The following is a 57,671-nucleotide window of genomic DNA, read 5'->3' as shown; positions in this document are numbered from 1 at the left end:
CGGAATGGCGACCGTGGCCGAGGGCATCGAGGAGTTCGGCCAGCTGGCGGCGCTGCGGCAGATGGGCTGCGGGTTCGCGCAGGGGTACTACTTCTCCCGGCCGGTGCCGGCGACCGAGGCCGGCCGGCTCTTCCTGGAGGGTGCGGACATCACGCAGACCGCCTGACCCTTCCGGTCCGGTACCGATCACGAACCGTCCCGCCCCGCGACCGCCGGGGCAGGGCGGTTCGTGTGCTTTCCGCGTACCCGGAAAAGGGGTCGGTTTTGGCGTCCGGGAAACCCGACTCAACTGTTAACAAACTCGAATCGTCCAGTTAAAAATTGCCTGCCGACCATTCCGACACAATTTTGAAAGAATGTTGTTACGTCGCGGTAGCCTGCGATGCCTAGAGCGACTTACCGGACAGATGCTTACATAAGCTACACCTAGATGGGCGTTTTGCCGGAATTTCATGCCCTTTGCGCAAGATTTTTCCGGGAGAGCTATGACCCGAACGGTATGCCCGCAGGCAGTCTCCGTTATTAATTCGATGCGTCAAGTCATTTCCCGCGACTCGGTTCGCGACTACCTTTCCGAATCGCGAGATCGAAAAGCCTCACAGCCACGGCGCGTGCGAGGTATGTCGTGACGGAGGTACTTGGCGCGTGGACACTTCAACTGAGGGGCTGGCCCCACCGGCCCCACCGGCATCGAACGCCGTGGCCGTCGCGCCGGGCGCCCCGAAACCGGCCGGGCAGCGGGGCAAGTCGCCGACCGCGATCGCCTTCGCCCGGCTGCGCCGCGACCGGGTGGCGATGGTCAGCCTCGGGATCTTCCTGTTCTTCGTGCTGATCGCGATCTTCGCGCCACTGCTCGCCAAGCTGGAGGGCCAGTCCCCCACCGAGCTGCACATCGACCTGATCGACCGGAACGGGTACCCGATCATCGGCGTCACCGGTGACCACTGGTTCGGCATCGAGCCACGGCTCGGCCGTGACCTGTTCGCCCGCTGGGTCTACGGCGCCCGGCCCTCGCTGATCGTGGCCGGCCTGGTCACCCTGCTCACCACGATCATCGGCGTCACCATCGGCCTGATCGCCGGGTTCGTCGGCGGCTGGACCGACCGGATCCTGTCCTGGGTCATCGACTTCGTGCTCAGCCTGCCCTACCTGCTGTTCGCCATCGCGGTGCCGGCCGTGCTGCTGACCGTCTTCGTCGGCAACGCCGAGGGCGCCGACGCCACCCAGGTCGCCGAGATCCGGTTCGTCTCGCTGATCCTGGTGCTCTCCTTCTTCGGCTGGGCCGGCCTGGCCCGCCTGATCCGCGGCGAGGTGCTCTCGCTGCGGGAACGCGAGTTCATCCAGGCCGCCCGGGTGCTCGGCGTGCCGACCCGTCAGGTGCTCTTCAAGGAGCTGCTGCCCAACCTGGTCGGCCCGATCATCGTCTCGGCGTCGATCGCCCTGCCCAGCTACATCGTCACCGAGGCCGGTCTGACCTTCCTCGGCGTCGGCCTGGTCGAACCCACACCGTCGTGGGGTTACACCATCTCCACCGCCGTGACGTTCTACCGGGCCCACCCCATCTTCCTGTGGGTCCCGGTCATCGGCATCACCGTCCTGGTCCTGGCCCTCAGCCTGCTCGGCGATGCCATCCGGGACGCGTTCGACCCCCGAACCAGGCGCTGAACCGCTTTTCAGAAAGCACAGAAAGAGGAGAAATGGCGAGCCGTTTGACAATGGCCGCGGCGGTGGCCGCTGCCCTGACGCTGGGGGTCGCGGGCTGCGGCAGCCCGTCGTCCAACAACAGCGCCGACAAGAACGAGGACACCGGCACGATCAGCACGCAGACCGCGGCGATCGACGCCACCGCCAAGGGCCCGGCGCCCGAGGTGGCCGGTGCCAAGAAGGGCGGTGTGCTGACGGTCTACTCCCAGTCGACGCCGAACACGATCGACCCGACCGACATCTACTACACCGACTCGAACGAGATCAGCAAGCTGCTGTTCCGCACCGCGACCCAGTTCGCGATCCGCGACGGCAAGCCGGTGCTGGTCCCGGACCTGACCGACGTCGGCACGGTCTCCGCCGACAAGCTGACCTGGACCTTCAAGTTCGTCACCGGGCAGAAGTACGAGGACGGCTCCGAGATCAAGATCGAGGATCTCTCGTACGCGATCAAGCGCTCGTTCGCGAAGGACCTCTACGCCAACGGCCCGGCGTACCAGCTCGCCTACTTCAAGGACGGCGACACCTACAAGGGACCGTACGCCGGTGGTGACACCTACGCCGGCGTCGAGACCCAGGGCGCCGACACCCTGGTCATCCACCTGGCCAAGGCGTTCCCCGACCTGCCGTTCTACATGTCGTTCCCGATGTTCACGCCGATCCCCAAGGCGAAGGACACCAAGGCCGACTACAAGAACAAGCCCATCTCCACCGGTCCGTACAAGATCGAGTCGTACACCCCGGGCACCCAGCTCAAGCTGGTCAAGAACGAGAACTGGGACGCCGCCACCGACCCGGTGCGCCACCAGTACGTCGACGGCTGGGACTTCAAGTGGGCCGGCGACGACGTCAAGACCCAGCAGCAGGTCCTCAACAGCAACGGGCCGGACGCCAACGCGATCAACTACGCCGACGTGGACGCGTCGCTGATCCCGCAGCTCACCGGCGAGAAGAGCAGCCAGTTCGTCCAGGGTGAGTCGCCCTGCACGTACACCTGGCAGCTGGACTCCACCCAGATCCCGCTCGAGGTCCGCAAGGCCATCGCCAAGGCCTGGCCGTACGACCAGACCTGGAAGGCGGCCGGCGTCAACGACTACATCGGTGAGGCGGCCAGCACCTTCATGCCGCCGAGCGTCCCCGGCTACCAGAAGTACACCCCGGTCGAGGACCTGACCGGTCTCGGCAACGGCGACCCGGCCGCGGCCAAGAAGCTGCTCGAGGCGGCCGGCAAGCTCGGTTTCGAGGTCAGCTGGTACTACGACAACACCAAGCCGATCCCGCAGCAGGTCTCCCAGGTCCGCGCGGACGCGCTGACCGCGGCCGGCTTCACCGTCAAGGCGATCGGCGTCCCCACCGCCGAGCTGCGCACCAAGATCTCCGACTACGACGCCCCGGTCAACATCGCCCAGGGCCCGCGCGGCTGGTGCTCCGACTGGCCGTCCGGCGGCAGCTGGATCCCCGTGCTCTTCAAGTCCAGCGCCGTCGCCGACGGCACCAGCATGGGCGAGCTGAAGGACCCGGCGCTGGACGCGAAGATCGACGCGGTCGCCAACCTGGCCGTCGAGGAGTCCACGTCGAAGTGGGCCGCCCTCGACGAGGAGATCATGAAGCAGTACGTCGCGATCCCGTTCTACTACACCAAGTTCGGCATCGTGATCGGCACCAACGTCGGCGGCACCCAGGCCGACCCCACCATGGGCATGCCGCTCTTCACCGACATGTTCCTCAAGGGCTGACGCTCTGATCCACGGCGGCCCGGCCCTGCCCCGGGCCGGGCCGCCGCTCTTGATTTCATCCTCGGAGGATCTGCGGTGCTGCTCTACATCCTGCGCCGGCTGGCCAGTGCGATCTCGGTCGTGATCGTGACCCTCGTCGCCAGCTTCGCGCTCTTCTTCCTCGCGCCGACCGACCCGGCCGGTGTGATCTGCGGCAACCGCTGCACCGCGGAACGCCTGGAAGCGATCAACGAAAGCCTCGATCTGGACCAGCCCGCGCTCACCCAGATCGGCCTCTACATGAAGGGCATCGTCGTCGGACGGGACTACGTCACCGCCGGCGGCGTGGTCACCGAATGTTCGGCGCCGTGCCTCGGCTACTCGTACACGCTCGGCCAGCCGGTCACCAAGATGCTGGCCCAGGCCCTGCCGGTGACCATGTCGATCGTCTTCGGCGGTGCGATCGTCTACTTCTTCGTCGGCGTGATCACCGGGACGCTGGCCGCCAAACACCGCGGCAGCCCTCTCGACAAGATCACCGTCGGCGGCAGCCTGCTGATCAACTCGGTGCCGTACTTCGTGGTGGCGCTGCTCGTCGCCCTCTACGCGACCGTGCTGCCGACCTCGGCCTACCACCCGTTCCTGGACAACCCGGTGCTCTGGGCGAGCGGACTCCTCGCCGCCTGGCTCACCCTCGGGCTCACCAACGCCGCCAGCTACACCCGGTACTCGCGAGCCTCGATGATCGAGACCCTCGGGCAGGACTACATCCGGACCGCCCGCTCCAAAGGCATCAGCGAGCGCCGGATCGTCTACCGGCACGGCGTCCGCGCCGCCCTCACCCCGGTGATCACCATCCTCGGCCTGGACATCGCGTTCCAGCTGACCAACGCCCTGTTCACCGAGAGCATCTTCGGGCTGCCCGGCATCGGGCTGCTCACCCTGCGGGCCTTCGCCCAGTACGACCTGCCGGTCCTGATGGGCGGCGTGCTGCTCGGCTCGGTCGTGCTGGTCCTGATGAACCTCGTGGTGGACGTCGTCTACACGTTCCTCGACCCGCGGGTCCGGCTCGGATGACCTTCCCTTCGCTCAGGAAAGCGGCACGATCATGACGCCCTATCTCGAGATCACCGACCTGCAGGTGGAGTTCCCCACCCAGGACGGCACGGTCCGCGCCGTCCAGGGACTCAGCTACGCCCTGCCGCTGGGCCGCACCCTGGCGATCGTCGGCGAATCCGGCTCCGGCAAGAGCGTCTCCAGCATGGCCGTGATGGGCCTGCACGACCCGCGGTCGACCCGGATCACCGGCTCGATCAAGGTCGGCGGCAAGGAGATCGTCGGCATGTCCGAGCGGAACCTGATGGCGTTCCGCGGCGCCGACGCCTCGATGATCTTCCAGGACCCGCAGTCGTCGCTGCACCCGTACTTCACCATCGGCGACCAGATCATGGAGTCGTACCGGGCGCACCACCGCGTCTCCCGCAAGACCGCCAAGGCGCGGGCGATCGAGATGCTCGACCGGGTCGGCATTCCCAACCCGGGGCGCCGCGTCGATCAGTACCCGCACGAGTTCTCCGGCGGCATGCGGCAACGCGCGATGATCGCGATGGCCCTGGTGAACGACCCGAAACTGCTGATCGCGGACGAGCCGACCACCGCCCTGGACGTGACCGTGCAGGCGCAGATCCTGGACCTGATCGCCGACCTGCAACGCGACTTCGGATCGGCGGTCGTCTTCATCACCCACGACCTCGGGGTGGTCGCCGAGATCGCCGACGACGTGCTGGTCATGTACGCGGGCAACGCGGTCGAACACGGACCGGTCAAACAGATCCTGGGGACGCCGCTGCACCCGTACACCTGGGGGCTGCTCGAAAGCATCCCGGCGGTGTCCGGCACACCGGGGCCGCTGCACCCGATCCCCGGATCGCCGCCGAGCCTGCTCGCGGTGCCGAACGGATGCGCCTTCCACCCGAGATGCGAATTCCGGGACCGGGTGGCCGACGGCCTGTGCGGGGAGAAGCTGCCCGACCTGGTCGCGCGGACCGCGGACCCGGACCGGCTGTCCCGCTGCCACCTCACCGGACCCGACCGGATCTTCGAAACCGACATCCTGCCCCGGCTCCCTTAGGACCAGTGCCATGAGTACACCGCTGCTTGAACTCGACGACGTCACGATGCACTTCCGGATCAAGGGCGACGGGCTGTTCTCCCGGGGCACCAACAAGGTGCGGGCCGTCGACGGGGTCAGCCTGACCCTCCAGCCGGGCGAGACGCTGGGCCTGGTCGGCGAGTCCGGCTGCGGCAAATCCACCACCGCCCGCCTGATCACCCGGCTCCTCGAACCCACCTCCGGGAAGATCAATTTCGACGGTACGGACATCGCTCACCTGTCCGAACGGCAGCTCCGCCCGTTCCGCCGCCAGATCCAGCTGATCTTCCAGGATCCGTACTCGTCGCTGAACCCGCGGCACACGGTGGGCACGATCGTGGGCACCGCCCTGCGCACCCACGACATGGTCCCGAAGAGCGGCGAACTCAAACGGGTCCAGGAACTCCTCGAGATGGTGGGGTTGAACCCGGAGCACTACAACAGGTATCCGCACGAGTTCTCCGGCGGCCAGCGCCAGCGCATCGGCATCGCCCGCGCCCTGGCGGCCCGGCCGAAGGTGATCGTGGCGGACGAGCCGGTGTCCGCCCTGGACGTGTCGATCCAGGCCCAGGTGATGAACCTGCTGGAGAACCTGCGCTCGGAACTGGGCATCGCCTTCGTGTTCATCGCCCACGACCTGGGTGTGGTCCGGCACTTCTGCGACCGGGTGGCAGTGATGTACCTCGGTCGCGTCGTGGAGGAAGGCCCCCGCGACGCGCTGTACGAGCAGCCGCACCACCCGTACACGCAGGCACTCCTCTCGGCGGTCCCGGACATCGGCGTGGTCCGGGGCGTACCGCCGCGTGAACGGATCCGCCTGGTGGGCGACGTGCCGAGCCCGGTGAACCCGCCGTCGGGGTGCCGCTTCCGGACCCGCTGCTGGAAGGTGCAGGACATCTGCGCCACCGCAGAGCCCGAACTCGCCATCCCCGCACTGGTACGGCCCCCTGCCGTTCCGGAGTCCCCGGCGACCGCGGTCACGCCTGATGCGGTCTCCGCTTCCGTTCCGGAGCCCGCGGCAGCGATGTCGGGACAGCTCACGGCCTGTCATTTCGCCGCGCCGCCGGTCGCGCCGGTGGTCGCCCAGCCGGCCTGATTACCCTTGGCGGGTGGACCCTCGTACTCCGACCGTCTACCGCACCCAGTCGTGGCGGACCCGGCGCCGGGCACTCATCGTGCTCGGCGTCGCCGTTGTCCTGCTGCTCGGATACCTGATCGGCCGCTGGCAGGACAGCGCGGCCGAGCCGGCGGCGGCGGTCCTTCCCCCAGCTCCCACCGCATCGTCTCCGGCCCCCGACCCCTCACCCACCGTCTCCCCCTCAGCGTCCCCGTCACCCGTCGCGGTCGAATATCCGCTGCTCCAGGCAGAGTCGGCCACCGAACTCAACGGCATCGAGACCGAGGACACCCAGGACGAGGGCGGTGGCCGGAACGTCGGCTGGATCACCCGCAACGACTTCATGCGGTTCGACGACTTCGCCTTCGGCGAGGTCCCCGCCACGAAGGCCCGCATCCGGGTCGCCTCCGACACCGGCATCAGCGGCCGCATCGAGATCCGCCTCGACAGCCGCGACAACGCCCCGGTCGGCGAGATCTCGGTCAGCAACACCGGCGGCTGGCAGAACTGGCGAACCGACACCGCCGCCCTCACCGACGTGACCGGCACCCACACCGTCTTCATCACCTTCACCGCCCCCGACGACAGCGAATTCCTCAACGTCAACTGGATCCGGTTCGACCACTGACCTTCCCCTCGGCGGCACTGCCGCGAACGCGAGGGACTCCGGGGAGAGACAGCGAGGTGGGGCGGCTGCCTGCCGGGTCCGGAGCAAGAGGCAGTGGGGGTTGACAGGCTGGGTCGGGGCAGGGGGAAGACGTGAGGCAGACTGCTAGGCGTGCGGAAGATCTATGTAGTCGGCATCGGCGCGGGCGACCCGGACCATCTGACCCTGCAGGCGGCGAAGGCGATCGGGCGGACCGATGTGTTCTTCCTGCTCGACAAGGGAGAGGCCAAGGCGAGCCTGGTGGAGCTGCGCGAGCGCCTGATCAAGGGGTATTCGCAGCCGCGGAAGCGGATCGTCGAGGGACGCGATCCGGATCGGGATCGGACGCCCGCCGACTACACCGGCACGGTTGCCGACTGGCGGCATCGGCGGTCGCTGGTGCTCGAGGATCTCATCGCCGCGCACCTGAAGGACGGCGAGACCGGGTCGATCCTGGTGTGGGGCGATCCTTCGCTGTTCGACTCCACGATCGCGATCCTCGAGGAGATTCTGGAGCGCGGCGAGACCGTGTTCGAGTTCGAGGTGATTCCCGGCATCAGCAGTGTGTCCGCGCTCGCCGCCAAGCACCGGATCGGGCTGAACCGGGTGGGGCAGCCGTTCCAGGTGACCACCGGGCGGCGTCTCGCCGAGGGCTGGCCCGAAGGGGTGGACGACGTCGTCGTGATGCTGGACGCGCAGCATGCGTTCACCGGGCATCCGGAGGCCGACATCTACTGGGGCGCCTACGTGGGCACCTCCGACGAACTGCTGGCGTCGGGCCGGGTCGGCGACGTCGCGGACGAGATCGTCGAACGGCGTACGGCGGCCCGCGAGGAGCACGGTTGGATCATGGATACCTACCTGCTCCGTCGGCGTCCGACCCGGTAGACGATGTCTGCCGGGCCGGAAACCGCCAACGGAGAACAGCGGCGCGTGCCAGGACAGGACCTGTGGGCGCCCTGGGTGTGCTGGGACTGGCGGGACGGGAGACAGGCGGCCTGCGCGGGCTCCCACGGTGGACGGGGGTGCGGTCCGAGTGCTCCGGGCGTACACCCGGCAGGAGCGCGGGAAGCGCGCCTGCCCTGACCCCCAGCGCTCAGCTCGGACCCTGACCCCCAGCGGTCAAGCTCGGAGAAGACCCCTCGGAACGAGGCGTCAGCTCTGCAGGGCCTTGCGCAGGGCCGTGACCGCCTGGGTGATCGCGGCCTCGGCGGCGTTGGTGCCCCGCAGGGCGTTGAGCATCACGAAGTCGTGGATGATGCCCTGGTAACGGGTGGCGGTCACCGGGACACCGGCCTCGCGCAGGTTCGCGGCGTAGGCCTCGCCCTCGTCGCGGAGCACGTCGGCCTCGCCCGTGATGATCAGGGCGGGCGGCAGGTTCTCCAGCTGGGCGGTGGTGGCACGCAGCGGGGATGCGGTGATCTGGGCGCGTTCGGCCGGGTCGGTCGTGTACTGGTCCCAGAACCACTGCATGCCGTCGCGGCGCAGGAAGTATCCCTCCGCGAACTCGTGGTAGCTCGGGGTGTCGAACGCGGCGTCGGTGACCGGGTAGAACAGCAGCTGGAACGTGACCGGGACGTCGCCTCGTTCCTTCGCCATCAGGGTGAGGGCCGCGGCCATGTTGCCGCCGACCGAGTCGCCGGCCACGGCCAGGCGGGTGGCGTCGAGGCCTTTCGACGCGCCGTCGGTGACCACCCAGCGGGCGACCGCGTAGTTCTGTTCGATCGCGACCGGGTAGCGGTGCTCGGGTGACAGGTCGTACTCGGGGAAGACCACCGCGGCGTTCGCGCCGACGGCCAGTTCGCGGACCAGGCGGTCGTGGGTGTGGGCGTTGCCGAACACCCAGCCGGCGCCATGGATGTAGACGATCACGGGCAGCGTGCCGGTCGCACCGGCGGGCTTGACGATGCGCGCCTTCACCGAGCCGGTCGGTCCGCCCTCCACGGTGATCCACTCTTCGTCGACAGCCGGCTTGTCGATCTCGCCGGACTGCACCTCGTCGACCGTCTTGCGGCCCTCGGCCGGGCCCAGGTCGAACAGGTAGGGCGGGTTGGCGGTGGCGGCGGCGAACTCGGCGGCCGCGGTTTCCAGTACCACTCGCGGGGTAGTGCTCATGACGAACCTCCTGGTCAGACGACTTACCCGGATAAAACTAGCTCACGATTAGATCGTGCACAAGTTAATCGACCAAGTGGTATGGTGCGGTCATGGAGGACCTGATCTGCTTCGCGCTGTACGCGGCCTCACGTTCGGTGACCGCGGTGTACCGGCCCCTGCTGGAACGGCTCCACCTGACGTACCCGCAATACCTGGTGATGACGGTGCTGTGGCAGCGCGGCGCCAGCCCGATCAAAGAGATCAGCGGGGCGCTGCAACTCGACTACGGCACGCTGACGCCGCTGCTCAAACGGCTGGAGACGCTCGGTTACGTGCGGCGCGAACGACGGCCGGACGACGAGCGCAGCGTCATCGTCACCCTGACCGCCGAGGGCGAGGCGCTGCGGGAGCAGGCCCGGGACGTGCCGATCGAGATCACGCAGGCGATGGGGCTGACCCCGGAGGCGACCGCCGTGCTGCGGGACACCCTGCGGCAGATCACCGAGAACACGGCCGCTTACACCGCGTCGCAGACCCGGTCGAACGGCTCCGCGTAGGCGAAACCGGCCGGTGAGTTCCGGCGAGACGTGTCACCACCCGGGCGATCTCCGCACCGCACACCACCCCACACAGCTGACGAGCAGTCCGCTCACATCGGCGAACTGCTCGTCAGCAGACGAAAGGCGATAGGTCGCCGGGAGAACCGGAACCCGCTCAGGAAGCGGGGTAGAAGTTCTCGCAGTTGGCGCCGTCCAGGTCGAGGCTGACCGCCTTGGTGTAGAAGCTGTAGTCGGCCAGATCGTATACGGCGTCACGGGTGGGATCGGCACGGATCGAACCGTTACACGCGGCTGAACGGCTCCGCGTACGCGAAAGGTCCCCGCATCGAGGGTGACCAGGCCGCCAAGGTCCGGATCTGGAAATACGGCGCCCACTCGGCGACCGGCGGCGTCACCGCGACATCGGCGGCCGGGCGGAACCCGAACCGGCCGTAGTAGGCCGGATCGCCGAGCAGGATCACGGCGGGCTCGCCCAACGCGTCCGCCGCGCCGAGCACCGCGTGCACCAGCGCCTTGCCGACGCCGCGGCGCTGATGGTCCGGGTGGACGCTGAGCGGGCCGAGCCCGAGCGCCGGACGGCCGCCCAGCGATGCCCGGGTGCAGACCACGTGACCCGCCACCGCCGCGTCGATCTCGGCGACCAGGGAGAGCGCGGGAATCCAGCCGTCGGACGCCCGCAGCTCGGTGACCAGGGTCGCCTCGACCGGCACACCCGCCGCGTCCGCCTTGCGGAAGGCCGCGGCCGTCACGTCGTGAACGGCCGGGATGTCAGCGGGGATCTCGCGCCGGATGAGCATCGGGCCAGCCTCGCGCCCGACGCCCCTCCGGGCAAACGATTTACGCGGTGCCGTCCTCCAGGTCGCCCTCGGTCTCCAGGTAGATCTCCTGCAGCGCGGCCAGCGTCGCAGGCTCCGGCGAGTCCCACAGCTTGCGTTCGGCCGCCTCCAGCAGCCGCTCGCTGATGCCGTGCAGCGCCCACGGGTTCGACTGCTTCATGAACGCCTGGTTCTCGGCGTCCAGGACGTAGTTCGCGGCGAGCTGCTCGTACATCCAGTCGGTGACCACGCCGGCCGTCGCGTCGTACCCGAAGAGGTAGTCGACGGTCGCGGCCAGCTCGAAGGCGCCCTTGTAACCGTGCCGGCGCATGGCGGCGATCCAGCGCGGGTTCACCACCCGGGCCCGGAAGATCCGCGCGGTCTCCTCGGTCAGGCTGCGGGTCCGCGCCTGGTCCGGGTTGGTGGAGTCGCCGATGTACGCCGCCGGCGCCTTCCCGGTCAGCGCACGAACCGTGGCGATCATGCCGCCGTGGTACTGGAAGTAGTCGTCCGAGTCGGCGATGTCGTGTTCGCGGGTGTCGATGTTCTTCGCCGCGATGTCGATGCGCCGGTACGCGTTCTCCATGTCGTCGCGCGCCGGAACCCCGTCCAGTCCGCGCCCGTACGCGAAGCCGCCCCACACCGCGTACACCTCGGCCAGGTCGGCGTCGTCGCGCCAGTTCCGGCTGTCGATCAGGGGGAGGATGCCCGCACCGTACGCGCCCGGACGCGACCCGAAGATGCGGGTCGTGGCGCGCCGCCAGTCGCCGTGGGTGTCCTGGTCGCGCAGGGCGTGGTCGCGGACGAAGTTGTCCGGCTCGTCCAGGGTGGCGACCATCTGGAAGCCGTCGTCGAGCATCGCCACGACGTGCGGGAACGCGTCCCGGAAGAAGCCCGAGATGCGGACCGTGACGTCGATCCGGGGGCGGCCGAGCTCCTCGCGGGGGATCGGTTCGAGTCCGGTGACGCGGCGCGATGCCGGGTCCCAGACCGGCCGGACACCGATCAGGGCCAGGATCTCGGCGATGTCGTCGCCGGCGGTCCGCATGGCGCTGGTGCCCCAGGCGGAGAGGCCGACCGAGCGGGGCCAGTCGCCGTAGTCGTCGCGGTACCGCTTGAGCAGGGATTCGGCCATCGCCTGGCCGGTCTCCCAGGCGAGGCTGCTCGGGATGGCCTTCGGGTCGACGGAGTAGAAGTTGCGGCCGGTCGGCAGCACGTTGATCAGGCCGCGGAGCGGGGAGCCGCTGGGGCCGGCCGGGACGTAACCGCCGTCGAGGGCGTGCAGGACGTGGGTCAGTTCGTCGGTGGTCCGGGCCAGCCGCGGCACCACCTCGGACGCGGCAAACTCCAAAACTCGGATTACATCCGCATTATCCGACAAATCCGCAATGCCGGAAGTGGGCCAACCGCGGTCCTCCATCGCGGTCACCAGCGCCCGGGCCTGCTCCTCGACCGCGTCGGTCTCGGCCGTCGAGGCGTCCTCGGCCAGACCGAGAGCCTCCCGCAGACCGGGCAGCGCCGCGACCTTCCCCGCCCACATCTGCCGGGCCCGCAGCATCGCCAGGACCAGGTTGATCCGCGCCTCACCGGACGGCGCCGCACCGAGGATGTGCAGGCCGTCGCGGATCTGGACGTCCTTCACCTCGCACAGCCAACCGTCGATGTGCATGATGAAGTCGTCGAACTCCTCATCGTCGGGACGGTTGGACAGCCCCAGATCGTGGTCCATCTTGGCGGCCTGGATCAGCGTCCAGATCTGTGCCCGGATGGCCGGCAGCTTGGCCGGGTCCAGCGCGGCGATGTTCGCGTGCTCGTCGAGCAGCTGCTCCAGACGGGCGATGTCGCCGTACGACTCGGCGCGGGCCATCGGCGGGATCAGGTGGTCGACGAGCGTCGCGTGCGCCCGGCGCTTGGCCTGGGTACCCTCGCCCGGGTCGTTCACCAGGAACGGGTAGATCAGCGGCAGGTCGCCGAGCGCCGCGTCGGTGCCGTCGGAGGCGGACATGCCGACGTTCTTGCCCGGCAGCCACTCCAGGTTGCCGTGCTTGCCCACGTGCACCACCGCGTGCGCGCCGAACGAGTCGGCCACCCAGCGGTACGCCGCCAGGTAGTGGTGCGACGGCGGCAGGTCCGGGTCGTGGTAGATCGCGACCGGGTTGGCGCCGAATCCGCGGGGCGGCTGCACCATGACGACGATGTTCTCGTCCTGGAGAGCGGCGAGCACGATGTCGCCGTTGTCGGTGTAGAGCTCACCGGGCGGCGGCCCCCAGTGCTGGATCATGCTCTCCCGGAGATCGTCCGGGAGGGAGGAGAAGAACGAGGCATAGGAATCGCCGGAGATGCGAACCTTGTTCTCGGCAAGATGATCTTCAGTCAGCCAGTCCGGATCCTGCCCACCGGCCGCGATCAGCGCGTGGATGAGCCCGTCGCCGTCGTAGGACGTGAAGTCCCCGACCCGGTAGCCACGGTCACGCATGGCCGCCAGCAGCGCGACGGTCGACGCCGGGGTGTCGAGGCCGACGGCGTTGCCGATCCGCGAGTGCTTGGTCGGGTAGGCCGAGAGCATCAGGACGATCTTGCGAGAAGCCGGCGGGATGTGCCGCAGCCGGGCGTGTGCCACGGCGATGCCCGCCACCCGCGCGGACCGCTCCGGGTCGGCGACGTAGACCGACAGGCCGTCCGGGTCGATCTCCTTGAACGAGAACGGCACCGTGATGATCCGGCCGTCGAACTCCGGGATCGCCACCTGGGTGGCCGCGTCCAGCGGCGACAGGCCGTCGTCGCTGGCCTCCCACGCCGCCCGCGAGCTGGTCAGGCACAGCCCCTGCAGGATCGGCACGTCCAGGTCGGCGAGCACACCGACGTCCCACGCCTCGTCGTCACCGCCGGCGCTCACCGTCGCCGGCTTGGTGCCGCCGGCCGCCAGCACCGTCACCACCAGGGCGTCCGCCTTGCGCAGCTCGACCAGCAGGTCCTCGGACGCGGTCCGCAGCGACGCCGTGTAGATCGGCAGCGCCCGCGCGCCCTTCGCCTCGATCGCCTGGCAGAGCGCCTCGACGAACGCGGTGTTCCCGGCCATGTGGTGGGCGCGGTAGTACAGAACAGCGACGGTGGCCTCTGCCGGAGCGGAGGACGACGGCCGCTCGAGGATCCCCCACTGCGGCGCGGAGACCGGCGAGGCGAACCCGTTGCCGGTCAGCAGCACCGTGTCGGAGAGGAAGTCGTGCAGCGCCGCCAGGTTGTCCCGGCCGCCCTCGGCGAGGTAGAGGTGCGCGTCGGCGGCGACACCGGCCGGGACCGAGGAGAGTTTCATCAGGTCGGCGTCCGGCGCCATCTCGCCACCGAGGACGACGACCGGCAGCGAACCGCCGAGCAGCTCGTCCAGGCCCTCCTCCCAGGCGCGACGGCCGCCGAGGATGCGGACCACGACCAGGTCGACACCGTCGAGCAGGGCGGGCAGGTCGTCGACCGAGGTCCGGGCCGGGTTGGCCAGCCGCCAGGCCGAGCCGCTGGCCCGGGCACTGAGCAGGTCGGTGTCGGATGTCGACAGCAGCAGAAACACGCGCGCTCCCCCTCGGGGTCCGCGCCCCGTGGTAGTCGGATCACGGCGACCGGAGTTCCTGGCTCCCGGGCGTGGACACCCGGTGACAGTGGCGGGACCGCGCCGGACTCGCACCGGCTTCCTCCGCGGCATCGCCGCTCGTGACCCTCCACCTTTCCGAACCGCGACACCCGGCGTCAAGGCGGGGTGCGCTTCGCGACCCTGCCGACCCGAGGATGCCTCATGATCGGCGCTCGCACGTAGGATCCGGGCCGTGGCCCGCCTGCTGAGAACGTCCGACACCGACGCCTGCCCCGGAGCGCTGCGGCTGCATCCCGCGGCCGACGGCCTGGTGGCGCGCGTCCGGCTGGTCGGCGGCATGCTCACCGGCGGCCGGCTGCGCGCACTGCGCGTGCTGGCGCAGGAGCTCGGCGACGGCTGCCTGGAGCTGACCTCACGGGCGAACCTGCAGATCAGAGGCCTGCAAGCGGAGGGCGCGGAGATCCTGGCGGCCCGCTTGCGCGATGCCGGGCTCCTCCCCTCCCTCACCCACGATCCGGTACGCAACATCGCGGCGCCGCCGCTGGCCGGACCGGGGCTCCGCGCTCTGGTGGCACGGCTGGACGACGCGATCCTGGCGGATCCGGGCCTGCCCCGCCTTCCCGGGAAGTTCCTTTTCGCGATCGGCGTCGTCCCGATCGCCTCGGACGTGGCAGCGGTTCCGGCGGGTGACCGGTTCGCGATCCGGTTCGCCGGCCACGACACCGGGCTGCGGGTCGCCGCGGACCGGGTGGTGTCCACGATGGTCGCCGCCGCGCACGCCTTCCTGGCCGAACGGGAGGCCCAGCGGGGTGACGGCCCGGCCGTGTGGCGCCTGCGGGAACTCGACGACGGGCCGGCCCGGGTCACCGGGCGACTCGGCCTGGTCACCGAGCCGGTGGCGGTGGCGACGCCGGTCCCGGCCGTCGAGCCCGGCGGGCTTCTCGGCGTGCTGGAGCAGCCGGACGGCGGATACGCGGCCGGGGCGCTGGTGCCACTGGGCCGGCTCACGCCCGTACCCATGGAGGTCCTGGAAGCGGCCGATCAGCTGGTGGTGACCCCCTGGCGTGGGGTGATCGTGGCCGATCTGAGCCGGAGCGCGGCGGCCGCCTGGACCGAACGCCTGATCGCGGCCGGCCTGGCCACCGCGGCAGACTCACGCTGGGTCGGGGTGACCGCCTGTGCCGGGCTGCCGGGCTGTGCGAGGTCGCGGGCCGACGTGCGCGCCGACGCCGCGACCGCGAGCCGGTTCGTGGACGGCCTGCCGGTGCACTGGGTGGGTTGCGAACGGGGTTGCGGCAGCCCGATGGGACGGCATGTCCGCGTCGAGGCGACGACTGACGGTTACCGGGTGGATGACGCACCCGTGCGAGAAGAGCAGGAGCTGGGAGACTTGGTGGCGGCGGCGAGGACAGCGTGATGGAGTACGAACACGACGGCGCGGAGATCTACCGGCGGTCGTTCGCGACCATCCGGGCCGAGGCCGACCTCGCCCGGTTCCCGCAGGACGTGGCCCGCGTGGTGGTCCGGATGATCCACGCCTGCGGCATGGTCGACCTGGTCGACGACGTGGACTACAGCCCGGGGCTGGCGGTGGCCGCCCGCAAGGCGCTGCTCGACGGTGCCCCGATCCTGTGCGACGCGGAGATGGTGGCGTCCGGGGTGACCCGCAAGCGCCTGCCGGCCGGCAACGCGGTGGTGTGCACGCTGCGCGACCCGTCGGTGCCCGGCATCGCCGAGCGGATCGGCAACACCCGCAGCGCGGCCGCGATGGATCTGTGGGGCGACCGGCTGGGCGGTGCGGTGGTGGCGATCGGCAACGCGCCGACCGCCCTGTTCCGGCTGCTGGAGATGATCGACGCGGGTGCGCCCCGGCCGGCCGCGGTGCTCGGCATCCCGGTCGGTTTCATCGGCGCGGCCGAGTCCAAAGAGGCTCTGGCGGCGTCGGGTCTGGAATATCTGATCGTGCGGGGACGGCGGGGTGGCAGCGCGATGACCGCGGCCGCGGTGAACGCTCTCGCCTCGGAAGCGGAATAGGTTGATGGTGGACACCCCTACCCCTGGAAAGCTGTACGGCGTCGGGCTCGGCCCCGGCGACCCCGACCTGGTCACCGTCAAGGCGGCCCGGCTGATCGGCGAGGCCGACGTGGTGGTCTACCACGCGGCCCGGCACGGGCGCAGCAACGCCCGCGCGATCGCCGCCGGTTACCTGCGCGAGGGCCAGATCGAGGAGCCCCTGATCTATCCGGTGACCACCGAGACCACCGATCACCCGGGTGGTTATCAGGGCGCGATCGACGAGTTCTACGCCGCGTCGGCGGCCCGGCTCGCCGCGCACCTGGACGCCGGCCGGACCGTGGTGGTGCTGGCCGAGGGCGACCCGTTCTTCTACGGGTCCTACATGCACATGCACAAGCGTCTGGCCGACCGCTACGACACCACGGTCGTCCCCGGCATCACGTCGGTCAGCGCCGCGTCGGCCGTCCTCGGGCGTCCGCTGATGGAACGCGACGAGGTGCTGACCGTGCTGCCCGGCACGCTCTCCCCCGACGAGTTGGCCGCCCGGCTGGCCGGCACCGACTCGGCCGCCGTGATGAAGCTGGGCCGTACCTTCCCCGGTGTCCGGGACGCCCTGGAACGGGCCGGCCGGCTCGACGACGCCTGGTACGTCGAACGCGCCACCACCGCCCAGGAGCGGACCGCTCCGCTGCGCGACGTGGACCCGGCCACCGTGCCGTACTTCTCGCTGGCGTTGCTGCCCAGCCCGGCGGCCTCGGGCAGCATGGTCAGCCTGGAGGACGCGGTCGTCGAGCGCGCACCCGGCGAGGGCGGCGTGACCGTGGTCGGTCTCGGTCCCGGCGACCGGAGCTGGCTGACCCCGGAGGCGCAGCAGGCGCTGGCCGCCGCCGACGACCTGGTCGGCTACACCACCTACATCGACCGGGTGCCGCCGAACCCGCGGCAGCGCCGGCACGCCTCGGACAACCGGGTGGAGGCCGAGCGCGCCGCGTTCGCCCTGGATCTGGCGAAGCGGGGCCGCCGGGTGGCGGTCGTCTCGTCCGGTGACCCGGGGGTCTTCGCGATGGCCGCCGCGGTGCTCGAGGTGGCCGAGGACGAGCAGTGGAAGGACGTGCCGATCCGGGTGGTTCCGGGGCTGACCGCGGCACAGGCCGTGGCGAGCCGGGCCGGCGCCCCGCTCGGGCACGACTTCTGCATCCTGTCGCTCTCCGACCGGCTCAAGCCGTGGTCGGCGATCGAGGCGCGCCTGGACGCGGCGGCCTCCGCCGACCTGGTCATCGCGATCTACAACCCGGCGTCGAAGACCCGCCGGGAGCAGCTGGTCCAGGCCCGGCAGTTGCTGCTGGCGCACCGGGCGCCGCAGACGCCGGTGGTGGTCGGCCGGGACGTCGGCGGACCGGACGAATCAGTGCGGATCACCACGTTGGGCGCACTCGACCCGGAGACCGTCGACATGCGGTGCCTGCTGATCGTCGGATCGTCGCAGACCAAGGCGATGACCAGGGGCGACGGCACGACCGCGGTGTACACCCCGAGGCACTACCCAGGCTGAATTCCGGGAGCACTTTGCGCAACCGTGCGCAACCGATCCGCATCGAAGGGATCCTTTCGTCAGGGGCGCGGCGACCGATCGTTCAGGTAACGACCGCGAACGGCCCCGGACGAAAGGACCTCCTCACACCGTGAAGAACGCTCGCCACTTCGCCGCGGTCCTGGCTTCCGCCCTCGCCGCCGGTATCGGCCTGATGCCGTCCGCGGCGTACGCCGCCCCCACCCCGAAGCCGACACCGTCGAAAACCACGAAGCCGGCGACGAAACCGGCCGTAACCAAGCCGGCCGTAACCAAGCCGGCCGCAACAAAACCGGTGGTGACCAAAACCGTCGGACCGACGCTGACCGGGCGGCTGAACGCCTCACTGGTCGCCAAGACGATCAACTACTACCCGTCGGACGCCGGCTGGTCCGCGATGTGGACCCGGTTCGACGCGGTCCGGATCGAGGCGGACCTGACCAAGGCCGCCACGCTGGGCGCCGACAACGTCCGGGTGATCATCTTCCCGCAGGCGTTCGGATATCCGGCCCCGAAGGCCGAGTACACGGAACGCCTGCGCAAGTTCGTCAGCATCGCCGGCGCGGCCGGGCTGACCGTCAAGTTCACCCTGTTCGACTGGTGGTCCGGTTATGCGGACGCGACCGGCAGCGCCGCCTGGGCGAAGGCCGTCATCGCGCCGTACGCGACCGACCCGCGGGTCCTCTCGGTCGAGCTGAAGAACGAGTTCGCCCCGAACGACACCGCCGGGGTGTCCTGGGTGAAGAAGCTGATCCCGTCGGTCCGGGCCGCCGCCCCCACCATGCCGCTGTCGATGTCGACCGACGGGCAGACCGGCGCGGCCGGACTGGGGAAGATCAAGTCCCTGCTGGCCGCCGCCCCGCTCGACTTCTACGACTTCCACTTCTACGGCAGCTCCGAGCGTTCCCTGGCGGAGATCCGGCGGGCGCAGGCCGCGGTCAGCCCGTCCCCGATCGTGATCGGCGAGACCGGCCTGAGCACCGAGACGTCGAGCGAGGGCGACCAGGCCGTCTACCTGGCCCGGGTGTTCCGGGCCGCCCAGGTGGCCGGGGTCCGCTCGGTCGCACCGTGGACCCTGTACGACTTCAACGACGGCGCGATCCCGGGCAACTCGGCGGTGTCGAAGATGCCCGCACAGTACAGGTTCGGCCTGTACCGACCGGACGACACCGCGAAGCCGGCCGCCGCCGTGGTGCAGAACGCGTGGGCCGGCCGGACGATCGACAACAGCATCCTGGACCTGGGCTTCGAGGCCGCCCCGGGCAACTCGCCGTGGCGGCCGTACCTGGCCGACGAGGGCGCCGCGATCCGGGTCAAGGGGGCGGCGCGGACCGGCACGTCGTCGGTGCGCTTCACGCGTACCGAACGGACCGCCACCACCATCCCGTCGGTACGCGTCTCGCCGATCACCCCGGTGCAGGCCGGCCAGTCCTGGCACGCCGAGGCGTGGGCCCGCGGCCAGAACGTCACCGGCTCCAACGAGATGGCGCTGAGCTGGTTCGACATCAACGACAAGTGGCTCGGCCAGAACTCGTCGAAGCAGGTCGCCAAGGGCACCAGCGGCTGGACGCGGCTGACCGTGGACGCGGTGGCCCCGGCCGGCGCCACCAGCGTGCAGCTTCACCTCAAGTCGGGCGACAACGACGGTTCGGTCTGGTACGACGACGTCGCCATCTCCTGACCGACGCCGATACGTGCCAGGAGCCGGGTGTAGGCGTCGACGGTCTGCCCCCACGACGACGGATCCACGTGCCGCCGGCCGATCAGTCCGGCGGCCCGGCCGATCCCGTCGGCGATCTCCGCGGGCTGCCCGGGCGGCACGAACACCGTCCCGCTGTACCGTCCGGCCGCCTCGGTCAGCCCGCCGACCGGGGTCACCACCACCGGCAGCCCGTGGCTCATCGCGATGTGCAGCGGCCCGCTCGCCGAACTCCGCCGGTACGGCAGCACCACGATGTCCGCCGCGGCGAAGTGCTCCTGCACCTCGGCGTCCGGCACGTAGCGGTTGACCAGGCGGATCCGGTCCCGGGCCGGCGAGGCCGCGATCATCTCGACGGGCAGGGTCCAGCCCTCCCAGGTCTCGCCGACGACGGTCAGGTGATGGTCCGGTCCGAGCCGCCCGAACGCCTCGATCAGGTCCTCGAGGCCCTTGTACGGCCGGATCGTCCCGAAGAACAGCAGACGGCGCGTCCCGTCCGGCGTCCGGCCGGCGGCGGGTGTGACGTGGTGGTCGAACGGTCCGTGCAGCGCCACCTCGGCCGGGGTCGCGCCCAGGTCGTACGCGACGCTCAGCTGCTCCCGGTCGAACTCGGAGTGCACGATCACCCCGTCGGTACGCTCCAGCAGCGGCCGGATCGCGGACCGGACGTAACGGGCCGCCCATCCGAGCCGGGCCTCGCCGGTGTCCTGCACCTCGTGGAACTCCACGATCACCGGGATGCCCAGCCGTCGCGCCGCCAGGACCAGCACCAGGTACGAGTGCAGCACCGCCCCCGTCCACCACTGCAGCACCAGCACGTCCGGCCGGAACTCGCGGAGGAACCGCACGGCGCGGGCCAGGCTGGGCGCCGCCCACCAGTCGATGCCGTCGAAGACGCGGACGCCGGACGCGTACCGCAGGTCGGCGAGGGCGTGGCCGACCCGGCCGCGCCCCGGGTAGAGCCGCGCCGGGAGCAGCCGGCGCATCAGGATCGCGCCCACCTCGTGCCGTTCGGCGAGGGCGTTGCTCAGCCGGCAGGTGTAGTAGCTGATCCCGGAGAGGAACCGCCAGCCCGACCCGACCACCAGGATGCGGGTCCGCTCAGCGGGTTGCGATGCAGGCACGGTAGACCTCCTCGATCTGGGGGACGACGCGGGCCGCGGTGAACTCCAGCCCGCGCCGGTGACCGGCGGCGCGCAGCCGTCCGGCGAGGTCGTGATCGGTGAGCACCCGCAGCAGTGCGTCGTGCAGGGCGCCGGCGTCACCGGGCGGTGCCAGCAGGCCGTCGACCTCGTCGCGGACCACGTCGAGCAGGCCACCGGAGGCGGACGCGACCAGCGGCGTGCCGGCCAGCATCGCCTCCACCGCGACCTGGCCCATCCCCTCCAGCAGGGAGGGCACCACACCCGCTGCCGCGCCGCGCCAGGCCGCCATCACCTCCGCGTGCGGCACGTCGCTGCGGATCAGCACGCCGGGCGGTTCCGGCGGGGTGTCCGGGCGCCGGGCGCCCAGGCAGACCAGCCGCGGCGGGTCGGCCATCGTGGCGCCGAGCCGGCGGTAGGCCTCGAACAGCACGTCGATGCCCTTGTGCGGGCCGAGCTGCCCGACGAACAGCAGGTAGCGGCCGTCCGGCAGCCAGAGCGGCCGGGGTGTGTCCCGGGCCAGGGCGTCCAGGCCGTCCGGCACCAGACTGGAGATCACCCGGACCGGCATCCCCGCCGGCAGCCGGGCCTGCCGGACACCGTCGGCGACCGCGGAGGAGATCGCGGTCAGCGCGGTGATGCCCCGGTGTCGCTGGGCGTGCAGGGCGGTGGTGAGCAGCAGCGACCGGGGGCGGCCGTACTGCTGGGCGGCGCACGTCAGGCAGCGGGACAACCCCGGTCCGGCGCACCGGGCGCCGTCGTAGGAGAACGTCTTGCGGACGCAGGTCAGGCTGAAGTCGTGCGCGGTGTGCACGTGCGGCAGACCGAACCGGCGATGCAGCGGCAGATAGCTGTACATCAACCAGTCGTGGCTGTGCACCAGGTCGAACCGTTCGGCGCGCAGCACCCGGGCGATGGCGGCGGTGGTCAGCGGATCCGGTGCGGTCGGGTGGAACGGTTTGGCACGGTCGGCGTTCAGGCCGGGCAGCAGACGTCCGGCGACGCTGGGGACGCGCAGCACGCGTACCCCGTTGATCTCCTCGTCGTCCTCGGCCGCGGGGGTGGCCAGGGTGAGCACGGTGATCTCGTGTCCGCGCCGGACCATGGCCTCGCCGCTGGTGGCGATGCTGCGTTCCAGCCCTCCGATCACGGGGGTGTACAGGTTCGCGAGATGCAAGATCTTCATCGCTTGTCGCTCTTCCCTGTCGGGTACGCGTGAGCGCGCACTTCGTGTCCGCCGTGCAGGACGACGGCGGCCACCAGGACCGCCGCCGCGGACTGCCCCGCGAGCCAGGCGTAACCGGCGCCGGTCACGCCGTGAACCGGGAGCAGCAGCCACGCCAGGGCGAGGCACGAGACGGCCCGGACGGCGTTGAGCCGACGGCAGCGGCGGAAGTCGGACTCCGAGCGCCAGTGCGCGACGGCCAGGTTGACCACCGCGTCCGGGATCGCCGCCAGCACCAGCACGGTCAGCAGCGGTCCGCCGGTCGCCGCGTAGGAGGGGCTGAACAGGGCGAGCAGCCGGTCACCGGCGGCCAGCAGGACGGTGGCCGGGACCCCGACCACGGCCAGGACCACCAGCGCGGCCCGGGAGAGCGGCACCCGGGAGGCGTTGGCCCGCTCGGCGTAGAGGGCGGAAGCCACCGCCGGCGAGACCATGAACAGCATCGACGCGGTCATCCAGGCCAGGTAGAAGTGGCCGGTTGCGCCCGCGCCGAGACGGGCGGTGACCAGGACCGGGAGCAGGACCGCCGGGCCGGCCTGGGCCAGGTTGACGAGGTGGTGGCCGAGCAGCGCGGTTCGCAGGTGCGGCAGCTCCGACCGGGTTCCGGCGATCCGGATCCGGGCGCCGGGACACAGCCGGCCGGGGCCCACCGCGATGGTCACCGCGCTCACCAGCAGGGTCGGCAGGACCCAGGAGAACAGCACCGCCCCGGACGAGGCGGCCCCGGTGGCCAGCACGGCGGCCAGCGCGGTGAGTTTGCCGGCCGCCAGGGCCAGATTGCGGGTCAGCATGCCGAGGCCGGAGCGGTGTGCCACGTACACGTTGTCGAGCAGGGTGGTGAGGGTGACCGCCACCGCGGCCGCGACCAGCGACGTGCCCTCCCCCGCGCCGCGCAGGAACCCGAAGGACGCCGTCAGGCCGGGGAGCACCAGCACGGTCGCGGTGGCCAGCGCCGCCGTGGCGGACGCGGCCACCAGCAGGCCGCTGCCGACGATCCGGGACCAGGCGTCCGGGCCGGCGCCCGGCAGCCGCTGGATGAACATGTGACCGGCGCCCAGGTTCGCCAGCATGCCGACCGCGGTGGCGGCCGAGATCAGCGCGGTGGCGGTGCCGATGTGGGCGGGGGTGACGCCGCGGGCGGCGAGCATCCAGTACCCGTAGCCCAGCGCGCCGTTGACCACCGTGGTCGCCATGATCAGCAGGCTGTTGCGGGCCAGCGAGTCGTCGCGGAGACGGCCGGCCGCCGCGGTCAGCATGCGATCCGCCGCTGGACCCGGACGCCGGGCCGGGTCGCGGCGTAGAAGCCGGCGCTCGAGGTGCCCACGCTGACGCTGACCGGGCGCAGGCAGCCGTCCGCGGGCAGTTCCGGCACCCGGATGTCGAGGGTGCGGACCGTGTCGGCGCCGAAGGTCACCGGCTGGGCGGCCACCACCACTCCGCCCACCCGCAGGCGCACCATCGCGGTGGTCACCGGCAGGCCGGCGCTGGTCACCAGGACCGGTACGCGCAGGCCACCGGCCGGGACGATGAGCGGGTGCCCGACCCGCGACGCCCAGCCCTTCAGCGCCACGCTCAGGTAGCCCGGTTCGGCGGGCCGGGGTCCGGTCCGCAGGGCCCGCAGGGCCACGACCGCGACACCCAGGGCGAGGACCACCGGCAGGGTGACGGCCAGGCCGGTCCGGACCGGCCCGGGCAGGATCCGCCGGTCCGGAGCCGTCGACGCCGGGCGGTCGACGGGATGCGGGCGCCGCTGTGCCGGGAGCCCGACCGGCGCGCCCGGCAGCGGCAGGACCGTCACCCGCTCGCGGACCAGGACGAAGACGCCGAGCAGGACGGTCAGCACGGCCGCACCGAGCACCAGCGCAACCGCGCGGACCGGGAGACCGGACGCGTGCAGCAGCAGGGCGATCAGCGGCACGGTGACCAGGCCGGTCAGGGCGGCGAGCCCGGCGCGGACGGCCGGGAACGGGCTCGGGCCGGGCGCCCCGGGCAGGGCGCGCAGCCACAGTTCGCCGAGGGCGCCGAGAGCGACGGCGGTCAGCGGGAGCGCCGCCCAGGGCCGCCCGGTGGCCGGGATCAGGGCGGCGAGCGCGGTGCCGCCGAGCAGCAGCAGACGGAGAGTGGTCATCGGATGCCCCCGTGTGCCCGCTTGCCGAGGCGGGCGAAGTCGAACCGGTAGATGGCGACGTGCGGGCCGTCGTAGACCTTGATCAGCCAGGGCAGGGTGTCGAACTTGGCGAGCTGGGCCCGGGTGAATCCGGGCTTCCCGTCGTGCGGGATCGGCTCGTTCGTCTCGAAGTAGATCTTGATGTCCGGCACCTGCTCGGCCATCCGCCGGTCCACGACCAGGTACTCGAACCTCCAGCTGCGCAACTGCTCCAGCACGGCGGCCGGCACCGGGCGCCCGGGCGGGGTGCGGTACAGGTCGTAGGCCGGGAAGGTGACCGAGCCGGTGGCCGGTTCCTGCTCGCCGTACGAGCCGAAGATCAGCCCGGTGTAGCGGTCCGCGACCAGCCGGGCACCGCGGCCCTGCGTGGTGCGCAGCCAGTTCGCGGCGGCGAGCACCTCCGGGGTGCTGGCCCGGGTGTCCGAGCCGAAGACCGGCGGTCCGGGGAACCGGTAGGACGGGTTCATCCCGGCCGCGGTGTTGCCGACCAGGACCACGGCGCAGGACGCCAGCAGCGCGGGGCCGGCCGTCCGGTGGAAGCGGTCCACCAGCGCCACGATCAGCGGGGCCGCCGCGACCGCCAGCCCCAGGTAGCTGAACGCCCAGGACCGGCGGGCGCCCTCCGCCCCGGACGGGGTGAGGATCAGCAGCGTCGCCGGGAAGTACAGCAGGCCGAGCAGCAGCATCGCCGCCACCGCGGCCCGGGTCAGCGGCTCGGCGCCGTGCCGGGACCGCCACCAGAGCACCGCCGCGCCGGCCAGCGCGAGCAGGGCGAAACCGGGGGCGGCGAACGCGGCGTCCTGCTCCCACCAGGGCGCGACCGACTGGCTGAACAGGGTCCGGCCGCTCTGCCCGCCGCCGGCCACCCCGCCGAACTGGGTCAGCGCCCGTCCCAGGTAGGGATCGAGGTAGTCGTCGGTACGCGGCGACACGGCACTCATCCAGACCGCCACCACCGACGCCGTCACGGAGGTCAGCGCCCAGCCGGTCCGGGTCGCGGCGATCAGGGAGCGGTCGGCGAGACAGTGCAGACTCAGTGAGAGCGCCAGCAGGCCGAGGACACCGGTGAGCCAGATCGCGGTGAGGTGGTGGGTGGCGGTGACCGTGACGGCCAGCAGCAGGGTCAGCCCGGACCAGCCGAGACGCGACGGGATGTCACCGGCGCGGACCGCCCGGACCGCGGCGGTCAGCGCCCAGACCAGGATCGTGATCGCCAGCGACTCGTACCCCAGCTGGGTGTCGAAGAAGAGGAAAGAGCTGTTCAGGCTGTACGCGCATGCGGCCGCCGCGGCGACTCTCGGGTCCGGCCAGAGCTGAGCGGTGAGCGCGGCGACGCCGAGCACCAGCAGCACGTGGGCGACCAGCAGCACCAGCAGGGCGGCGTGCCAGACCCCGAGCCCGGTGAGCGAGGCGAGCGAGGCGACGGTCGCGTGCAGGCCGGGATAGTCGCCGATCACCCGGACGATCGGGTTCTGCTCGAAGAGCCGGCCGTCGAGCAGGATGTCGTGGCTCTGTCCCCAGTGGGCGTACTCGTCGTGGAAGAGCGGGCCGGCCGGGTTGCGCAGCAGTTTGGGCAGGTAGGTGAAGCAGGCGTAGCCGATCAGGACGGCCAGTCGCAGCCGGGCGCCGGACGAGCGGCGCACCGCCCAGAAGACCGCCGGCAGCGTGAACACCAGCATGCCCGTCCAGAACCAGGCGAATTCGCCGCCGCTGCCCCACTCCGCCAGCCGGTACGCGACGACGAGCGCGGCCGCCCCCGCCGATCCCGCCACAGTGAGCGTGACCGCGCAGGCCACCGCCTCGGCGCGGGCCCGCCGCGGGGAGGCGGCGGGCCCGTCGTTCTGCCGGCCGGTGAGGATCCCGGCCGTCGTGGCGCTCATCGGCCGACGGCCCCCGCTTCCGCCGTCCGGGCCGGCGGCGCCGGGCGGCCGGTCACCGCGGCGTACACGTCCCGGGTCGCGGCGACCACGTCGTCCCAGGTGGGCAGTTCGGCCGTGCCGGTGCGCGGTGTCCCGGCCGCGGCGGCGAGCGCGTCCGCCAGGAGCACCGCGTCGTCCGGGTCGGCGAACCGCAGCGACACCGCGGTCCCGGCCAGCCGGGCCACCTCGCGGTGGGCCGGGATCGGCGAGGCCACCGTGGGGATGCCCGCCGCCAGCGCCTCGGCCACGGTCATCCCGAACGCCTCGTGCGCCGAGGCGGAGACCACCGCGGACGCACCGTCCACGCGGGACGCGTACGCGTCGTCGTCCAGGCGCCCGTGGAACACCACCCGGCCGGACAGCCCGAGCCGGGCGGTCAGGGTGTTCCACGCGTCGCCGGCCGGCCCGGCGCCCACCACGTCGAGGCAGTACTCCGGCCCGAGGTGCAGCATCGCCCGGATCACCCGGTCGACCCGCTTGTAGTGCTCGAGGCGGCCGGCGCAGAGGATCCGCCGGGTCCGCCCGGTCACCGGCGGGGCGGGCGGCCGCGCGTCGGTGCCGTTCGGGATGACCACGGTCCGGCCGGCGGCGCCCGGGAAGTCCCGCAGCACCAGGTCACGTTCGGCCGCGGTGACGCAGACGACCGCCGCGGACCGGTCCATCACGGCCCGTCCGAACGGGCGGTAGAGCGGGTGCAGCGCGGCCCGGAACCGGGTGTGACCGGTGCCGTGGTAGTGCGGCGTGAAGACCAGTGGCACCCGGCCACCGCCCGCGGCGCAGAGCGACACGAGCGAGTGGTAGCTGTGCGCGTGCAGGACGTCGTACTCCTCGGCGTGGGCGCGCAGCCAGCGCCAGAGCGGGACCGAGAAGCGGTAGGCGCCGGCCGGGACGGTCAGCGGGAAGCGCCGGACGCGTACCCCGTCGATCGTCTCGACCGACCGCCCGGCGGCCTGGGTGATCACCTCGACCTCGTCGCCGGCCGCGGTCAGGCCGGTGACCAGGCGCCGCACGTGGGTCTCCACCCCGCCGATGTCCGGGTGGTAGGCGTTCGCGACGATCCCGACCCTCATGAGACCTGCCGTTCCACAGCCAGCGGCTCGGTCTCCACGGCGGCACGCCGGCGCAGCGCCAGGCGGGGACGCCATTCCCGGGCGATGGTGCGCAGCACCCGCAGGCCGTCGGTGAACGCGTTGAGGTTGCTGACCCCGTGGATCCGGGAGTGCTCGAAGCTGGGCACCTCGACGATGGTCAGCCGGGCGTGGGCGGCACGCAGGTTGAGCAGGGTCTCGATCTCGAAGCCGTCACCCCAGAGCCGCCCGTCCGCGGTGTCCGGCGCCGGGGAGGTGCTGTCCAGGTCGAACGCCTCCAGGTGCCGGGACCAGAAGGCGTTGTATCCGTAGCAGAGGTCGCTGTAGCGGGTGCCGTACAGCAGGTTGACCAGCATGCTGAGGCACTTGTTGCCGGCCCGGCGCAGGCGGGTGATGTCGGCGCTGCCGCCGCGCGGGCGGAAGCGGGACCCCTTGGCGAAGTCGGCGCCGGTGCGCAGGGCGTGCACGAAGCGCGGGATCTCGCGGGGGTCGGTCGACCCGTCCGCGTCGATCATGACGATGATGTCGCCGGTCGCGGCGGCGAATCCGCAGGCCAGGGCGTTGCCCTTGCCACGGCGGTTCTGCTGGACCACGACGATGTCCGGGCGCAGCCGCCGGGCGACCGCCACCGTCTCGTCGGTGGAACCCCCGTCGACGAGCAGGATCTCGTCCACTCGGGGCAGCCGTGCGAACACGTGCGGCAGGTTGCGGGCCTCGTTCAGCGCCGGTACGACGACGCTGACCTTGGGTTCTTTGCGGGACTGGGCCGGTGGCCCGGCGAGGGTCCGCCCGGCGCCGGTCTCGCCGGGAAGCACACGGTCGACCGTGGGCATGTCTGTCTCCGATCGGGCAGGGTGGGGTCGGCCCGGGCCGGGCCGGAGGCGAACAGGTGCGAGAGGCTTCGGGTGGTGCGGTGAGGCGGCCGGCGCCACCGTGGCGGCGCCGGCGCTCGCTCAGGCGGACGGGACGTCGATCGTCCAGCCGTAGACGTCCTGGCTCGAGGTGATGTCACCGGTGCTGCCGGTGAAACCGATCCAGGCGCTGGTCACGCCGGACTCCTTGGCCAGGTCGAGGGGCCGGTCGAAGGCCACCCGCTCGGTCGCGCCCTTGCTGCGGGCACGGACGTGCACCGTCAGGTGGGTGGTGGCCGCGTCGTAGCTCAGGCGGACCTGGAACGGCCGGCCGTACAGCGGGATCGGCGCGGGCACGGTCGCCAGGTGCCGGTCGGGGTTGCCGGCCCGGGTGACGGCCAGGTGTTCACCGGCCGGGTCGTTCTGCCCGTTGCGGTAGGTGTCGAACTCGATCGCCACGCTCTGGCGGATGCCGCGGTATCCGAGTCCGCCGCCCCAGCCGCCGAGCGCCCGCGGGCCGGTGCCCTGCACGACGAACGCGATGCCGTCGGCGCCGGGCTTGCCGTGCCGGTGCATGTTGACCACGAAGGTCGTGGTGAAGGACCGCGTGAGGTCGATCTGCCGGGTCGACCAGGCGGAGCCGGCCTGCCGGAAGCTGCCGCTGGTCAGTCGCAGGAACCGGTTCCGGCCGTCTCGGTCCGCGACGACCTGTGCGGTGCCGTTGAGCGAGAGGTCGTCCAGGTGTCCGCCGCTGAGCGGGGTGACGGTGCGGTCCTGGCCGGGGGCGGCGAGCGCCGGGGGCGCCACGGCCGCCAGGGCGAGCAGGGCGGCGGCCAGGAAGCCGCCCCGCACCACTCTGGTTTTGCGAAGAGATCGCACTACATGCTCCGTTTCGGTCGTTTTGCCCGACTAGACCTGGCTTAAGGTAGGGCAGACCACGGAGCCGTGTGGGCGAGATTTCCTAATTACCCCCGAGGGTTCTATCCCGCGCCCACTGGTGGAACGCGCCGATGTGATGCTCGCTGGGCACCAGCACCCCGCCGTCCGCGTACGCCCGGGACGACATCCCCGGCTGGCAGCGCTCGCACGCGTCGAAGTCCTGACGGTTGACCCGGTCGAAGAGCTCGACCGACGGCCCCAGATCCACACCGGAGGCGACCACGTCCGGCCGGAACAGCCAGTCGCACTCGACGACCGTCCGGTCGACCGCCATCGGGAACATCCGGTGCAGGATCACGTGGTCGGGCACCAGGTTGATGAAGACCTGCGGCTTGACGGTGATCGCGTAGTAGCGCCGGTCCTGCTCCGCGCTGATCGTGTCGATGCCGGCCAGGCCGCCACTACCGTCCACCGTGAAACCGGTGACACCCGGCCCGAACTCGGCGCCGTGGCCGACGTAGTACTGCGCGGCGTACCCACCGGCGAACTCCGGGAGGACGTGCACCAGCTCGGGATGGATCGTCGAGCAGTGGTAGCACTCCATGAAGTTCTCGATGATCAGCTTCCAGTTGGCCCGGACGTCGTAGCGGATCCGCCGGCCGACGACCAGGTCGTCCACGCCGTACCGCTCGATCGACGCCACGTCGCCGAGACGCTCGACGCAGGCGCCCACCACGTCCTCCTCGAAGGACGGCGGCTCGGCGGCCAGACAGACCCAGACGTAACCGAGCCACTCCCGGACGTGCACCGGGCGCAGGCCGTACTCGACCCGGTCGATGTCCGGCATCTTCACCAGGTTCGGCGCGGCCACCAACTTGCCGTCCAGGTCGTACGACCACGCGTGGTACATGCAGCGGAACGTCCGCTTGACCGCGCCGGCATCGTCGGCACACAGCTGCGCGCCCCGATGCCGGCACACGTTCAGGAAGGCCCGCGCGTCGCCGTCCCGATTCCTGGTGACCAGTACGCTCTCCCGCCCCACTGTCGTGGTGCGGAACTGACCCGGGGCGGCGATGTCCGCCCCCCGGATCACGCAGAACCACATCTGCTCGAAGATCTGCTCCTGCTCTCGGGCGAAGAGAGCGGGATCGGTGTAGAAGTGACCGGGAAGAGTCGGGACGAGCGAACTGACCATGGCTACTCCATGAGCCGGCGGGGATGGAACAGGTCGATCGGGTGGGACGTCGCTCCGGTGGTGGCGAGATCGGCCAGGATCTCCCCGACGACCGGGACGAATTTGAAACCGTGCCCGGAGAAACCGCAGGCCACGGTGACGGCCTCGTGGGCCGGGTGCCGGCTGATCACGAAGTGCTCGTCGGGGGTGGTGCTGTACATACAGGGCTCGCCGCGCAGCCAGGAACCGGGCAGATCGGGCAGGATCCGGCCGGCGCCGGCCGCCATCTCGGCGATCTCCTCCGGGTGCACCTCGGTGTCCAGCCCCTCCGGCGTGGTGTCGGAGCCCCGCCGGAAGAACGCGATCTTGGCACCGCCGTCCGGGCCGTCGATCGCCGGGAACCCGTACATCTGGCTACCCTCGGCCGGCTCCCAGATGTAGATCGGGTGCGACTCCGGCCGGAACGCGTCCACCCCGCCGCGCGGCTGGAACCAGTGCTGCACCTGCCGTTCGATCCGGATCGGCACACCCAGGTCGGCCAGCAGGCCCGGCGCCCACGGTCCGGGACTGATCACCAGCTGGCCGGCCGTGTACTCCCCCGCCGCGGTCCGCACCCGGACACCGCCGCCGGTGGTCGGCTCCCAGGACTCCATCGGCTCGTCGAAGTGCAGCTCGGCGCCGTGCTTCGCGGCCAGGTCGAGCTGCGCCACCACGGTCCGCTCCGGACGGACGAAACCGGCCTTGGCCTCGTAGAGCGCCACCTCGTCGTCGTGCGGCGCCATCGTCGGGAAGCGGCGCCGCAGCTCGGCGGCGTCGAGCATCTCGTGCTCCAGGCCCCACCGCCGGGCGCTCTCCAGGGCACCGGAGACGGTCCTCGACTCCGGCCGGCCCACCATCACGCCGCCGGTCAGGGTGATCACGTCGCGGCCGGACTCCGCCGCCAGCGCGTCGAACAGTTCGTACGACCGGAGCAGCAGCGGAACATACTCGGAGCCCTCGAAGTAGGACTGCCGGGTGATCCGGGAGCCGCCGTGGCTCGCCCCCCGCGAGTGCCCCGGCCCGAACCGTTCCAGCCCCAGAACCCGGTGCCCCCGGGCGGCGAGGTGGTGCACGGCGGCACTGCCCATGCCCCCGAGTCCGACAACGATCACATCGTAAGCAGGCACAACAGGCTCCTGTCCAGGCTAACGCCGGAGGCGTTCGTGTTTCGGGTCGAACAGCGGCTCGGCCGCCACCGTGGCGAGCAGCCGCCGATCGAAGTATCCGATCTCCACCTGTGTCCCGGGGACGGCGAGTGCCGACGGGAGCCACGCGTACGCGATCACCGACTCGACCGTGTGCCCGTACGCCGCACTGGTCACGTGACCGACGGCGAAGCCGCCCGCGTAGACCGGCTCGGACCCCATCGGCACGTCCCCGGTGTCCGCCACCAGCAGGCAGGTCAGTCGACGGTCCGGCGCGGTGGCCGGCCGCTTGTCGGGGCTGACCGCGAACCCGAGGCCGGCCTGGAACGGGTCGTCCTCGGTCGTCATGTCGACGCCCCAGGCCCGGTAGCCCTTCTCCAGCCGCAGACTGGTGAACGCCGCCCGGCCCGCGGCGATCAGGCCGTACTCCTGGCCGGCCGCCCAGAGCGTGTCCCAGAGCCGCAGGCCGTACTCCGCCTCGGTGTAGATCTCCCAGCCCAGCTCGCCGACGTAGGAGAGCCGCAGCATGGTGACCGGCACCATGCCCAGATAGCCGCGGCGCACCTGGAAGTACTTGAAGGCGTCCGGGGAGACGTCGATGTCGGTCAGCGGGGCGACCAGTTCCCGGGCCGCCGGACCCCAGAGGCCGAGTCCACAGGTGCCGCCGGTGACGTCGCGGACCACCACGCCGGGCGGCGCGGCCCGCAGCAGGCGGTCCAGGTCGAGCGGGCCGTTGACGCCGACCTGGAAACGGTCCTCGGCGAGCCGGGCCACGGTGACGTCACTGGCCACGCCGCCGGCCGGGTCGAGCAGCAGGGTGTAGACCACCGAACCCACCGGGCGGTCGACGTTGCTGCTGGTCAGCGCGTTGAGGAAGCCGACCGGGCCGATCACCTCGAGCCGGGTCAGCGGGCTCATGTCGTAGAGCGCCACCCGGCGACGGGTCAGCCGGGCCTCGGTCTCGGCGATCGGCGACCAGTGCCGGCCGGACCACTCGTCGCGGGGCCGGGCCTCGTCGGAAGGCGGGTTGGACGCGTACCAGAGGGGTCGTTCCCACCCGGCGGCCTCGCCGAAGACCGCGCCCAGCTCGGCCTGCCGGGGGTGGAACGGGCTGACCCGCAGGTTGCGCACCGCCGGCGGGTCCAGCGGGTGCACGATGTCGTAGACCTCGGCGAAGTTGCGGATCGCCCGTTTGCGGACGTATCCCGGGGCCAGTTGCGCCGCATCGAACCGGTTGAGGTCGCATTCGTGCAGGTCGAGCGAGGAGCGGCCGTCGACCATCCACTCGGCCAGGGCCATCGCGGCGCCGGCCGAGTGGGTCACCCAGATCGCCTCGGCGGTCCAGAACCCGCGGAGGTCCCGGGATTCGCCGATCAGCGGAAAGCCGTCGGCGGTGAACGAGAAGACGCCGTTGAACGCCTCCTCGAGGGTCTTGCCGCGCAGCGCCGGGATCAGCTCGATCGCCGCCGACCAGGACTGTTTGAAGGTCTCCGGGGTGTACGGCAGCTTCGACGGGTGCGCGTCGCCGGGCAGCTCGTCGAGGCTGACCGGCATGGGTTCGTGCAGGTAGGAGCCGATGCCGAGGCGGTCGCCGTGTGCCCGGAAGTAGAGGTCGCGGTCTTGGTGGCGGACGATCGGGAGTCCGTCGGCGACGCCGGCGACGCCGGTGGTCCGGACGTACTGGTGGGCCATCGGCAGCAGCGGCACCGGCACTCCGGCCAGTGCGCCGATCGCCGGTCCCCAGAAGCCGGCACAGCTCACCACGATGTCGGCGTCATAAAGTTGATCATCAGTCCGGACGCCGCTGACGCGGCCCTTTCGCGAGACGATCTCAATCACTCGACTGTTTCCGATGAATCGGGCACCGCGCTCGCCGGCCCGCGAAGCCTGCACTTCGCACGCCTTGATCGCCAGCGCCAAGCCGTCGGTCGGCACGTGCAATCCACCCAGAAGACGTGATTTATCCAGCAGTGGGAACATTGCGGCACATTCCGCCGGATCCACCAACGAGGACGAGATCTCCCATGACTGGCCATATCCGAAACGCCGGTGCAACTCGGCCAGACGCTCGGGCGTCGTCGCCACCTCCAGGCTGCCCACCGTGGAGAAGCACCCCAGCGAGGAGTACTTCTCCACGGTGTAACGGGCCATCCGGGCCAGAGTCCGTGACGGGTTGGTCTGGAAGACCAGCCCCGGCGCATGCGAGCTGGAACCACCGGTGACGAAGAGGGGCCCCTGTTCGAGCACGGTGACGTCGGTCCAGCCACGTCCCGTCAGCTCGTCGGCGAGCGCACAGCCCACGATGCCGGCGCCGATGATCACGACCTTCGGTCCGGGCATCGCTCAGCTCCCGGCCGGGATCCAGGACTTCCAGGTGGCCTCGTGCTCGGACGCCCACTTCTCGGCGGCCTGCTCGGCGCTCATGCCCTGGTTGGTGAGGTAGTCGGAGACCAGGTTCTGGTCGTCGTTGGTCCAGGTGAAGTTCTTGACGAACTCGTAGGCGGCACCACCGGTGTCGGCGAACTTCTTGCTGACCACCTTGTCCAGCACGTAGTCCGGGTAGTCGCAGGCCACCTTCTTCGGGTCCGCGTCACAACCCTCGGTGTACGCCGGGAGCTTCACCCGCGCGTACTTCTCCTTGGCGAACAGCCACTGCGGCTCGTAGAAGTAGAAGAGCAGCGGCTTCTTCTGCGCGGTCGCCTGCTGGGCTGCCTTGATCAGCGCGGCCTCGCTGCCGGAGTAGACCACCTTGTAGTTCAGCTTCAGGTTCTCCACCAGGGCGGCGTCGTTGGTGACGAACGACGGATCACCGTCGAGGAGCTGCCCCTGGGCGCCGGACTCGGAGGTCTTGAACAGGTCGGCGTACTTGTTGAGGTTGGCTCCGTCGGTGATGTCCGGGTACTGCTCGACCATCCACTGCGGGACGTACCAGCCGATCACGCCGGTGTTGCCGGTCGGCCCGGCGTCGACGGCGACCTTCTTGTCCTCGATGTACGTCTTCTTCAGATCCGGGTGGCCCCAGTTCTCCACGATCGCGTCGACCTCGCCGGTCTCGAAGCCCTGCCAGGCGATCTCCTCCTTGAGGTTCTTCGTCTCGACGGTGTAGCCGAGCTCCTTCTCCAGGAGGTACTCGATCACCGCGGCGTTCGCCTCGTACCCCACCCACGGGTTGATCGCCAGGTTGACCGTGCCCTTGCTCTCCCCGCTCGGCGCCGACCCGGCGTCGGAGGTGGCACCGCCGCAGCCGGACAGGACCAGGCCGAGTACGGCGGTCATCGGGATTATCCGCAACTTCATTGTCGAGAGCCCTTCGTCGAACGATGAAACCCTTGGGTGAGGCGGTCCAGCAGGACACCGAGCAGCACGATCGCGAAGCCCGCGGCCAGGCCCCGGCCGAAGTCCTCACGCTGGGAGAACCCGGCGACCACGTCGTATCCGAGCGCACCCGCGCCGACCAGGCCGCCGACCACGACCATCGCGAGGACCATGACGATCCCCTGATTGGCGGCGAGCAGCAGACCGCCGCGGGCCATCGGCAGCTGCACCTTCCAGAGCAACTGGCGCGGGGTGGAGCCGGCCGAGAGCGCGGCCTCCACCACCGTGGCGGGCACGTCGCGGACCCCGCGTTCGACCAGCCGGACCACCGGCGGGACCGCGAAGATGACCGCCGCGACGATCGCGGTGAACCGGCTCGCGCCGAACAGCGCGACCGCCGGCAGCAGATAGACGAAGGAGGGCATGGTCTGCGCGGCGTCCAGCAGCGGACGGGTCAGCACGGCCAGCCGGTCGTGCCGGGCGCAGAGCACCCCGGCCCAGACCCCGATCAGCATGGTCAGCACGGTGGCGACCAGGACGGTGGCCAGCGTCTGCATGGCGTGCTGCCAGAGGCCGAGACCGTTCACCCCGGCGGCGGAGGCGGCCGCGATCAGCGCCGACCGCCAGTCCGCCATCAGCAGCCCGGCGACCAGCACGAGCACCGTGAACAGCCACCAGGGCGTGGTGGTCAGGGTGGTCTCGAGCGGGTTGAGCAGAATCGCGCTGACCGTGTTCTTGAGCCACTCGGTCACGTCGTACCAGTGCAGCTCGACCCATCCGGTGAGCGCGTTGACCGGCGCCGCGAAGGAGAACCGCGGCACGGCGTCGCCGATCGGCAGCGCGGCGACCACGGCCGCCGCGCCGAGCACCGGGACCGCCACCCGCCAGGAGTGCGGCCGGCGCCGGGACGCCGCGGTGGTCACCCGGTCCAGCACCACCGCCATGATCACGATGGCCAGGCCGGCGTCGAAGGCCGCGCCGACGTTCACCCGCTCCAGCGCCCGGATGATGTTCTGGCCCAGTCCCGGCGCGTCGATCAGCGCGGTCACCACGGCCATCGAGAGCGCCATCATGACCGTCTGGTTGACCGCGAGGACCAGCGTCGGCCGGGCCATCGGCAGCCGCACCCCGGTCAGCAGCTGCAGCCGGGTGGCGCCCTGCGCGGTCGCCGCCTCCACCGCGGTCGGCGCGACACCGGCGATGCCGAGTTCGGTGATCCGGATGGTCACCGGCACCGCGTAGATCAGAGTGGCGATCACGGCGGCCGGCGAGCCGATCAGGAACAGCAGCGTCATCGGCGCCAGATAGGCGAAGGTCGGCAGGATCTGCATCACGTCGAGCACCGGTCGCAGCGCCGCGCCGACCCAGCGGACCCGGGCCGCCAGCACACCGAGCGGCACGCCGAGCACCACCGCGATCAGCACCGCGGACAGGGTCAGCGCCAGCGTCTCCACGCTCTCGGCCCAGAGGCCGAGCACGGCGAAGGCCACAAAACCGGTCACCGCCAGCAGCCCGGCCCGCCACCCGGCGACCACCAGCGCCAGCGCCCCGGCCACGGCGACCAGGCCGGCGAACCCGAGACCGGTCAACCCCGCGCTCACCGCGTCGACGAGCAGGCGCACGCCGAGGCGGATGTAGTTCACGCCGTACAGGAAGAGGGGGTTGACGTCCCGGTTCGCGTCGACCCAGTCCCGGACCCCGTCGAAGAAGCGGAAAGCCGCGGCGTCCGAGGAATCCGCGGCCGCCGTCGTGCGGAAGCTGAGGAGGGCGACCACGCTCACGACCACCAGGACCGCGATACGGGTACGCCCGGAGCGCAGTCCCGCCGCGCCCCAGCGACCTGGGTGTCCCGCCCCGTCCTCCGCCGCGCCGGTCTCCCGGCCGGCGGTCGTCACCGTCACGCCGGAACCTGCCGGCGATGCCCGAGCAGGGCCGGCAGCAACTGTTCCGCATCCACCACACCGACCCGCACGTCCCCGTCGACCACCGGCACCGGGCGATCCGCGCGCAGCACCCGGGCCACCGCGTCACGGATCACGGTGTCCTGCGGCAGCGGGGTGTCCTCGAGCTCCTCACCCTCGGCCGCGTCCCGGGTGATCCAGCGCAGGGTCAGCACGTCGGCGCGCGGCACGTCCCGCACGAAGTCGGCCACGTAGTCGTCGGCCGGCGCCCCGACCAGCTCCTCCGGCGTGCCGACCTGCACCAGCTCGCCGTCGCGCAGCACCGCGATCCGGTCGCCCAGGGTCAGTGCCTCGGCCAGGTCGTGGGTGATGAAGACCATCGTCTTGCCGACCTCGGCGTGCAGCCGCCGCACCTCGGCCTGCATGTCCCGGCGGATCAGCGGGTCGAGCGCGCTGAACGGCTCGTCGAAGAGCAGCACCTCGGGATCGGTCGCCAGGGCGCGGGCCAGGCCGACCCGCTGCTGCATGCCGCCGGACAGTTGCTCCGGCAACTGGCGCTCGTGCCCGGTGAGCCCGACCAGCTCCAGCACCTCCGCGGCCCGCGCGTGCCGTTGCGCCCGGCCGGCGCCCTGGATCTCCAGCCCGTAGGCGACGTTGTCCAGGACCTGGCGGTGCGGCAGCAGGCCGAAATGCTGGAAGACCATCGCCACCCGGTGCCGGCGCAGCTCCCGCAGACGCTTGGCGGACATCGCCCGCACCGCCTCGCCGTCGATGCGCACCTCGCCGGCGGTCGGCTCGATCAGCCGGGTCAGGCAGCGCACCAGCGTGGACTTGCCGCTGCCGGAGAGCCCCATCACGACGAAGACCTCGTTGGCCGCCACCTGGAAACTCACGTCCCGGACCGCGACCAGGCAGCCGAGCCGGTCGCGCAGCTCGGCGCGGGGCAACGCGGCCAACGGCGAACCGGGCACCCGTTCGGCCCGCGGGCCGAACACCTTCCAGAGCCGCTCGACCTCGATCATCGGTCGCCCGCCAGGGACGCAGCGACCAGGTCGGCGGCCTTCTCACCGATCATGAAGACGGTGACCATCGGGTTCACCGTGGGCATCACCGGGAAGACCGAGGCGTCCGCGATCCGGACGTTGTCGAAGCCCTTCAGCCGCAGCTCCGGGTCGACCACGGCACCGGGGTCGCCGGCCGCGCCCATCCGGCAGGTGCCGGCCGGGTGATAGACGGTGTGGTGGGCGGCCCGGCCGTACGCGGAGAGTTCCTCGTCGGTACGCAGATGCGGCCCCGGCGCGATCTCCCGCTTGATCCAGGAGGCGAACGGCTCGGTGGCGGCCACCTCGCGGGCCAGGCGCAACCCGTCCACGATGGTCCGCTCGTCGTAGCCCTCCGGATCGGTGAAGTACCCGAAGTCGAGCAGCGGTTTGGTGCCCGGATCGGCGTCCGCCAGCCGGAGCCGCCCGGAACTGCGCGGCCGTGGGATGTTCGGGGTCATGCCGAAGCCCCATTCCGGCACGTCGTAGCCGAGACGCGCGGTGTTGACCGTGAACGGGATCTGGTAGAGGTGGAACATCAGGTCGGGCCGGGTGGCACCGGGCTCCCGCCGGACGAACAGGCCGGCGTCCGAGTCCATCGCGGACATCGGCGGGATCGGCCGGTTCGCCTCCCAGAGGATCAACGACTCCGGGTGGTCCAGCAGGTGATCGCCGACGCCGGGCAGGTCCGCCCGCACCTCGATGCCGAGTTCCTCCAGGTCGGCGGCGGGACCGATGCCGGAGAGCAGCAGCAGGCGCGGGGTGTCGATCGCGCCGGCGCTCAGGACGTACTCGTGACGGGCCCGGATCAGTCTCGTGCCGTCGGCGTCCCGGACGGTCACGCCGCGATCCGGGTCGAGGTGGTACGCCCACGTCTCGGTGAGGATCGTCAGGTTGGGCCGGTCCAGGTGCGGATGCAGGTACGACACCGACGCGGACGAGCGGACACCGGTGTCCGGGTCGTAGCCGACCGCGAAGAATCCGGCGCCGTCCACGAACGGCGCGGCGTTGAAGTCCTCGATCACCGGTACGCCCAGCGCGGTGTGGCACGCCGCCACGAAGTCCTCGGTCAGCGGGTTGCGGTCCTTCTCCCCGACCGGGGTGATCGCGACCGCCAGCCGCTCCCAGTAGGGCAGCATCGCGTCGTACGACCAGCCGGTCGCGCCGGCCGCCACCCAGTCGGCGAAGTCCTCCGCCGGCGGCAAGAAACTGATCATGGTGTTGTGCGACGAACAACCACCCAGGACTCGCGCGCGGGAGTGTCTGATATGCGAATTCCCGCGCGGTTGTTCGACGGTCGGATAGTCGTAGTCGTACGGCGACTCCAGCAGGTTCAACCAGTTCCGCAGTAGCAGCACGTTGTCGTCGCCGACGTCGGACGGTCCACCCTCGACCAGGCAGACCCGTACCCCGGGATCGGCGGAGAGGCGCGCGGCGACCACCGATCCGGCGGTGCCACCACCGACCACCACCACATCGAACTCGATCGTTTCCAGTTTGCGCCACCTTCCATCGGGAGGCCGTGGCCGCGCTGTGGGAACAGGATCTTCAGCTCAGTGGTAGGGGTCAATGGCCCTGAGTTTCTTTTACCTCTTCGCAACAACCCCGGCATACCACACCGGCCGCGACCCCTCATCACAGAGAGTCACATCGGCGCCTCCCGCAGTGAGCGGATTCCGGCGCCGACATCCCCCTCAGGCTCCGATCAAGGCATGGACCACCGACGATCGGAATGAGATTTTTCACCTTTCCGGGGGAACATTCTTCCGGGCGTCCGGCAGTGCGATAGACGTTCTTCGTGACGTCAATGTGACGCGCCGTTCCCGCTCCGGCCGGGAGTCCGGCACCCTCCGGGGGTGGTCTTGCGGCCGTCCTGCTCAGCCCGATGCATGCTGCTCGCGGTGAACCCTGGACATCATCCGTTCGGATGATGCCGGGGGTTCGATGGCAGAACCATATTTTTTCTTTAAGTCCGCCGTAGGAAACCATCAAATCACGTCCCGGAATTGCTTTCTGTGAGCAGGGCTCCTAACGTCTGGTCGTCGGCGCCGGATCGGCCGCCGGCAGTCCGGTAATCGGCGAAAAGAAGGTCACGTCATGCGAAGCTCGGGTCAGCGACGTACCCGGCTGCTCGCCGTCGGCGCAGTGGTCGCCGCGGCCGGTGGTGTCATCGGATTCACCCAGATCGCCTCCGCTGACACACAGGACGGCACCAGCGGGGCCGGCAAGATCGTGGGTAACAACCTGCAGATCCTCACCGACACCTGCGTCGACAGCCAGCTCGAGCCGCACGACGGCTTCCAGAAGGGCAACCGGTGCGTCTCCACCGAGTTCGGTGAGGTCGGCGCGGCGGCGAACAACCCCACGCTGCTGATCACCGAAGCGCCGACCCAGGTCCAGGCCAACACCGCCTTCACGCTGAAGATCAGCACCCGCAACCTGATCCGGGATCGCTTCCTCGCGGCCGGCCAGGGTGGGTACTACGTGGAGAGCTCGGTCCTGCAGAACGGTCTCGTTCGCGGCCACTTCCACACCGCGTGCCGGATGCTGGACAGCACCGACGCCGCGCCCGCCCCCGAGCCGGTCCCGGCGTTCTTCGTCGCGACCGAGGACAACGGCGGCTCGGCCACCCCGGACACGGTCACCATCCAGGTGCCGGGCCTGCCCACCGACGGCGAGGCGCAGTGCTCCTCCTGGGCCGGTGACGGCTCGCACCGCATCCCGATGATGGAACGCGCCAACCAGACGCCCGCCCTCGACTCGGTGCGCATCACCGTCGGCGGCAACGGCGGCGACAACGGTGGTGGCGGGAACAACAACGGCGGTGGCAACAACGGGGGCGGGAACAACAACGGGGGCGGCAACAACGGCGGTGGCAACAACAACGGCGGCAACAACAACGGGGGCGGTGGCAACAACAACGGCGGTGGCAACAACGGGGGGAACAACACCAACACCGGCGGCGTGAAGCCGACCACCCCGGCCGCGACCATCACCCCGAAGACCACGTTCGAGGCCACCCCGAAGACCACGGTCACCAAGACCAAGGAGGCCGACGCCTCCGGTTCGAACGCCGACGACGAGGAGACCACCTCGGGGTCGACCAAGTCGACCACCAAGGCGACCACCAAGCCGTCCGACTCCGAGTCCGACTCGGACTCCGACTCGGACTCCGACTCGTCCGACTCCTCGAACGAGGAGAGCGAGACCACGACGAAGAGCACCCCGAAGAAGACCACCGCGCCGACCGAGGACCCCACCCCGGACAGCACGGACGAGGCGGGCACTCTCGACTCGGGCAGCGACTACGACGGCGCCCCGGACGCGGACCAGCCGAACACCGACACGATCGCCGAGCCGCCGGCCACCAGCGCCGAGACCGGCCCGCTCAGCCTGATCAGCAACAACATCGCCTGGTTCGGTGGCGGTGCGGTGCTCCTGCTGATCGCCCTGATCTCACTGGCCTTCATGCGGAACAACCGTCCCCGCAACAACTGGCGCTGACCCCCCGCGGCGCCGATCGTCGAGGCGGGCAGAACCTCTCACGAGGTCCTGCCCGCCTTTTCGCGTTCACGATCCACTACCTTGAGTTACCGCGTTCACCCGATCAGGGCGCCTATCGGGGACAACTTTCCCTGAACGCAGAGGCGGGGCGGTCACTCACAGAAAATAAGGGTAGCCTCACCTACTGAGATCTCTCCACCGGCAGTGAGGTGCAGTCATGGCGAACAGACCGGCGCGACCGGCCATCGAGGGCGTGGTCACCCGAGTCGAGCAGCTGACCCCGCACATGGTGCGTGTGGTGGTCGGCGGTGACGCCCTGGCCGGCTTCCCAGCCGGCGAGTTCACCGATCATTACATCAAAGTGTTCTTCCCGCAGGACGGCGTGGCATATCCGGAACCCTTCGACATGGGCCTGATCCGGGAGAGCCTGCCGCGCGAGCAGTGGCCCGTCACCCGGACCTACACGGTGCGCAAGTGGCTGCCCGAGGTCCAGGAACTCTGGGTCGACTTCGTGGTGCACGGCGACTCCGGCATCGCCGGACCGTGGGCCGCCAACGCGAAACCCGGCGACAAGATGCGGTTCCTCGGCCCCGGCGGCGCCTACCGGCCCGAGCCCGACGCCGACTGGCACCTGCTGGCCGGCGACGAGAGCGCGCTGCCGGCCATCGCCGCGTCCCTCGAGGGCGCGCCGGAGGGCGCCAAGATCCGGGCCTTCATCGAGATCGACGGGCCGGACGAGGAGCAGAAACTCGAGACCCTCGCCGACGCGGAGATCACCTGGCTGCACCGTGGCACCCGCCCGGTCGGCGAGCTGCTCTGCGACGCCGTCCGCGGCTACGAGTTCCCGGCCGGCCGCGTCCTCGCGTTCGTACACGGCGAGGCCAACGCCGTCCGCGACCTGCGCCGCCACCTGCGCCGGGAACGTGGCCTGACGATGGACCAGCTGTCCATCTCCGGCTACTGGCGGCGCGGCATGAACGAGGACGGCTGGCAGTCCAGCAAGCGCGACTTCAACGAGCAGACCGAGCGTGAGCAGGAGACTCCCGCGCCCGTCTGACCCCATCGGTAAGTGGCGCCCGGGCCGTGTGACCGTACACACCCGGGCGCGCATCGGAACTCACGGCGGGTCCATGATGAGGCCGTGGCGACGCAGAGTGAACAGACGGTGCAACCGAGGACGGGACGACGGTCGGGGCCGCTCTTCGCGCTGATCGCACTCCTGCTGGCAGCGCTCAACCTGCGACTCGCGGTCACCAGCGTCGGACCGGTGCTCACCGAGATCCGCGACGGCCTCGGCATGAGCACGACGATGGCGGGGCTGCTCACGTCCGTACCCGTGCTGTGTTTCGCCTCGATCGGCCTGGCCGCGCCCCGCCTGGCCCAGCGCTTCGGCGCCGCGCCGGTGATCCTCGGGGGCATGGCACTGCTCGCCGGCGGCCTGGCGATCCGCCCCTTCACCGGCGGACCGATCCTGTTCCTGCTGTTCAGCGCCATCGCGATGGCCGGCATCGCGCTGGCCAACGTGCTGCTGCCGTCGATCGTCAAGGACCGTTTCCCCGACCGGATCGGCACGATCACCGGCCTCTACTCGGTGGCGCTGAACATCGGCGCCACCACGGCGGCCGCCGCGACCGTGCCGCTGACCGGCGCGTTCGGCGACGACTGGCGGCTCGGGCTGGCCTGCTGGGCGCTGGCCGCGCTGGTGGCACTGCCGCCGTGGGCGCTGATGGCACGCGACCACCGGGCCGCCGCGCAGGCCACGCCCGCCACCGCGCCGGACCCGGTACGCGTCAGCCGGCACCCGGTCGCGTGGGCCCTCGGCGTGTACTTCGGCATGCAGTCCACCTCCGCCTACGTGATCATCGGCTGGCTTCCGCAGATCTACCGGGACGCGGGCATCTCCGCCGAGATGGCCGGCATCCTCTTCGCGACGACCTCGTTCCTCGGCGTGCCGCTGTCGTTCGTGCTCTCCGCGCTGATCAGCCGGTTCCGTTCGCAGAGCCTGATCGCCCTCGTCCTCGGCCTGTTCGGCATCGCCGGCTGGCTCGGCCTGATGATCTCGCCGACCGCCGCGCCGTGGGTCTGGGCGGTCATGCTGGGCGTGGTCAACACCGCGTTCCCGCTGGTCCTGACGATGATCGCGCTGCGCGGCAAGAACCCGGGAACGGTCGTGCGACTGTCCGCCTTCGCCCAGGGTGTGGGCTATCTGTTCGCGATCCCGGGACCGCTGGTGATCGGCGCCCTGCACGACGCCACCGACGGGTGGCGGGTGCCGCTCGGCCTGATGGCCCTCCTGATGGTTCCGCAGATCATCGCCGGCATGGTGGCCGGCCGCGACCGCCAGATCTGATCCGCCCGCCCCCACCGCCACCGTCGACGGCCGGCTGCCGCCGCCACCGTCGACGGCCGACCCCCTCAGCCGTCGTCCACGGCTCCCCAACAGGCCGACCACAGCCCTGACGCACGGCCGAACCAACCCAGCCGTCGCCCACGGCTGCGAGGGCGGCCCAAAACAGCCCTCACGCACGGCCGACCGACCCCAGCCGTCGCCCACGGCTCCCCAACAGGCCGACCACAGCCTTCACGCACGGCCGAACCAACCTAGCCGTCGCCCACGGCTGCGAGAGCGGCCGGGAACAGCCGTGGGCGACGGCTGGGCACCTGTGGGAGCGACGATCCCGAGAGCGCGGGCGGAGTGTGCGGAGACGGGAAAGCGCCCCGGCCGGGGGAGCGACCGGGGCGCGAAGTCAGTGGGGGTGCGACCCGGTGCGCCGAGACCGAGGAAGTGCCTGCGCACCGGGTAGCGTCCCATCCAGCAGGAGGACCATCGCCTCGAAGACTCCCGCCGAGCAAGGTTAGGCTAACCTAACACCTAGCGGAGATCAACGGCGGATCTCAGAGGGTCGGCACGGCGGGCCCGCGCCGGACACGCGGGACGCGGCCCAACCGGCTCAGCAGCACGACGCCGGCTACGCGGGACACAGCACGACGCCGGCTACGCGGGACACAGCCGAACGGGATCAGCAGCACGACACCGGCTACGCAGGACACGACCGAATCGGATCAGCGGCACGGGGCTGCCGGGTCGCGGGACTCGTTGCGGCTCAACGGGATCTCGACGGCGCAGAGACGGCGGACCGCCACCGCCTCGTCCAGCGGCCACATGCCCACCGTCGCGTCCGCACCGGCGCTCGCCAGCATCGAACCGTCCGGCGAGAAGTCGAAACTGACCACCGACGCCTGATGCCCGGTCAGGACTGCCCGGATCTGCCACGTGCCGGTGTCCCAGAGCCGGATCACCCCGTTGACGTCGGTCGACGCGAGGGTCCGGCCGTCCGGCGAGAACGCGACCCGGTCGATCTGGTCCAGTTGCTCCTTCGAACGCCACACCACCCGGTTGTCGGCGGTGGCCCGGACCTCGACGACCCGGCCGGTGCCGGCCGCCGCGTACGTCCGCCCGTCCGGCGCCGTCGCCATGTCGAGAGCCTGGTAGTCGCCGATCCCCTGCGGTTCGCCCTCCTCGGCCAGGTCGGGTGTGCGCAGCGTACGCAGCACCATCTCCTTGGTCCCCCCGGATCCGCTGTCCGCCGCGTCGACGACGGTGTCCAGGACCCGCAGGCGGGTGCCGTCCACGGAGAACCCGATCGCGTACGCGGTGTGCAGATGGTCGCCGAGAACGATCCGTCCCCGGAGTTCACCGGTGAAGTCGTAGACGGCGACCACCCCCGGCACCTTGTCGTCCACCTCCGCCAGGCCGCCACCGGTCGACACCGCCACCAGCGTCCGGTCCGGGGAGACCACCAGGTCCTTCGGATCGCCGTCGAGGCGGACCGTGGCGCGGCGCCGCCCGTCCGGGCCGAAGAAGGTCAGAGCCTTGTCGGGGCGGGTGGCCACCACCACCGTCGCGTCCGCGCCGAACCCGATGCCCTGCGGCACCCCGGCGAGCGGAACCCGGACGGTCTCCTCCCGGCTCCGGGCGTCCCAGATCCGCAGCTTCCGGTCCTCGCCCCCTCCGGCCACCAGGGTGCCGTCCGGTGAGAACGCGACGTCGTACACCGCCTCGTCGGCGGGCATCCAGTTGGACGAGAGGCGGAAGACCACCGTCGGTTCCTCGGGACCGGTGATCACCACGTACGGCGCGGACGCCGACGCCGCGGCCGCCCGGTAGTTGGTCAGCCCAGTGTTCAGCGAACCGGTCGCCTCGCTGGTCAGCGACCACAGCGCCGAGGTCCGCTCGCCCGCCGGCGCCACCACCAGCTCGCTGCGGGTGACCGCGACCGGCCCGGGCTGGTGGATCTTCCCGTCGTCCGGGGTGACGCTGCGCAGCCGCTTGCCGGCCGGGACGGACCACTGCTGGATCTGCCCGTTCGTGCTGTTGGTGACCAGCGTGCCGTCCGGCGCGAAGCTCAGGTAGAGCCCGGCATCGGGCAGCTCGGCGACCCGGGCGCCGTCGCCGATGCGCCACACCCGGACGCCGTACACGGTGTCGGACTCGGCGAGATACCTGCCGTCCGGGCTGACCGCCAGGAACATCGCCGGGTTCGTGCCGATCGCCAGCGAGCGGGTCAACCTACCGGTCACGGCGTCCCAGACACCCACCCGGTAACGCCCGCCGGCCGGCTCGGCCAGGTCGCCGACCACCCGGCTGGTGCCCGGGACCCAGGCGAACGGGCCGATGCCCTCCAGGGTGCGGTGGGCCCGGCCGGTGGCGACGTCCCAGATCTGCCCGCCGCCCGGGATCGCCAGCGTGCCGGACGCCAGGTAGCGGCCGTCGGACGAGAACGCCAGCGTGTGGACCGGCTTGCCGGACTCGAGCCGCAACGGCGGTCCGGCCGGGCTCAGCGTCGCGGTGTCCCACAGCTGGACGGTGCCGTCGACGTGGCCGACGGCGATCCGGGCGCCGTCCGCGCTGATCGCCACCGCCCCGCCGCCGGGACCGGTGCCCAGACGGCCGACCAACGGGAGCATCTGCGCGGACAGCACGGCGCTGCGGGCCTCCACGGTGTGTCCCTCGCTCCAGGCCTCCAGCGCGCTGCGGATCGCCGCCGCGTCGTCCTCGTACAGCGCGGCGAGCGACTCGGTGCCGTGCAGCCGGGACGCCGTCCAGCGGGTGGTCTCCTCGGCGCCGCGCCGCTGGTCCAGGGCGATCAGGCCGCCACCGACGGCGAGCAGCAGCGCCACCGCAAGACCGGCCACCAGCCGCCACAGCCGCCGGGTCGCCTGCCGGCGCGCCAGCTCGGCCTTCTCCGCGGCCGCCCACCCGGCCTCGAGATACTCCCCCACCACCGGGGGTACGCCGTCGCCGGCCGGCACCCGCTCGCGGGCCGCCAGCAGGCGGGAGCCGCGGGGCAGCAGGTCCGGGTCGCGGCCGGAGGCGTCCCAGTCCCGGGCCGCCTCCACCACCTGACGGCGCAGCACCAGGTCCTCGCGGGCGTCGGCGAGCCACCCGGCCAGCCGGGGCCAGCTGGTCAGCAGCGCCTCGTGGCTGATCTCCACGGTGTCCGCGCCGACCGTCACCAGGCGGGCCTTGACCAGCCGGCGCAGCACCCGGGAGTCGGTGGCGGCCCGCTCGCCGCGACGGCGTACCACGGTGCCGTCGGCGGAGACGGTGACCAGGGCGAGCAGGGCGTCCCGCAGACGGTCCCGGTCGTCGGCCGGCATCTCCAGGTAGATGTGTTCGGCGCTCTCCGCGACGGCGTACCGGATCCCGCCGGTGGATCGGTACGCCCCGACCGTCAGGCGCAGGCCCTCCCGGCGGTCCCAGGTGGCGCGCAGGGCGTGGGCGAGCAGCGGCAGCGCGCCCGGCTCGTACCCGTCACGGCCGTCGACCCCGAGGTCGCGCAACAGCAGGTCGGGCAGTCCGGGTTCGACGGCGAGGCCGGCCTGTTCCGCGGGTTCGACGACGGCACGGCGGACCGCCTCGGCGTCGAGTGGGCCGAGCACCACGTGACCGGCGGCCAGGATCCGGGCCAGGGGCGGCAGTTCGACGCAGGCGGGGTAGAAGTCCGACCGGACCGCGATCACCACCAGGGCCGGGGCGGCGTCGGCGAGCGCCGTGGCGTACGCGAGACGTTCCTGCGGGTCGGGGCACTGGGTGAAGAGTTCCTCGAACTGGTCCGCGATGATCACCGGCCGGTGGCCCGCCGCGGTCGCCGCCGCGGCCAGCTCACCGACCGAGGACGCGTCGGAGGAGGCGAGCGCCCGCAGGCGGGTCACGAGACTGCTCAGCGGGCGTACCCCCGGGGTGGTCGGGATCCACGCCCAGGCCGACGCCCCCTCGCCCAGCGCTCCCCCCGCGAGGCCGGGCAGCAGACCCGCCTGCAGCAGCGACGACTTACCCGCCCCGGAGACCCCGGTGAGGACCAGCGGCGGACCGCCGACCGCCTGTTCGGCGAGGCGGCCCAGCAGTTCGGCGACCTGCGCCTCCCGGCCGCGGAACCAGGGTGAGTCCTCCGGCTGGAAGGCGACCAGGCCGGGGTACGGCGGGATCGTCCCACCCGGCACCTCGGCCGGTGTCCCGGTGTCCGCCGGGAGTTGTTCCCGGGTGACCGCGACCAGGTGCCGCCGGACGTCGTCGAGCTGTTCGTGCAGGCGCAGGCTCTGGACCGCGAGCTGCTGGCGGAGGCCGTCGACGCCCTGCCGCACGTCGGCGAGCATCCAGCGCAGCTCGTCGACACCGAGGCCCAGTTCGCGGAAGGCGGCCTCGAGGACCGCGCGCAGGTCCTCGTCGGTGAGTGCGGCCTCGGCGATGGCGGTGCCGATCGCGTCCACCTCGCGCAGCACCCGGGAGATCTCCTCGTGCAACGCGCGGCCCTGTTCGTCGGCGGCGGCGAGCCGCGGCAGCAAGTCGGCGGCGATCGCCTCACGGAGACGTTCGTCACTCGGCGGCACACCGTCGTCGCGTTCGTCGCGGAGTCGTTTCGCGGCTCCGGCGACCGTGTCGGCGAGGAAGTTGCTGCCCACCCCACCCAGTTGATCGAGGCCGGCCGCGACGGTGTCGCCGGTGCCGAGCGCGGCCCCGGCGACGGGAGCGACCGCGGACGCGGTGAGCAGGGCGAGGATCGCGTAGGGGCTGGCGCTGCGCAGCCCGGACGTGGTGCGCCGGCCGGCCGCGCGAATCCAGGCGCGCACGCCGTCGCGGGCTCGTTCGGCCGCGGGATCGTTCTCCGGTTCGCGCACGGCAGCCGTCCTTCGTGGACATCGATACGCTTCGGGGTCTCATGATGACACTCGTCGTCCATCCGTGGAGCCCCCCGAGACAAGGCGGCACGCAGCTCGTACGCTGTGGCCGTGGTCGATGCGCTGAGTGAGGTAGCGGATACACAACGTATGGAAATCGGTCGCCGGCCGATCGTCTGGTGGCCCGTCGGCCTGATCGCCGCGGCCTCGACGCTGCTCCTGCTGGCCACCGCCCACCGGTACGACTACCACCGCGACGAGCTCTACTTCCGGATGCTCGCCCGCGACCCGCAGTGGGGCTACCTCGACCAGCCGCCCTTCACCCCGATGCTCGCCCGCCTCGGCATCGAGGCGTTCGGCGACACCGACTGGGCGATCCGGGTACCGCCCGCGATCCTGCTCGGACTCGTCGCCGTGCTCGCCGCCGCGGTGGCCCGCGAACTCAACGGCGGTGCGGTCGCCCAGTCCCTCGCCGCGGCCGGCGTCTTCGGCGTCTTCCCGCTCTCCGCCGCGCACGTCACCTCGACCGCCGTCACCGACCTGCTGGTCTGGCTCGGCGTGCTGCTGTGCGCGATCCGCGCGCTGCTGTGGGGACGGGAACGGGCCTGGCTGGGCGCCGGTCTGGCGGCCGGGCTGGGGCTCTACAACAAGCACCTGGTGGTGCTGCTGCTCCTCTGTCTGGCCGGCGGCATCCTGATCGCCGGACCGCGCCGGGTGCTCACCTCACGATGGCTGTGGGCCGGGGCGGGACTGGCCGTGCTCGTCGGCCTGCCGAACCTGATCTACCAGATCGTCGAGGGCTTCCCGCAGGTGACGATGGCCGCCGCGCTCGCCGACGAGCGGGGCGGCGACAACCGCGCGCTGATGCTGCCGCTGCAGTTCGCGCTGATGATCCTGCCGCCGGTCTGGATCGCCGGCATCGTCGCCCTGGTACGCGACCCCCGGCTCCGGCAGATCCGGGCGCTCGCGGTGGCGTACCCGCTGATGTTGATCCTGTTGCTGGTGACGGCCGGAGCGCCCTATTACTCGATGGGTCTGCTCCATGCCCTGTTCGCGATCGGCACGGTGCCCACCGAACGGTGGATCACCGGGCACATCGGACGCCAGGCCGTGCTCGCCGCCGGCACCGGCCTCTCGATCGCGATCGGCGTCGCGGGCGCCCTGCCGGTGATCCCGGCCGACCGGCTGAGTGCCACGCCGGTGCCCGCGCTCAACCAGACGGTCGCCGACCAGATCGGCTGGCGGGAGTACGTCTGGCAGGTCGCCGCGGTCTACACCGCGCTGCCACCGGCCTACCGGAGGAGAACGATTCTGTACGCCGGGAACTACGGCGAGGCCGGCGCGCTCGACCGGTACGGGCCGCGGCTGCGGTTGCCACCGGTCTACAGCGGACACAACGAGTTGTGGCGGCTCGGACCGCCCCCGGAGGGCAGGAACGTGGTGATCGCGGTCTTGCAGGCGCCCCCGGCCCGCGCGATCGAGCTGTTCCAGAGCTGCCGGGTCGCCTTCCAGCTGAGCAACGCGTTCGGCGTCGAGAACGAGGAGACCGGCACCCGGGTGTACGTGTGCGAGACGACCGAATCGTGGGCGAGCATCTGGCCCCGGACTAGGCACTACGGCTGACCGCGGTCACCACCAGGCCGTTGCCGATCACGTATCTGCCGTGGAACTCCGCGATCGGCGCCTCGATCAGGATGCGGGCCGTGAAGGTCCGCTCCACCGGGTCGATCACCAGGGTGGCGTCCTGGAAGCCCAGCCAGGTGCGGGCCAGCGGGTACCACGCCTTGTAGACCGACTCCTTGGCACTGAACAGCAGACGGTCCCAGTGCACACCGGGCTCGGCCTTCGCCAGCTCGGCCAGGTGCTCGAGATCGCCGGGCGCGGTCACCACGTCGACCACCCGGTGCGGCAGCGGGCCGTGCGGCTCGGCGTCGATGCCCAGGCCGGCCACGTCGGCGATCCGCGCGACCGCTGCGGCCCGGTATCCGGTGCAGTGCGTGATGCTGCCGGCCAGGCCCTCCGGCCAGAGCGGCTCACGCTTCGGGCCGGGCCGGATCGCGACCGGCGGATGTCCGAGAATGCCCATCGCTTCACGGGCGCAGCGGCGGGCCGTCACGAACTCCCGGCGGCGTCCCGGAGCGGCCTTCTCGACGAGATCCTCCTCGCCCGGGAAACAGGGCTCGGACTCGTCGTCCACGTACGCCTCGGCGATGGACACCTGGGGCGGCAGTAACGAGGCGAGCACGGTGAGAGAGTCTGCCACGCGGAACCGCGAACGTCAGCCACCGGTAACGTGATCGCGGCAGAATGGGCCACATGGATCTTCGTGGCATCAGCCCTCGCCGACTGGGAACGACTGTTGAGGACTTCCAACAGGATCTCGCCAACAATCTCTTCTACCGGCGGGGCACCACCGTCGAGTCGGCGAGCGCCCGGGACGCGTACGAGGTCCTGTCCCTGACCGTTCGTGACCGGCTGGCCGAACGCCGGGCCCGAACCGCCGCCGCCCACTACGCCAGCAACCCGAGATGGGTCTACTACCTCTCCGCCGAATACCTGTTCGGCGGCCAGCTGGAACAGAACCTGCTCTACTCCGGCACCGGCGAGATCGCCGCCGAGGCGCTCAAGGCCCTCGGCTACACCCTTGAGGAGCTGGAGGATCTGGACATCGAGCCGGGCCTGGGCAACGGCGGCCTGGGCCGTCTGGCGGCCTGCCTGGTGGACTCGATGGCCACCCGGGACATCCCGGCGGTGGGCTACGGCATCCGCTACGACTTCGGCATCTTCAAACAGTCCCTCGCGGACGGCAGCCAGCACGAGCGGCCGGACGACTGGGCCTTCCAGGGCAACCCGTGGGAGTTCCCGGCCCCCGACGACCGGCAGACCGTCGGGTTCTACGGCCACACCGAGCCGGTGCCCGGTTCGGCCACCCGCAAGCGCTGGGTGCCCGGTGAGGTGGTCCTCGGCGAGCCCAGCCACATGCTGGTCCCCGGCCACGGCACCGAGACGGTCAACATCGTCCGGCTGTGGCGGGCCCGGGGCAGCGAGGCCTCCTTCGACCTGAGCCGCTTCTCCGCCGGCCAGTACGCCGAGGCGGTCCAGGAGATGGTCCGCGCCGAGAACATCAGCAAGGTGCTCTACCCGGACGACAGCACCGAACTGGGCCGGGAACTGCGGCTCAAGCAGCAGTACTTCCTGGTCTCCTGCTCGCTGCGGGACATCGTGCGCCGGTTCCGGCTGCGCAACTCGGACTGGGACGAGTTCGCCGACAAGACCGTCATCCAGTTGAACGACACGCACCCGACGGTCGCCATCCCCGAGCTGATGCGGCTGCTCGTCGACGAGTACGACGTGGAGTGGGAGAAGGCCTGGTCGATCACGCGGCGGACGTTCGCGTACACCTGCCACACCCTGCTGCCGGAGGCGCTGGAGACCTGGCCGGTGGACCTGTTCCAGCGTCTGCTCCCCCGCCACCTGGAGATCATCTATTTGATCAACATGCACTTCCTGCGCGAGGTCGAGCAGCGGTTCCCCGGCGACACCGACCGCCTCCGCCGGATGTCGATCATCCAGGAGGGCGGCGAGCGCCGGGTCCGGATGGCACACCTGGCGGTGGTCGGCACCGAGGCCGTCAACGGCGTCGCCGAACTGCACTCCAAGCTGCTGCGCGAGACCGTGCTGCAGGACTTCGCCGACCTGTGGCCGGTGAAGTTCCAGAACGTCACCAACGGCGTCTCGCCCCGCCGCTTCATCAAGATCGCGAACCCGGGCCTGTCCGACCTGATCACCGAGAGCCTCGGCGACGACGGCTGGCTGCACGACCTGGAACGCCTCGCCGAACTGGAGTCGTTCGCCGACGACGCGTCGTTCCTGCGGCGCTGGCGGGCGATCAAGCGGGCCAACAAGGTGGCCCTGGGCGCCGGCGACCCGGACTCGCTCACCGACGTGATGATCAAGCGGTTCCACGAGTACAAGCGGCAGCAGCTCAAACTGCTGCACGTGATCACCCAGTACCAGCGGATCCGGGAGAACCCGGCCGGCGACTGGGTGCCGCGCACGGTGCTCTTCGCGGGCAAGGCGGCACCCGCCTACCACGCCGCCAAGAACATCATCCGGCTGATCAACGCGGTCGGCGCCACCATCGCGGCGGACCCGGTCGTCTCCCCGTACCTCACGGTGGTCTTCGCGGAGAACTACAACGTCACCCTCGCCGAACGGATCATCCCGGCCGCCGACCTCAGCGAGCAGATCTCGCTGGCCGGCAAGGAGGCGTCCGGCACCGGCAACATGAAGCTGGCCCTCAACGGCGCGCTCACCATCGGCACCCTCGACGGCGCCAACATCGAGATCCGGGCCCGGGTCGGCGCGGACAACTTCTTCCTCTTCGGCCTGGACGCGTTCCAGGCGACCGACAGGCAGCGGGCCGGGTACCGGCCGTGGTCGTACTACGAGCGGGACCCCGAGTTGAAGGCGGCGGTCGACGCCATCAACTCCGGGACGTTCGGCGGGGTCGGGCACGAGGTGGCCAGCTCGCTGCTCGGCCACGACGAGTACCTGACGTTCGCGGACTACCGGGCGTACGTCGACTGCCAGGACGAGGTGGAGAAGGCCTGGCGTGACCAGGACCGGTGGACCCGCATGTCGGTCCTGAACTGCGCCCGCAGCGGCTTCTTCTCCTCCGACCGGACCGTCGCCGACTACGCCGCCCGGATCTGGCGGGTCTCCGCGGTCCCGGTCCCGCCGCTGACCTGATCTCTCCGGGGTACGCCCGGAGCACGGTCACCGCTGCTCCGGGCGGATCTGGGATTCACGTCTCACGCCTCTTGCCGCGGAACCGCCGGTATCTCTACCGTCGTCCGGTCCGGTCGTTCGCGTCGCCCGGTTCGGTCGTTCGCTGAGGGGGTGACATCGTGCGTGACGATGCGTTCCACGCGTACTTCGAGCGGCATCACGCCTCCCTGTCCCGCCTGGCGTACCTGATGACCGGCGAATCGGACGTCGCCGACGACCTGGCCGCCGACGCCCTCACCGAGATCTGGCGGCACTGGGACCGGGTCACCGCCGCCGCCGACCCGGCCGCGTACGGGCACGGTGTGGTGATGAACCTGGCCCGCAACTGGGTACGCCGCCGCAGCCGGGAACGCCTGCTCACCCTGGAGGCGTTCCGCCGGGGCCGGGACACCGACGTGCCCGCGGTGCTGGACGTCCGGGGCGCCCTCCGCCGGCTGCCGGAACGCCGCCGCGCCTGTGTCGTCCTGCGCTACGCCTTCGACATGCCGGAACGCGAGGTCGCCGGGATCCTCGGCATCTCGGTCGGCGCGGTCAAGAGCGCCACCTCGCGCGGCGCGAAACAGTTGGCCGACATACTCGGTGACAGTGCCCGGTTCGACGGATGGGAGGCGGCACGGTGAGGCTCTCCGACGACGAGCTGCGGGCGGCCCTGCGCGCCGAGGCCGACGGCCACCAGCCCGACCGGTCCGCCATGCTGCAGCGGATCACCGCGGCCGCGATGACCGACCCGGCCCGCACCACCGCGTCACACCGCCACACGCCGAGACGCAGTCCCCGGATGCGCCTCGCCGCCGTGGGTGCCGCGGTGGCCGCTCTGTTCGCCGGGGGTGGCGTCGCCAACTGGGCCCTGGCCGGCAACAACGACCGGCCGGACGCGACGCCGGTTGTCACATCGTCACCGGCGGCGTCACCCGATCCGACCGCGACCACCGGGTCGCCGTCGGCGTCACCGTCGCCGTCGCGTTCGTCTGCCCGTCCGACGGGGACGCGCTCCCCGGAACCGACCGCCACCGCCTCGCCCACGCCTCCTGCCTCCCTGGTGAGCGACGGGCCGCTGTGGTCGGACGGCTCGGTCGACCCGGACAGCGGTGACACGCAGGGCGCCAGCGTCGTGACCCTCAAGACGGCTGCCGCGCTGACCGGCCTGCAGGTGGACATCCGGGTGGCCCGGACCGAGGGTCTGGTGTCGCGGGGCGGCACGAAGCACGCGCCCGGTGGCAGCGTCACGGTGGCGGTGATCGAGGAGTCCGACGCCTTGGTCTACCGGTTCACGCTGTCGTCGGCGGACACGTTGCCGGTTGGCGAATACACATTTACCGCGAAATACACGTACGCATCGGGCGGGCGGGATGCGGGTGGCGACACCTATGCGGCGACCGCCACCGCCGACGGCTCACCCCGGCACGTGTCCGGCGACTTCTTCTGAGCTGCGCGTGGTCCGGCAGAGGTGCGCGGCGTGCGGGGATCTCGCCGTGGTGACACCTGCCCAGACCGTGGTCACGGACCGGATCGCGTGGGCGATCGAGACCTCCTGCCCCCGGTGCGGCGCCGTCGAGGAGCAGTGCGGCTGGGACGAGATGCCCGACCCCTGGCGCGAGGTGCTCCTCGCCGAGGAGGGCCGGTCCCGGCTGCGCGCCGATCGTGAGCGGAACCGGCCGGTGAAGGTACGCCTGCTGGCCGTCCTCCGGAGACAGGGGCGCCACGATCCCCGAGGCGCTCGGCACCTACGACGCGCTCACCGGCGAGGGCGTCACCGGCACATCGGCCGAGATGACGCTGCTGGCGACACGACTGTCGAACGCGGGCGCGATCGTGACACTTGCCTTGGCGTGACTTTTCCGCGTACCGGATGAACTGTTTCAGGTTGAAGCGCGCCGGACGATCTCGGCCGGCGCGGGGGAGGCGTCACCGACCGGCAGGTCGAGGACGGTGCGCGCCATGCGGCGGCCGTAGGAGCGGGCGTCGATCCGGACCGAGGTGAGGGCCGGGCGCCACAGCGCACCGTGGGCCGTGTCGTCGAAACCGATCACTGCCAGGTCGGCGGGGGCGTGCCAGCCCAGGTCGGTCATCGCGGCCAGGACGGCCAGCGCCAGGTCGTCCCAGACGGCGGCGATCGCCGTGAAACCGTCCTCCCGCAACGCGTGCAGACGGTCGCCGACCAGGGGCGAGTCGGCCACCAGGAACGGCGGTGACGGCAGCCCGGCGGCGACGGCCGCGTTGCGGATGTGACCGGCCATCAGCGCGAAGAACGGGTCGAGTGACGCCGGCACCGCGATGGCGACCCGCGAGTGTCCGCGTTCGATCAGGTGGCTGATCTGGGTGGTGGTGTGCGCCGCCATCCCGTCGATCCAGCCGCCGTCGGCGACCTCGCGGTCGGGGCTGCGGTAGACGCCCTGCAGATCGATGACGGCGCGTGGGGAGACCGCGGCGACGGCGGCCCGGGACGACGGGCCGTCGGAGTAGGACACGAGCAGCCCGAAGCCGGCCGCGGCGAGCTCGTCGTCGAGGCCGGTGATGAAGCCGTCCAGGCTGTTGCCGCGGGGCAGACCGCCGGCCTCGAGGACGACGATCCGGGAGTTGCCCTCGCGGAGCGCGCGGGCGATGGAGTGGGGGACGTAGCCGAGGTCGGCGGCGGCCCGGCGGACCCGTTCGCGGGTGGCCTCCGGGATGGTCTGGCCGGCCTTGTCGTTGAGGACGAAGCTGACCGTCGCCGCGGAGACCCCGCTGGCCTGGGCGACGTCTCGCATCGTCGCTCGCCGTGGGCCCGTCACGCGAGCTACTCTACCTCTCAACTTAATCGAATTAGTGGAGGCCTCGATGAAATCGGTACAGGTGACCGGACCCGGACAGACCGGCGTGGTGGAGATCGACAAGCCGGTGGCCGGCCCGGCGGACGTGCTGGTGCGGATCCGGGCGTGCGGCATCTGCGGGTCGGACGGGCTGTACATCTCGGTCGGCGGCATCCCGCCGCGCCAGGGCGCCACCCCGCTGGGCCACGAGCCCGCCGGTGAGGTGGTGGAGGTCGGCGCCGAGGTCGAGGGCGTTACGGTCGGCGACCACGTGGTGCTCAACCCGATGGCGTTCGACGACGGGATCGTCGGCAGCGGCGGCGCGCAGGGCGGACTCGCCGAGTTCGTGCTGGTCCGCGGCGCGCGGCTGGGCACACACCTGGTCACCGTGCCGAAGCACATCCCGTTCGAGGTGGCCGCGCTCAACGAGCCGATGGCGGTGGCCGGCCACGCGGTCAACCGGACGAACCCCAAGCCGGGCGACAAGGTGGTGGTGTTCGGCGCCGGCCCGGTGGGTCTCGGCGCCGCCATCGGGTACGAGTTGCGCGGCGCGCACGTGGTCGTCGTGGACATCGTCCCGAACCGCCTGGAGAAGGCGCTGAAGGTCGGCGCCCACGCCGTGATCAACTCGGCCGAGGAGGACGTCGTCCAGCGGCTCATCGAGATCCACGGCGAGGCGCCGCGCAGCTTCGTCCGGGGCGCCCGCCCGGACACCGACATCTACCTGGACGCGGCCGGTGCGCCCGTGGTCCTGGAGACGGCCCTGTCCGCGGTGAAGCACGGCGCGACGCTGGGCATCGTGGCGGTGCACAAGAAGCCGGTGCCGGTCGACTTCGGCAGCCTGCTGACCACCGAACTCACCGTGGTGCTGTCGATGGGCTACCCGACCGAGATCTTCGAGGTCACCAAGGACATCGTCGAGCACTGGCAGCGGTACGAGCTGCTGATCAGCGACCGGATCCCGTTCGACGAGGCGCAGCGGGCGCTGACGCTGGGCTCGACCCCGGGTGCCGCCGAGAAGGTCGTGGTCACCTTCTGAGCGTCGTCAGCTGGGACAGAACTTGCTGTCCGGCGTGGGCACCGGGCCCGACGTCGGCTTGTTGCAGTCCGGGTCGCGGAGGTCGACGATCGGGCTGGGCTTGTTGATGTTGGCGGGAGCGTTCCACTTCTGCAGTTCGGAACTGCTGCAGGTGACCACCTTGACCTTGCTGGTGCCGTCGCTGTGGAAGCCGGCCGAGTAGGTGCCCCGCAGCGCCTGGTCGGTCGGCTCCAGGCAGTACCCCTTGGAGTCGATGATCCGGTAGCTGGTGCCGTAGTCGCCGGTGTCGTGGTAGACGGTCCACTGCAGGTAGTCGGTCTTGTTGCCGTTGGTGCACTTCTCGGCCGTCACCCAGGTGCCGACGGCGACGGTCTGCGGCGACTTCAGGCAGTAGGTGACGTTGCTCTTGATGAAGGTGATGTTGCCGGTCAGCGAGATCACCGGAGCCTTCGGCGTCGGATGGATGAACTGCTGGTTCCAGGTGACGACGCCGTTCGGGGCCTGCTTGCAGAACCAGGCGATCATGTACGACGCCCCCGGGTCCTGGCCGGTGACGTCCAGACAGCGACTGAACTGGGCATAGTTCACCAGCTGGTTGGTGTCGTCACCGGCCATTCCGGCACCGACACCGGTGTCCGCCCGCCAGATGCTCAAGGTGCTGCTGTTGTTGCAGCTGCCCAGCACGATCGGGCTGCCGGCCTGACCGGCCGTCTTCACCGTCAGGCAGTAACCCTCGACCGCCGAGCTGGCGCTGGCGGTGCGGTACTGGCTGGCGTCGTCCAGGCTCCACTGCAGCGTCGTGTCCCGGGT

At 71.1% G+C, this 57,671-nt stretch carries 42 protein-coding genes, 1 pseudogene and 1 riboswitch (2 of these 44 cut by a window edge); of the genes and pseudogenes, 21 read left to right on the top strand and 22 right to left on the bottom strand.

Annotated elements, in window-relative coordinates; genetic code table 11:
* From WH85_RS47030 to cobF, 8 genes are all read left to right on the top strand, one after another.
* Positions 1–166: the 3' portion of a putative bifunctional diguanylate cyclase/phosphodiesterase gene (locus WH85_RS47030; protein ID WP_052720505.1), read on the top strand. The gene continues 2,588 nt to the left of window position 1, outside the view; the window shows 166 of its 2,754 coding nt (coding positions 2,589–2,754); its start codon lies off the left edge, out of view; it ends in the stop codon at positions 164–166.
* A gap of 479 nt (positions 167–645) precedes the next feature.
* Positions 646–1,665 carry an ABC transporter permease gene (locus tag WH85_RS17020; RefSeq protein WP_245673968.1) on the top strand — a complete coding sequence of 340 codons (1,020 nt, stop codon included), beginning with the start codon at positions 646–648 and terminating at the stop codon, positions 1,663–1,665.
* A 32-nt stretch (positions 1,666–1,697) separates the two neighbouring features.
* Positions 1,698–3,440, top strand: a complete 1,743-nt coding sequence (locus WH85_RS17015) for an ABC transporter substrate-binding protein (protein WP_045742854.1) — start codon at positions 1,698–1,700, stop codon at positions 3,438–3,440.
* A gap of 75 nt (positions 3,441–3,515) precedes the next feature.
* Positions 3,516–4,496 carry an ABC transporter permease gene (locus WH85_RS17010; protein WP_045742853.1) on the top strand — a complete coding sequence of 327 codons (981 nt, stop codon included), beginning with the start codon at positions 3,516–3,518 and terminating at the stop codon, positions 4,494–4,496.
* Positions 4,497–4,527: 31 nt separating this feature from the next.
* The gene (locus tag WH85_RS52285; RefSeq protein ID WP_045742852.1) at positions 4,528–5,550 is read left to right on the top strand and encodes an ABC transporter ATP-binding protein; all 1,023 of its coding nucleotides are present in this window, start codon (positions 4,528–4,530) and stop codon (positions 5,548–5,550) included.
* A gap of 10 nt (positions 5,551–5,560) precedes the next feature.
* A complete protein-coding gene (locus WH85_RS52280) occupies positions 5,561–6,667 on the top strand; it encodes an ABC transporter ATP-binding protein (protein WP_045742851.1) in 1,107 nt (368 codons plus the stop codon).
* Between the two features lie 13 nt (positions 6,668–6,680).
* Positions 6,681–7,316 carry a carbohydrate-binding protein gene (locus tag WH85_RS16995; protein WP_045742850.1) on the top strand — a complete coding sequence of 212 codons (636 nt, stop codon included), beginning with the start codon at positions 6,681–6,683 and terminating at the stop codon, positions 7,314–7,316.
* Positions 7,317–7,466: 150 nt separating this feature from the next.
* Positions 7,467–8,222 carry a precorrin-6A synthase (deacetylating) gene (gene cobF / locus WH85_RS16990; RefSeq protein WP_045742849.1) on the top strand — a complete coding sequence of 252 codons (756 nt, stop codon included), beginning with the start codon at positions 7,467–7,469 and terminating at the stop codon, positions 8,220–8,222.
* 267 nt (positions 8,223–8,489) lie between these two features.
* On the opposite strand, the gene WH85_RS16985 is transcribed toward cobF, so the two are convergent.
* The gene (locus tag WH85_RS16985; RefSeq protein ID WP_045742848.1) at positions 8,490–9,449 is read right to left on the bottom strand and encodes an alpha/beta hydrolase; all 960 of its coding nucleotides are present in this window, start codon (positions 9,447–9,449) and stop codon (positions 8,490–8,492) included.
* Between the two features lie 92 nt (positions 9,450–9,541).
* On the opposite strand from WH85_RS16985, the gene WH85_RS16980 reads away from it, so the two are divergent.
* Positions 9,542–9,988 (top strand): MarR family winged helix-turn-helix transcriptional regulator, encoded by a 447-nt coding sequence (locus WH85_RS16980; RefSeq protein ID WP_045742847.1) that lies wholly within the window; start codon positions 9,542–9,544, stop codon positions 9,986–9,988.
* A gap of 284 nt (positions 9,989–10,272) precedes the next feature.
* Here the strand turns inward: WH85_RS16980 and WH85_RS16975 are convergent, their stop codons facing one another.
* On the bottom strand, positions 10,273–10,788 hold the full coding sequence (locus WH85_RS16975) for a GNAT family N-acetyltransferase (RefSeq protein WP_045742846.1): 516 nt from the start codon (positions 10,786–10,788) through the stop codon (positions 10,273–10,275).
* Positions 10,789–10,828: 40 nt separating this feature from the next.
* Complete coding sequence (cobN, locus tag WH85_RS16970) at positions 10,829–14,368, bottom strand: cobaltochelatase subunit CobN (protein ID WP_045742845.1); 3,540 nt, start codon at positions 14,366–14,368, stop codon at positions 10,829–10,831.
* A gap of 52 nt (positions 14,369–14,420) precedes the next feature.
* A riboswitch (cobalamin riboswitch) is annotated at positions 14,421–14,492 on the bottom strand.
* Positions 14,493–14,621: 129 nt separating this feature from the next.
* Between cobN and WH85_RS53725 the strand changes: the two genes are divergently transcribed.
* The 4 genes from WH85_RS53725 to WH85_RS16950 all read left to right on the top strand — a co-directional run bounded on the left by WH85_RS53725 (position 14,622) and on the right by WH85_RS16950 (position 19,656).
* Positions 14,622–15,806 (top strand): precorrin-3B synthase, encoded by a 1,185-nt coding sequence (locus WH85_RS53725; RefSeq protein ID WP_281179064.1) that lies wholly within the window; start codon positions 14,622–14,624, stop codon positions 15,804–15,806.
* Positions 15,806–16,423, top strand: coding sequence for a precorrin-8X methylmutase (locus WH85_RS16960; RefSeq protein WP_045742844.1), 618 nt, complete (start codon positions 15,806–15,808; stop codon positions 16,421–16,423). Before WH85_RS53725 ends, WH85_RS16960 begins: the two co-directional genes overlap by 1 nt.
* A gap of 4 nt (positions 16,424–16,427) precedes the next feature.
* On the top strand, positions 16,428–17,957 hold the full coding sequence (locus tag WH85_RS16955; protein ID WP_045742877.1) for a precorrin-2 C(20)-methyltransferase: 1,530 nt from the start codon (positions 16,428–16,430) through the stop codon (positions 17,955–17,957).
* A 130-nt stretch (positions 17,958–18,087) separates the two neighbouring features.
* A complete protein-coding gene (locus WH85_RS16950; protein WP_045742843.1) occupies positions 18,088–19,656 on the top strand; it encodes a cellulase family glycosylhydrolase in 1,569 nt (522 codons plus the stop codon).
* Here WH85_RS16950 and WH85_RS16945 read toward each other — a convergent pair.
* The 15 genes from WH85_RS16945 to WH85_RS16875 all read right to left on the bottom strand — a co-directional run bounded on the left by WH85_RS16945 (position 19,596) and on the right by WH85_RS16875 (position 39,034).
* Entirely contained in the window at positions 19,596–20,798 is a 1,203-nt protein-coding gene (locus WH85_RS16945) for a glycosyltransferase (protein WP_045742842.1), read from the bottom strand. The two genes, WH85_RS16950 and WH85_RS16945, sit on opposite strands and share 61 nt — an antisense overlap.
* Positions 20,776–22,002, bottom strand: coding sequence for a glycosyltransferase family 4 protein (locus tag WH85_RS16940; RefSeq protein ID WP_045742841.1), 1,227 nt, complete (start codon positions 22,000–22,002; stop codon positions 20,776–20,778). Before WH85_RS16940 ends, WH85_RS16945 begins: the two co-directional genes overlap by 23 nt.
* Positions 21,999–23,297: a lipopolysaccharide biosynthesis protein gene (locus tag WH85_RS16935; protein ID WP_045742840.1), complete on the bottom strand. Its 1,299-nt coding sequence runs from the start codon at positions 23,295–23,297 to the stop codon at positions 21,999–22,001. Before WH85_RS16935 ends, WH85_RS16940 begins: the two co-directional genes overlap by 4 nt.
* Positions 23,291–24,169: a hypothetical protein gene (locus WH85_RS16930; RefSeq protein WP_045742839.1), complete on the bottom strand. Its 879-nt coding sequence runs from the start codon at positions 24,167–24,169 to the stop codon at positions 23,291–23,293. Before WH85_RS16930 ends, WH85_RS16935 begins: the two co-directional genes overlap by 7 nt.
* Positions 24,166–26,088, bottom strand: a complete 1,923-nt coding sequence (locus WH85_RS16925) for a hypothetical protein (protein ID WP_045742838.1) — start codon at positions 26,086–26,088, stop codon at positions 24,166–24,168. Before WH85_RS16925 ends, WH85_RS16930 begins: the two co-directional genes overlap by 4 nt.
* Positions 26,085–27,197, bottom strand: a complete 1,113-nt coding sequence (locus tag WH85_RS16920) for a glycosyltransferase family 4 protein (protein WP_045742837.1) — start codon at positions 27,195–27,197, stop codon at positions 26,085–26,087. Before WH85_RS16920 ends, WH85_RS16925 begins: the two co-directional genes overlap by 4 nt.
* Complete coding sequence (locus WH85_RS16915; RefSeq protein WP_052720501.1) at positions 27,194–28,048, bottom strand: glycosyltransferase family 2 protein; 855 nt, start codon at positions 28,046–28,048, stop codon at positions 27,194–27,196. The genes WH85_RS16920 and WH85_RS16915 overlap by 4 nt, the downstream gene beginning before the upstream one ends.
* Before the next feature lie 120 nt (positions 28,049–28,168).
* Positions 28,169–28,945: an L-type lectin-domain containing protein gene (locus WH85_RS16910; protein ID WP_045742836.1), complete on the bottom strand. Its 777-nt coding sequence runs from the start codon at positions 28,943–28,945 to the stop codon at positions 28,169–28,171.
* An 82-nt stretch (positions 28,946–29,027) separates the two neighbouring features.
* Entirely contained in the window at positions 29,028–30,140 is a 1,113-nt protein-coding gene (locus WH85_RS16905; protein WP_045742835.1) for an aromatic ring-hydroxylating oxygenase subunit alpha, read from the bottom strand.
* Positions 30,141–30,142: 2 nt separating this feature from the next.
* On the bottom strand, positions 30,143–31,285 hold the full coding sequence (gene solA / locus WH85_RS16900) for an N-methyl-L-tryptophan oxidase (protein ID WP_157411052.1): 1,143 nt from the start codon (positions 31,283–31,285) through the stop codon (positions 30,143–30,145).
* 18 nt (positions 31,286–31,303) lie between these two features.
* The gene (locus WH85_RS16895; protein WP_045742833.1) at positions 31,304–33,643 is read right to left on the bottom strand and encodes a GcvT family protein; all 2,340 of its coding nucleotides are present in this window, start codon (positions 33,641–33,643) and stop codon (positions 31,304–31,306) included.
* A 3-nt stretch (positions 33,644–33,646) separates the two neighbouring features.
* The gene (locus WH85_RS16890) at positions 33,647–34,579 is read right to left on the bottom strand and encodes an ABC transporter substrate-binding protein (protein WP_245673967.1); all 933 of its coding nucleotides are present in this window, start codon (positions 34,577–34,579) and stop codon (positions 33,647–33,649) included.
* A gap of 17 nt (positions 34,580–34,596) precedes the next feature.
* Positions 34,597–36,519: an ABC transporter permease gene (locus tag WH85_RS16885; RefSeq protein WP_245673966.1), complete on the bottom strand. Its 1,923-nt coding sequence runs from the start codon at positions 36,517–36,519 to the stop codon at positions 34,597–34,599.
* A complete protein-coding gene (locus tag WH85_RS16880; RefSeq protein ID WP_045742831.1) occupies positions 36,516–37,541 on the bottom strand; it encodes a quaternary amine ABC transporter ATP-binding protein in 1,026 nt (341 codons plus the stop codon). Before WH85_RS16880 ends, WH85_RS16885 begins: the two co-directional genes overlap by 4 nt.
* On the bottom strand, positions 37,538–39,034 hold the full coding sequence (locus WH85_RS16875; protein ID WP_083449050.1) for a GMC family oxidoreductase: 1,497 nt from the start codon (positions 39,032–39,034) through the stop codon (positions 37,538–37,540). The genes WH85_RS16880 and WH85_RS16875 overlap by 4 nt, the downstream gene beginning before the upstream one ends.
* A 760-nt stretch (positions 39,035–39,794) precedes the next feature.
* Between WH85_RS16875 and WH85_RS52950 the strand changes: the two are divergent.
* The 3 genes and pseudogenes from WH85_RS52950 to WH85_RS16860 form a co-directional block, all read left to right on the top strand.
* Positions 39,795–40,337, top strand: a pseudogene (locus tag WH85_RS52950) (Pecanex-like protein 1); the annotation flags it as partial.
* Positions 40,338–41,280: 943 nt separating this feature from the next.
* A complete protein-coding gene (locus WH85_RS16865) occupies positions 41,281–42,120 on the top strand; it encodes a siderophore-interacting protein (protein WP_045742828.1) in 840 nt (279 codons plus the stop codon).
* Between the two features lie 84 nt (positions 42,121–42,204).
* Positions 42,205–43,413: a CynX/NimT family MFS transporter gene (locus WH85_RS16860; protein WP_045742827.1), complete on the top strand. Its 1,209-nt coding sequence runs from the start codon at positions 42,205–42,207 to the stop codon at positions 43,411–43,413.
* A gap of 713 nt (positions 43,414–44,126) precedes the next feature.
* On the opposite strand, the gene WH85_RS16855 is transcribed toward WH85_RS16860, so the two are convergent.
* Positions 44,127–48,242 (bottom strand): AAA family ATPase, encoded by a 4,116-nt coding sequence (locus WH85_RS16855; RefSeq protein WP_045742826.1) that lies wholly within the window; start codon positions 48,240–48,242, stop codon positions 44,127–44,129.
* Positions 48,243–48,392: 150 nt separating this feature from the next.
* Here WH85_RS16855 and WH85_RS16850 point away from each other — a divergent pair, with 150 nt between their 5' ends.
* Positions 48,393–49,865, top strand: a complete 1,473-nt coding sequence (locus WH85_RS16850) for a glycosyltransferase family 39 protein (protein ID WP_045742825.1) — start codon at positions 48,393–48,395, stop codon at positions 49,863–49,865.
* Here WH85_RS16850 and WH85_RS16845 read toward each other — a convergent pair.
* A complete protein-coding gene (locus WH85_RS16845; RefSeq protein WP_245673965.1) occupies positions 49,849–50,505 on the bottom strand; it encodes a 4'-phosphopantetheinyl transferase family protein in 657 nt (218 codons plus the stop codon). The two genes, WH85_RS16850 and WH85_RS16845, sit on opposite strands and share 17 nt — an antisense overlap.
* A 53-nt stretch (positions 50,506–50,558) precedes the next feature.
* Here WH85_RS16845 and WH85_RS16840 point away from each other — a divergent pair, with 53 nt between their 5' ends.
* The 3 genes from WH85_RS16840 to WH85_RS16830 all read left to right on the top strand — a co-directional run bounded on the left by WH85_RS16840 (position 50,559) and on the right by WH85_RS16830 (position 54,459).
* Positions 50,559–52,994: a glycogen/starch/alpha-glucan phosphorylase gene (locus WH85_RS16840; protein ID WP_045742824.1), complete on the top strand. Its 2,436-nt coding sequence runs from the start codon at positions 50,559–50,561 to the stop codon at positions 52,992–52,994.
* A 158-nt stretch (positions 52,995–53,152) separates the two neighbouring features.
* Complete coding sequence (locus WH85_RS16835; RefSeq protein ID WP_045742823.1) at positions 53,153–53,653, top strand: SigE family RNA polymerase sigma factor; 501 nt, start codon at positions 53,153–53,155, stop codon at positions 53,651–53,653.
* The gene (locus tag WH85_RS16830; protein ID WP_157411051.1) at positions 53,650–54,459 is read left to right on the top strand and encodes a hypothetical protein; all 810 of its coding nucleotides are present in this window, start codon (positions 53,650–53,652) and stop codon (positions 54,457–54,459) included. Before WH85_RS16835 ends, WH85_RS16830 begins: the two co-directional genes overlap by 4 nt.
* Before the next feature lie 433 nt (positions 54,460–54,892).
* Here WH85_RS16830 and WH85_RS16825 read toward each other — a convergent pair whose 3' ends face one another.
* Entirely contained in the window at positions 54,893–55,780 is an 888-nt protein-coding gene (locus tag WH85_RS16825; RefSeq protein WP_045742821.1) for a LacI family DNA-binding transcriptional regulator, read from the bottom strand.
* A gap of 70 nt (positions 55,781–55,850) precedes the next feature.
* Between WH85_RS16825 and WH85_RS16820 the strand changes: the two genes are divergently transcribed.
* A complete protein-coding gene (locus WH85_RS16820) occupies positions 55,851–56,861 on the top strand; it encodes a zinc-dependent alcohol dehydrogenase (protein ID WP_045742873.1) in 1,011 nt (336 codons plus the stop codon).
* Between the two features lie 6 nt (positions 56,862–56,867).
* On the opposite strand, the gene WH85_RS16815 is transcribed toward WH85_RS16820, so the two are convergent.
* Positions 56,868–57,671, bottom strand: partial view of an RICIN domain-containing protein gene (locus WH85_RS16815; protein ID WP_045742820.1) — the 3' portion only. It continues 726 nt past the right edge of the window; 804 of the gene's 1,530 nt are visible here — the last part of the coding sequence; its start codon lies off the right edge, out of view — the gene reads right to left on this strand; it ends in the stop codon at positions 56,868–56,870.

Source organism: Actinoplanes rectilineatus (genome assembly GCF_000962825.1).
GTDB classification, from domain to species: Bacteria; Actinomycetota; Actinomycetes; order Mycobacteriales; family Micromonosporaceae; genus Actinoplanes; species Actinoplanes rectilineatus.
The sequence above is the reverse complement of the archived record's forward strand: the minus strand, read 5'-3'. Positions and strand labels throughout refer to the sequence as shown.

Excerpts from the sequence above, each read along its gene's own strand:
- WH85_RS16980 (WP_045742847.1), top strand. The coding sequence starts at position 9,542 with ATGGAGGACCTGATCTGCTTCGCGCTGTACGCGGCCTCACGTTCGGTG.
- WH85_RS16920 (WP_045742837.1), bottom strand. The coding sequence starts at position 27,197 with ATGAGGGTCGGGATCGTCGCGAACGCCTACCACCCGGACATCGGCGGG.
- WH85_RS16925 (WP_045742838.1), bottom strand. The coding sequence starts at position 26,088 with ATGAGCGCCACGACGGCCGGGATCCTCACCGGCCGGCAGAACGACGGG.
- WH85_RS16915 (WP_052720501.1), bottom strand. The coding sequence starts at position 28,048 with ATGCCCACGGTCGACCGTGTGCTTCCCGGCGAGACCGGCGCCGGGCGG.
- WH85_RS16960 (WP_045742844.1), top strand. The coding sequence starts at position 15,806 with ATGGAGTACGAACACGACGGCGCGGAGATCTACCGGCGGTCGTTCGCG.
- WH85_RS16820 (WP_045742873.1), top strand. The coding sequence starts at position 55,851 with ATGAAATCGGTACAGGTGACCGGACCCGGACAGACCGGCGTGGTGGAG.
- WH85_RS52280 (WP_045742851.1), top strand. The coding sequence starts at position 5,561 with ATGAGTACACCGCTGCTTGAACTCGACGACGTCACGATGCACTTCCGG.
- WH85_RS16985 (WP_045742848.1), bottom strand. The coding sequence starts at position 9,449 with ATGAGCACTACCCCGCGAGTGGTACTGGAAACCGCGGCCGCCGAGTTC.
- WH85_RS16895 (WP_045742833.1), bottom strand. The coding sequence starts at position 33,643 with ATGCCCGGACCGAAGGTCGTGATCATCGGCGCCGGCATCGTGGGCTGT.
- WH85_RS16930 (WP_045742839.1), bottom strand. The coding sequence starts at position 24,169 with ATGACCACTCTCCGTCTGCTGCTGCTCGGCGGCACCGCGCTCGCCGCC.
- WH85_RS16850 (WP_045742825.1), top strand. The coding sequence starts at position 48,393 with ATGGAAATCGGTCGCCGGCCGATCGTCTGGTGGCCCGTCGGCCTGATC.
- WH85_RS52285 (WP_045742852.1), top strand. The coding sequence starts at position 4,528 with ATGACGCCCTATCTCGAGATCACCGACCTGCAGGTGGAGTTCCCCACC.
- WH85_RS16955 (WP_045742877.1), top strand. The coding sequence starts at position 16,428 with ATGGTGGACACCCCTACCCCTGGAAAGCTGTACGGCGTCGGGCTCGGC.
- WH85_RS16825 (WP_045742821.1), bottom strand. The coding sequence starts at position 55,780 with ATGCGAGACGTCGCCCAGGCCAGCGGGGTCTCCGCGGCGACGGTCAGC.
- WH85_RS16865 (WP_045742828.1), top strand. The coding sequence starts at position 41,281 with ATGGCGAACAGACCGGCGCGACCGGCCATCGAGGGCGTGGTCACCCGA.
- WH85_RS16940 (WP_045742841.1), bottom strand. The coding sequence starts at position 22,002 with ATGAAGATCTTGCATCTCGCGAACCTGTACACCCCCGTGATCGGAGGG.
- WH85_RS16975 (WP_045742846.1), bottom strand. The coding sequence starts at position 10,788 with ATGCTCATCCGGCGCGAGATCCCCGCTGACATCCCGGCCGTTCACGAC.
- WH85_RS16890 (WP_245673967.1), bottom strand. The coding sequence starts at position 34,579 with ATGACCGCCGTACTCGGCCTGGTCCTGTCCGGCTGCGGCGGTGCCACC.
- WH85_RS17015 (WP_045742854.1), top strand. The coding sequence starts at position 1,698 with ATGGCGAGCCGTTTGACAATGGCCGCGGCGGTGGCCGCTGCCCTGACG.
- WH85_RS16840 (WP_045742824.1), top strand. The coding sequence starts at position 50,559 with ATGGATCTTCGTGGCATCAGCCCTCGCCGACTGGGAACGACTGTTGAG.
- WH85_RS16880 (WP_045742831.1), bottom strand. The coding sequence starts at position 37,541 with ATGATCGAGGTCGAGCGGCTCTGGAAGGTGTTCGGCCCGCGGGCCGAA.
- WH85_RS16935 (WP_045742840.1), bottom strand. The coding sequence starts at position 23,297 with ATGCTGACCGCGGCGGCCGGCCGTCTCCGCGACGACTCGCTGGCCCGC.
- WH85_RS16905 (WP_045742835.1), bottom strand. The coding sequence starts at position 30,140 with ATGGTCAGTTCGCTCGTCCCGACTCTTCCCGGTCACTTCTACACCGAT.